This window comes from Buttiauxella massiliensis (genome assembly GCF_902500225.1).
GTDB lineage: Bacteria > Pseudomonadota > Gammaproteobacteria > Enterobacterales > Enterobacteriaceae > Buttiauxella > Buttiauxella massiliensis.
In genome coordinates this window covers 1-57671 of sequence record NZ_LR722663.1, presented here as the reverse complement: position 1 = coordinate 57671, position 57671 = coordinate 1, and the positions used below count along the sequence as shown (strand labels likewise).

Below are 57671 nucleotides of genomic sequence, written 5' to 3'. Positions count from 1 at the left end.
GCCATGGCGGACACAATGGTCTGAAAGACATCATTAACAAATTGGGTAATAACCCAAACTTTCACCGCTTACGTGTCGGAATTGGCCATCCGGGTGATAAAAACAAAGTTGTCGGGTTTGTATTAGGTAAACCGCCACTTAGCGAGCAGAAGCTGATTGATGAGGCGGTAGACGAAGCGGCACGTTGCACAGAAGTTTGGCTAAAGGAAGGGTTAACTAAAGCCACTAATCGGCTGCATACCTTTAAGGCACAACCCTAGTCTGAACAGTGGTCAATAAGGATTTCTGCGCCCGTTATATGCCGTTTGCGTGTATAATGGGGAAAGTTATGATCATTTTATCAATGAGACAACATCAACTCATTGAATATCAAGTAATTAAGGTGAATTAAACCATGGGATTCAAATGCGGTATCGTCGGCTTGCCGAACGTTGGTAAATCAACCCTGTTCAACGCGCTCACCAAGGCGGGAATCGAAGCAGCAAACTTCCCGTTCTGTACCATTGAGCCGAACACTGGTGTAGTACCAATGCCGGACCCACGTCTGGATAAACTGGCCGAGATCGTAAAACCACAGCGCATTCTGCCAACTACCATGGAATTCGTTGATATCGCTGGTCTGGTGAAAGGCGCCTCCAAAGGTGAAGGCCTGGGCAACCAGTTCCTGACCAACATTCGTGAAACCGAAGCAATCGGCCACGTGGTGCGTTGTTTTGAAAACGACAACATCATTCACGTGAATAACAAAGTCGACCCGGCTGACGATATCGAAGTAATTAACACTGAGCTGGCGCTGTCTGACCTCGACACCTGCGAACGTGCTATTCACCGTGTGCAAAAGAAAGCTAAGGGCGGCGATAAAGACGCAAAAGCTGAATTGGCTGCGCTGGAAAAATGTCTGCCACAGCTCGAGAATGCCGGTATGTTGCGTGCGCTTCCTCTGACTGAAGAAGACAAAGCCGCTATCAAATACCTGAGCTTCCTGACGTTGAAACCAACCATGTACATCGCAAACGTCAACGAAGACGGTTACGAAAACAACCCATACCTCGACAAAGTACGTGAAATTGCCGCCGCCGAAGGTTCTGTGGTTGTTGCAGTGTGTGCAGCAGTTGAGTCTGACATTGCTGAACTCGACGATGCTGACCGTGACGAATTCATGGCAGAAATGGGCCTGGAAGAACCCGGTCTCAACCGCGTTATCCGCGCGGGTTACGAGTTGCTAAACCTGCAAACATATTTCACCGCTGGCGTGAAAGAAGTTCGTGCATGGACTATCCCTGTTGGTGCAACTGCCCCACAAGCTGCAGGTAAAATCCACACTGACTTCGAGAAAGGCTTCATCCGCGCACAGACCATCGCGTATGAAGACTTCATCACCTACAAAGGTGAGCAAGGTGCGAAAGAAGCCGGCAAGATGCGTGCAGAAGGTAAAGACTACATCGTTAAAGATGGCGATGTGATGAACTTCCTGTTCAACGTCTAAAATAGCTTCTGTTGTCTCATGAGATTTCATTGAATCTCATGAGGACCGACAAATCCCATAAAATCCACGCAATTGCGTGGATTTTTTATTTAATCGTATCTTAGATGATATCGAAAAAGCACATTAAAGATGAGTATAACAACGGTATCGATAATGAGGGGTTTAATATCCCCCCATTGCCCCCCGCCGTCTTATACTTTTCCGATAATAGTATTAGTATTTTTGATATACATTATTAGAACCATTCCCGCAGCCAGAAGATGCCAGAGATATTCACCATCGCTTGCGCCGGACAGTGTCTGGCTAAACAACATCACACTGGTAACAAATAGAGACGCCACAGCACTTTTCATTAGCCACGGACGGGCATTAGCATCCGTCAGAAACTCCAGTTTCAGAATAGAAGCAATAATGAAGAGGAAAGGAAGACACTGAAGAATAATCAAAACAGGGAAAAGTGCATCAAATAGCGGACTTAATGCAACATGGGCAACCTGACTCTTATCCCAGGTTCCAACGATGTACTCCTTCCAACCTGCCCAGGTATCCCCATGGTAAGCCGTCTCAGGCGAGATGAGACCGTTGAAAATGCCACAAACCTTATCAATGAACCCGTTTTTAAACCAAAAAATACCAAGGAAAATTTGTACCGGGATAATGTGAAAAGAGAGTTTTTTAAACATATAGATAACATCCTCGCAATACAGATAGAGTGCAGTTAAAGTAATGGCTGGATATTTTTATAAAATAAAAATGCATTAAAGCAGGAGTTCATCCTGAATATTAAGCATACGCTCTTCGAAATTTTAAATACATTATGTGCAATAGGTAAAAATAGACATTATTTCATTCGAGCAATAGATAAAACTGCACATTAGTAAAACGGATATAAATACAACATCGTTGCAAATATTTAAGTAATGCCAAATGTTATTTTGATGTAACATAACGTTCATATGAAAGATAAATCCTCGTACAGAATATGTAACTCCGTCCATTTAATTTCGGTGTAAATTAATATGAATATGGAGCGATGATTATATTGGGAGTAATATCACATCAATTCATCATACAAATGGTTCATCATGAAATTCCGCACACCCTCTCTCCTGGTTATTGGACTCCTGGCCTCACATTCTTCATTCGCCTCAACATTCACTCTCCCTTCTGACGGCAGTCGTTTGGTTGGGCAAAATACTGTTGAGCAAATCCCTTCCCACAACCAGCAGCCGTTGGAAAATTTTGCAGTTAAGTACCATGTGGGTTTAAGCAATATGCTGGAAGCGAATCCAGGTATTGACCCCTGGTTGCCGCAATCGGGAAGCGTTGTCACTTTCCCTCTGCAAGTGATTCTGCCTGATACGGTACATGAGGGAATCATCATTAATACTGCTGAAATGCGGCTTTACTATTACCCGCAAGGCAAGAATGTGGTTGAGATTTTCCCGGTGGGTATAGGTCAGGTTGGCCACGATACACCTGAACAATGGGTCACAAGCGTACAACGTAAAAAAGCAGGCCCAACCTGGACTCCTACGCCGAATGAAAGGGCTGAGTTTGCAGCAGAAGGCCAAATATTACCGGCGGTTGTTCCTGCTGGGCCAGAAAACCCGATGGGTTTATATGCGATGTATATCGGTAATCTTTTTGCGATTCATGGTACAAACGCAAACTTTGGGATTGGCCTGAGAGTCAGCCACGGTTGCGTTCGTTTAAGGGCCGATGACTTGAAAAAACTCTTTAATGAAGTCCCTGTTGGTACTCGTGTTGAATTGATTAACGAACCGGTGAAAGCCACTGTTGAGCCAGATGGTTCTCGTTATGTTGAGGTTCATAACCCACTGTCTTCAAATGAAGCAGAATTTAACACGGCAACCGTATCACCTCTTCACCTGTCTCAGAAAATTGAATCCGTCTTACAGGATAAACAGGTGCAACATGACGTTGTGGATAAAGCATTGGCAATGCGCGCAGGCTTGCCTGTACAAATTAACATCACAAATTAAATCTTATCAGGACTGATAAAAAGGTTGGTCGGCAGAAAAGGTGGCGTTGATGTTGTTAATTATACCAACACCCACCTTTCTGTTATATTTTGTTGCACTTCACCTTAAAACAACACACCTGTCTTAATTATGTTTCTTTTGTGCGCCTGAATGTTTCAGATAAATTTATTCAGAATTAGCGATGTTGCTTTTTTGTTTTTATTATTCTTGATTAAGTCTCTTACTCACATTGCATATAGCCTTTTTGAATATGGCTTCTGGCTACTGATTTGGCACATTTGCATAAGAAAATAATTAGGAATATATATCTCTACAAATTCAGAGAGTCAGATATTTAACAAAGTGAGAGTAAAATGCGATACACCCACCTTTCCGGGCAATCCCTGCTTAGCAATACTACCTTTAATAAGGGAAGCGCATTTAGTAACAGTGAGCGTAATGAATTTAACTTACATGGACTTATCCCCACAATTGTCGAAACAATAGACGAACAAAGCGACCGGATACGCTTCCAGCTAAATAATTTCATTACTGATGAAGATAAGCATATTTTTTTGCGTAACTTGCAAGATACAAATGAGGTGCTTTTTTATCATTACATCACATCTGATATCGAAGCTTCACTGCCATTAATTTATACGCCAACGGTTGGTTATGCCTGCCAGCACTTTTCGGAAATCTGGCGTAAAAACCGAGGAGTATTTATTGCCTGGGAGGACCGAGACAATATTGAAAGCATTCTTCGAAATGTTCTTAGCGATGATATAAAAATTATTGTGGTTACAGACGGTGAGAGAATTCTCGGTTTAGGCGACCAGGGCATTGGTGGAATGGGTATTCCTATTGGGAAATTATCTTTATACACGGCTTGCGGCGGTATAGACCCGCACCAGTGTTTACCCGTAATGCTCGATGTCGGGACTAATAATAAAGAACTGCTAAGTAATCCATTATATATGGGAGCCCGCCACGCACGCATTTCTGATACGGAATATTTTGAGTTCATTGATATTTTTGTGTCAGCAATTGAGCGCCGTTGGCCAGGAGTGTTGTTGCAGTTTGAGGATTTTGCACTACAACATGCAACGCCATTGTTGAAAGAATACCAGGATAAGTTATGTTGCTTTAATGATGATATCCAGGGAACAGCGGCTGTAGCATTAGGCTCTATTCTCGCAGCCTGTCTGCGTAATAAAATATCACTTTCCGAGCAACGTATTATGTTCGTTGGGGCTGGGTCTGCTGGTTGTGGCATTGCCGAGCTCATTGTATCAGCACTTAAGGCTGATGGTATTGATGAGGAAATCGCCAGAAGTCATATATTTCTTGTCGACAAAGATGGTCTGGTATTAAAAGACACCCCTGCATTAACTGATTTCCAGTATCGACTGGCTCATGCAAGAGAAAACTTAACATTTGCCCCTGATGGCAAAAATATTGCGGCGCTGGTTAATTGCATCCAACCATCGATATTAATTGGGGTATCTGGTGTACCAGGCCTGTTTACGGAAGAAGTTATCAAATCGATACATTCTTGCACTTCCACGCCAATTATTTTCCCGTTGTCGAATCCAACATCACGCGTTGAGGCTGAACCTGTCGATATTATCAAATGGACCGAAGGTAACGCAATCATTGCAACAGGCAGTCCATTCGCGCCGGTTATCTACAATGGTAATAAACACATTATTTCTCAATGCAATAATTCTTATATCTTCCCGGGTCTTGGGTTGGGTGTTTTACTCTCAAATGCGAAACGTGTAACCGAAAGTATGTTCCTGGCAGCCAGTAAAGTCCTTGCACAATCATCGCCTATGCTCAAAGACCCGCATGGAGCATTATTACCTGAGCTTACAAAGATTCATGAAATATCTAAAAAAATCGCCATTGCCGTTGCGCTTGCAGGTGCTGAAGATGGCGTTGCTACCAGCATGGGAATTTATGAATTAGAAGAAAAATTAGAGAAGATATTTTGGAAACCGGAGTATCAGGGTTACAAGCGTATTTCATTCTGACTGATTGTCCCTACTCCATTTTTTGAGTAGCCATAAAAAATCCGGAAATGTTTAGCATCTCCGGATTTTTATTAAGCTACCTCCCCAGCGAACATCTGGTTTTAATCATATAAAATCGCATTTGGCGGTGGAGGTGTAGCTTCATAGCGCGAGGGAGATACGCCAAATAATTGGCGGAATGCATAGGTATAAGCCGACGTACTACCGTAACCCAGCATTAGCGCAATCTCGGTCACACTGCGCGACTGGCGTAGTAAAATAATTGAATGCAGTAAACGATGCCGTTGTTTCCAGTTGCTGAACGTTATCCCGGTTTCTTTAATAAAATGCCGTGAAAAAGTACGTGGCGACATTCCTATCCGCTCGGCCCACTCTTCCATTAAATGGGGTAAATCGGGTGATTCGCTGATCACCTGGCACATTTCCAGCAACGCCGGTGCCGTAGGCCAGGTCATGGCAAAGCCTGCGGCCGGGAGATCGTTTAGCACATCGATCAATGTGGAAACCAGCCGTCCTTCTTTGCCATCGGCATCATAAAACTCAGGGATAGTCTGCGTAGCGTGGTGGATAAAACTGCGAGCAAAATCAGAGACTGTCACTAACTTCAGTTCGGCTTTAAACCCCGTGGCCGCGTAATAGTCAGGGTCGATATCCAGGTTTTCCAGCATCACTTCACTGGCAGTTTGCACCTGATGAGGCATAAATGCCGGTATCCATAATCCATAGCAGGCAGGAATAATGTATGAATTATTCTCCACGGAAATGTATAGGGAGCCTTCACGGGCGTAGTGAAACTGAATGAAAGGATGAGAATGCAGTTCTGATTGCACGTTTTCCGCCAGCATAAACGAACGGAAGAAAACAGGACGAGCAAGTTTAGCCCCTGTTACATCGCCCGTGTAGCGGAATGAGTGCAATACCTTTTTTGTTTTAACCATCTGACTTACCTAAATTGACGCTTGATCGACACAACTTGGCATCCCTTCATGATACACAAACCTTCTTAGCTGCGATAATTAATTCATCAGCCCAGTCAATGAGTAACCAAAAATCAATAAAGTAGTAACATGCAATAATTAATCGCACCCAGAATAAAGCGTTGATTGACATCGCCATTAGTTTAGCCAATAAAAAATCAGAGGTATTTAGAATAAGTCACTCTACTATTTATAAAATAAATAGTTAGCATGAGCTAATTATTTATATCGCAGCAGTCAATCAATAACAAATTTAAATATTTGTTATTCAATCTTTCTTTTAACGAAACATAAATGAGTTCAGATAGTCGAGTAGAAATTTAGCTTAGGCTTTTAATGAGGATGAGATATGAGTGTTGAAGTTGAAAGTGCACCCGTCGTACGCAAAGACAACTGGTATCGGATTGCAGAAGATCTTGTGAACCAGGCTGATGTCCGTTTTAACGGCAGCCGCCGCTGGGATATTCAAGTACACAATCCTGACTTTTATAAACGTGTTTTGCAGGAAGGTTCTATTGGCCTTGGTGAATCCTACATGGAAGGTTGGTGGGATTGCGCCGCGCTGGATGTTTTATTCGAGAAAATCCTTCGTGCAAAACTCGATGAGAAAGCACCAAAAAACTTCAGGGATTTAGCCCGTGTCGCGGGTATGCGCTTATTTAATTTACAGACACGTAAACGCGCCTGGATTGTTGGCAAAGAACATTACGATATCGGCAATGATCTGTTTGCAAAAATGCTCGATCCGTATATGCAGTATTCCTGCGGCTACTGGAAAGATGCAACCAACTTGCGTCAGGCGCAAGAAGCCAAATTGAAAATGTTATGTGAAAAATTGCAGCTTCAGCCCGGTATGAAACTGCTGGATATTGGCTGCGGTTGGGGCGGTTTGGCACAGTACGCTGCAGAACATTACAATGTTCATGTTACCGGTGTGACCATTTCCGCAGAACAGCAGAAAATGGCACAGGAGCGTTGCACCTGGCTGGATGTGTCCATCAAGCTAATGGATTATCGCGATCTCGACAGCCATTTTGATCGTATCGTTTCCGTCGGGATGTTCGAGCATGTTGGGCCAAAAAATTACGACACCTATTTTGAAGTGGTGAACCGCTGCCTTAAACCGGACGGAATGTTCCTGCTACACACTATTGGTGCGAATAAATCAGATACCAACGTTGATCCATGGATTAACAAATATATATTCCCTAACGGCTGCCTACCTTCTGTAAAACAAATAGCCAGCGCCTCAGAACCCCATTTCGTCGTCGAAGACTGGCACAATTTCGGTGCAGATTATGACCTGACATTAATGGATTGGCACCAACGGTTTAATCTTTTCTGGCCAGAGATACAGGACAATTACAGCGAATCGTTTAAACGCATGTTCAATTATTACCTCACATCTTGTGCAGGAGCTTTCCGTGCCCGCGACATTCAGCTGTGGCAAGTTTTATTTAGCCGTGGTGTAGAAGGTGGGATGTATGTTTATCGCTGATATTGGCTATAACCTTAACCGCAAATTAATTTCGATAATATAACTGCTATTTTTATTATCAGTATTAAATGATTTAGTTATTAATTTAAGGATTTTGTATGTCACAACAGTTATTCACCTCAGAATCTGTTTCTGAAGGGCATCCTGACAAAATAGCCGACCAAATATCTGATGCTATTCTCGATGCCATTATTGGACAAGATCCCAGAGCGCGCGTGGCCTGTGAAACGCTGGTAAAAACCGGCATGGTTTTGGTGGGGGGAGAAATTACCACCGACACGTGGGTGGATATAGAAGAGATTGTGCGCCGCACGATCCATGACATCGGCTATAACAGCTCAGAAATGGGGTTTGATTCCCACACTTGCGCCGTTTTAAGTGCGATTGGTAAACAGTCTCCCGATATAAATCGTGGAGTAGATCGTGAAGATGAAGCAAATCAAGGTGCAGGCGATCAAGGGCTTATGTTTGGTTATGCATCCAACGAAACCGATGCGCTAATGCCCGCTCCTATTACCTTTGCTCACCGTTTAATGGCACGCCAGGCTCAGGTGCGGAAGAGCGGTTTATTACCCTGGTTAAGACCAGATGCGAAAAGTCAGGTTACCTTTGCATATGAGAATGGCAAAATCACCGGTATTGATACCGTGGTTATTTCCACTCAACACAGTGAAGCAGTCACCCAGCAAACCCTACGTGAAGGCGTGATGGAAGAGATCGTTAAGCCTGTTTTACCGCCTGAGTGGCTGACGCGCGATACCAAATATTTTATTAACCCAACCGGCCGATTCGTTATTGGTGGGCCAATGGGTGACTGTGGGTTGACGGGCCGCAAAATTATTGTTGATACCTACGGCGGTATGGCGCGTCACGGCGGCGGTGCATTTTCCGGTAAAGATCCGTCTAAAGTTGATCGCTCAGCCGCATATGTTGCACGCTATGTCGCTAAGAATATTGTTGCCGCCGGGTTAGCTGATCGCTGTGAGATTCAGATTTCTTATGCCATTGGTGTTGCGGACCCCACCTCAATAATGGTGGAAACCTTCGGTACTGGAAAACTGGATAATGAAAAACTGATTATGATTATTCGCGAGTTTTTCGACCTCCGCCCACATGGGTTAATCCGCTCGCTGAATTTGCTGCAACCGATATATCAGCAAACAGCGGCCTACGGTCATTTTGGACGTGATATTTTTAGCTGGGAACAGACCGACAAAGCTGACCTGCTGCGCCGCTTCCTTTAAGTTTTCACGCTCTATAGGGCCAGTTTTTTAGCGCGAATTAATTCTCATAGAGAACAGTTAACATCAGGAAATCCACGCTTTTGCGTGGATTTTTTTTTCATTCACTCAGACTGCGGCATTTCCATTTCATATAAAAGTCACTCGAACACCTCTGGATATATATTGCACAAGTAATTTTAGTTAAGTAATTAATAAACTCCAGAGAGTGCGAGATGAACCACCGACCCGGCACTGTTTGCCAATAAAATGCATCAAGTCATGATTTCACTGAGGAAATAAGGAAAAAATCGCCCACGGTAACGCCGGGAAGTTGTTCACCCTATAAAGAGACCGTGTTTCCGGGTGTGCTTGAGGTAAGCAAGCACGGCAGCACTAGGCTCGGCTTTACGACTGACCATCATCAAATTAGCCGCCAGCTCCTTGGAATCAAGAACCCGATACACCACACCCGGAATCGCCACCTGCGCTAATGGAGCTGGGACCAGGGCGATACCCAACCCGGCTCCGGCCATGGCGAGGACGCTCAATGAACTGGATATCCGATAAGCAATATGCAAAGAGTCGCCAAGCAGTTTACGGAGTTGCATATCCAGTTGTGAATCCACGTCATTGATTGCGTAAATAATCAAAGGCTCATGGGCTAGCATATCTACCGTCAGACTCTGTTTATCGGCGAATTTGTGCTCGCTGGACATCACCACGACCCGTCCCCATTCACCCACAGATTCGTAGACAAGGGTTGATTCATGATCCGGATCGTAATCAGGCATATAACCCACATCCAGCGTCCCGTTCTGAATGGCTTCGTTTTGAAGCTGTGGCGCAAGCTCCTGGCAAATTATTTCAGCGTCCGGGTATGCCTGATGAAAAGATCGGACATCCTGCATCAGCCTTCCACTGAAGACAGCATTACCGGCAAACCCTATCCGCACCCGACCTGTTTCACCGCGAATAGCGCGCTGCACGGCAAGACGGGTATGTTCGACTTGCTCCAACGTGCGCGTAGCCTCCGCCTGCAAGAGCTTCCCGGCGTCAGTCAGTTCCACTCGACGGCTGGTCCGAATCAACAATGGCCCACCCAGTTCAGCCTCAAGGGCTTTAATCTGCATGCTCAACGCGGGTTGCACAATGTTGAGCCGTTCCGCTGCGCGACCAAAATGCCGTTCTTCTGCGACAGCCAAAAAATACTTCAGGTGGCGTAAATCCATGAACCGCTCCATTAATCATTAAAAATGATTAATCAGTAAAATCTATATATTTGAGTTTAACTTTTTTCGAGGCCAAACTGAATCCAGTCAACTAACAGGAACTAAAAACATGCAAAACCAACTTCAAGACCGCCAACAACTTAACGACCTGATGAATGGCTGGATGCACCGTGATTTAGGCGAATGGGATCAGTTACGCGACTTGTTCCACCCTGACGGCACGATTGAAATCACTTGGTTTGAAGGCTTGGGAAGCGACTTTGTTGATGGTTCAATGCGAATGGGCGCTTCTGACCTGCGCACCAAACATCTTATCGCTTCTCCTGAGGTAACCTTCAATGAAGCCGGAAATAAAGCCATCCTTCAAACTAACGCAATCATTATTGCTGAGAACGTCAAACTGAATATTGGTTGTGAGTGTCACAACCGTTTTTACGATATGGCCGAAAAACGAGATGGTGTGTGGAAACTGTTCCACCGTCAGAGTGTTTACGATATCGGCACCTTCACCTTCCCTTTAGGCCCTGTGGAAATTGACCAAGGGATTGTGAAGAAGTATCCGCGTGAATATGCAGCACTGGCCTATTTACTGGAGCAGAGCGGTTTCCCACTTAGCCGCGTATTCGCTACTCGTGGCAGTGAACTGGAAGCAAAAATGAAAGTTGAAGGTAAGCGCTGGTTGGCTGCCTGATCCAGACTCAAAAAGAGGTGAGCATATCACCTCTATCCAAATGCCTAAATTCAGTGTGTCACTCCACTTCTATGATCTAATTTTTGCCGAAGTTATTTGTTTAAGAGTTCTCTTCGTATGATTTGCGCACCAGCACTTAAAGCATTTAGCTTGCCCCTTGCGACCTGGCGAGATAAGGGGGTCATGCCACAGTTGGTGCTTGGATAAAGCTTGTCTGCATCAACAAACTGCAGTGCTTTTCGTAGCGTGTTAGCGACTTCCTCTGGTGTCTCAATGATATTGGTTGCCACGTCAATGGCCCCGACCATGACTTTTTTGCCTCGGATGAGTTCAATGAGATCCATTGGAACACGAGAGTTTTGACATTCCAGCGAAATGATATCGATATTGGATGCCTGTAACTTAGGGAAAAACTCTTCATATTGCCGCCATTCTGAGCCCAGCGTCTTTTTCCAGTCAGTATTGGCTTTGATGCCATAGCCATAGCAAATATGCACCGCAGTTTCACATTTAAGCCCTTCAACGGCTCTTTCTAAAGCGGCAATTCCCCAGTCATTCACCTCATCAAAAAACACATTAAATGCCGGTTCATCAAACTGGATAATATCGACACCCGCAGCCTCTAATTCTCTGGCTTCCTGATTGAGAATTTTGGCGAATTCCCAGGCTAGTTTTTCACGACTTTTATAATGGCTATCATAAAGCGTATCGATCATGGTCATCGGACCTGGCAGCGCCCATTTAATAGGTTGGCTGGTTTGCTGGCGTAAGAATTTGGCATCTTCAACAAAAACAGGCTTCTGGCGGGATACAGGGCCAACAACCGTAGGAACGCTGGCATCATAGCGATTGCGAATTCTTACCGTTTCACGTTTTTCAAAATCAACGCCAGTGAGGTGCTCAATAAAAGTAGTGACAAAATGTTGGCGCGTTTGCTCGCCATCACTGACTATATCAATACCTGCTTGTAGCTGATCTTGCAGACACAAACGCAGAGCATCTTGTTTGCCGTCAATTAATTCCTCGCCCTGCAATTTCCAGGGTGACCAAAGTGTCTCAGGTTGTGCAAGCCAGGAGGGTTTAGGTAAACTGCCCGCAGTCGATGTAGGTAATAATATTTTCATAATAGGTGACCTTATATTTTTAGTTAATCAAAGAACGTAATTTGTGGACCATTTCTCAAGGAGAGTTCTGTATGGTTTTATGAAATTCTCTTCAGTAAACTTACCCTGTTCAATCGCTAACTGGCTGCGTTCTTCTCGATCATAAACAATTTGAGTTAATGAATAATCCTGTTGATTCAAGCTAGGTTGATACTCTTTTCCTGCTACAGAATTAGCATTATAAATTTCAGGACGATAAATCTTTTGAAAGGTCTCCATCGTGCTAATGGTACCCGTCAGTTCAAGATCCGTGTAATCGCCAGTCAAATCACCAACAAAATAAAATGCCAACGGTGCAACACTATTTGGTGGCATAAAATAGCGAGCCTGCAACCCCATTTTGTTGAAATAGTGATCGGTCATGGAGGGTTCATTTTGCTGGTATTCTACGCCCAATACAGGATGCTGATTTTCAGTGCGGTGGTACGTGTTTTTACTGGACACGCTTAAACATATAACCGGCGGTTTCTTAAAACGTTCTGTGTACGCGCTTGAGTTTATGAAGCATTTGAATATGTTGCCATGCAAATCACCAAAATTATCTGGTGTGCTAAATCCAGGATTATTCTTGTTATGATCTAACAGCAATACGCTAAAGTCGTAATCTCGTACGTAAGAGGAAAAATTATTCCCCACAATGCCTTCAATACGCTCGTTAGTTTTTTGATCGACAATATTTGTTTTCAATATTTCAATCACTGGGAAGGTATCGCCCTTGCCTTCAACATCCATCTCAACGGAAATTATTTCGAGTTCGACAAAATAACGGTTCCCTTTAGGATTATCCCAATGCGCCAATGAATTGAAACGATCGTCAATCATCTTTAAAGCATTGCGCAAGTTCTCTTGACGCTTACTTCCTCTAGCCAGATTAGCAAAGTTAGTCGTGATGCGCGTATTTTCGGATGGGTTATAATTCTCATCGAAAGAAAGGCTTTTAATAAAAAATTCAAATTGTTTATTCATCGCGATTGGGTATCCTAATTTCTGATAAAACCTGAATTTATTTTTTGCTTTTCTTCATTACCAAACTTTCTTTTCAGGTGATTTATTCAGTAGTTTTCATATTGTCTGTAGCTAATTGCAGTAGTCAATTTATGCCAGAGTCATGGATTGAGTAAAAGTGATTAAATTTCAGTGAACATGAATTATCTTCATGTTGAGATGAATGGTTATAGTCAATATCAGGAAATCAGCCCCCTTCCCATGGGATTCATCGCGGGAATCCAGCGGGCCGGAAGCGGTTATCCGGGCAGGCTTAGGGTAAAGTCACAAGGAAAGACAAGACCACCTATCATAATGATATATATAATTAAATCACCATTCATCGAGCAAACCTGGCCTACAACAAAGCTGTATATCCTCGTCCCTATTCAGGTTCAGTTAATAATAACCACAAATAATTAAGGATATTGATCGCCTTCTGATTTTAAGTGAAAAAAATGCAGCTAAAAGGAATGAAATTTATTCTGCTTTAATTTTATTAAGAGCAGGAAAAATGAAAAACCGCTGGTATAGCTCAGCATTAAACCTTATAAAAAACATGGTTAAAACTATAGAAGCATGCAAACCTTTCCTCACTTGATGGTTGAGAAATACTGCAGGCAATAAAGCGTGAGCTCCCGGATACTTCGTCTTCAATCTTTCAATCACACTCATAATAAGGCCCTTTACCAGATTCAGTTAATTCAGATTTCCATAACCCGGTTATTGCTCGTTTCTCTATCCACATAAGGGAACTATATCCCAACTCTGGTCGCTAAGTTTCAATCAAACTGCCAGTAAAGCGGTGTGCCGTAAACTTCGACGAAATAATCAATGACTGCCCGTACATTTAGCGGAGGATGGCGTGCGTTGGGATAGATAGCAGCGATATGCTGCGGCTCGGTATTGATCGCGGCCTCAAATCCCTCCATCAATCTGACAAGGTCACCTTTTTTAAGACTGTCACCAATCAGCCAGTCAGGAAACAGCACCATTCCCATGCCGCTAAGTGCGCTGGTAAGAAGAGATTCGGCATTGTTGGAGGTGAGTAATCCAGTAATGGGATAGTGAGTCCAGGAGCCAGCTGGTTCCCTGAATAACCAGCGATTTGGACCCGATGATCCTCTGTAAACCAGGCATTTATGGTCATTTAGTTGGGCTGGAAATTCCGGTTTTCCAAATTTTTTAATATAGCCGGGAGAGGCAACCAGATGATAACGCTGAGCTCCAAATATGCGCGCGTGGAAAGAAGAGTCCGTCAGCGTGCCAATTCTGAAAATAACATCTGAGGCATCCCTGTGCGGGTCGATGTAATCATCAGTCTGCGTCAGTTCAATCAGCAATCGGGGATAGCGAGCTGAAAGTTCGCTAAGCCAGGGGGCAATATGGCGCTGGCCGAAAAATACAGGCGCATTAATCCTTATCAGCCCTGCAGGCTCAAGGGCTCTATCCTGCATCTCTTTACGAGCTTCGCTCATTTGCTCAGTCATGGTACGGGCATAGCTAATAAATAACCGTCCAGCCTCAGTGGGAATAACTGCTCGGGTATTTCGATAAAAAAGCTGCTGACCAAGTGCGTCCTCCAGTTGAAGGATGACGCGTGAAATCATTGATACTGAGACCCCTTCACGCCGAGCTACGACTGAAAAGCTTTGAGCATCAAAAACACCGATAAAAAATAACAGTGTGCGAAAATTTATCGTGCCTGGATCGTACATTATCTCAACTTCTGCAAAGGTGTTTCCTGGATTATACCGTTTTTCATTACACATCACTGCTATAGGATTCTCCACCTCAACCACTGGAGACTGTTTTAATGCAGCTTTTATTTATATTACTCGTCGTTGCAGGCGGGATGGGACTATCCGTAGAAGCCGGATTATTAGGACCACTGGGCAGCGAAGTCGGAGACTTATGGGCAACGTTCAGTATTTTCGGAGTCGGTGCTGCGCTGACATTCTTGTTAATGCTGTTCTTTAGTCCACGAAACAGCCCTTCCTTCTTTGCCCAACCATCATGGACTCTTCTGGGCGGCATTCTGGGCCCTGTTTACGTCGTGATCCTTACCGTTGCCGTTCCGAGTATTGGAATTGCGATGACCATGATTGGTATTTTGGCAGGACAGGTCTCCAAAAGTCTGGTCATTGACCATTACGGGCTGTTTGGTTCTTCTCATCGGAAAATTGACAATAAGCGTCTTATCGCGCTGATTTTTATTGTTGCGGCCCTATTCCTCATGGCAAAAGGCTGAGGTGAACTCGTGAATATATTAATGATCATTCTGGCTGTCGTTGGCGGTGCGTTTCTTAGCATGCAGGCTGCAATTAATGGCAAGTTGGGCAGCAACGTTGGAGTATTTCGCAGTGCATTTCTGACTTTCTCGGTTGGCGCACTGGTGACCGCTCTACTCATTTTCTTCTTCGAACCCAGGCATGCTGTGACCTTGCTGGAAGTGCCAAAATGGCAATTGCTTGGCGCACTTTGTGGTGTTCCTTACATTGTCATTATGGTTCTGGCTGTTCAGCGAATTGGAGCGGCGATTGCGACTGTTGCGGTCATCTTTGGCCAACTGACAATGAGCATGCTCATTGATAATTTTGGCTGGTTAGGAAACGTCGCGATTCATTTTTCTGTGCCTCGCCTTGGTGCGGTGGCCTGTCTGGGAATAGCGCTTTTCTTTATTTACTCCAGTAATAAAACCAATGCTGTGCCAGTGGAAAATATCGCCAACTGAATGATACCTATCGGCAGGTCCATTACATTGAAATAACAGGATCTAAGTTTTAGAGGGTCACCACAAAGTCATAATCGGTTTGTGGTGACCGCAGATTAACACTGCATCAGGATATTAACTGCTCCGCACGGCTGGCGTCTGCCCTCGGGTATGCCGTCTTGCCAGCAGAGGGAAAATGAACCCTAGCCCAACCAGCACTACTGGTGTGGCAATGTTGAGCGACAACTGGAAAATCCACTCAGGCGTAAAGGCATCCAGCTTTTTCGGGAAAATCCCTGTCAGGCAGGCAAAAGCCGTAAAAGCAAAACACCAGATCCCCACCGTGAGTGCCAGCTTGCGATTTCGGATAAAAACATACTCTGGTGAGTATTTCTCCGCGAGGCGCAGTACCGCAATAAAGGCCACAAAGACCCACAAATAACGCAATGGCATAACCACGGAGTTCAGATTCAGTAGCCATTTATACAAGTCGTTCATATCCCCGATACCCAGCGTTGGCAGCATTATCAAAATAGCCACCAGCACCAGCGTCATCAGATAGCCATTCACAGGCGTACCCGCATCATTTGTCCGGCATAGTTTCTGAGGAATATAGCGGGAGTCAGCATCGCCCAGTAATACTTTCAGCGGCGCATCAATGGAGAAGACCAGGGCAGCAATTTGTCCAAGCGTGTTAGCCACCGCGTAGATAACCATTAACCAATTCCCCATATGGTAATACCCGCCCAGTTTCTGGAAGGCGTAATATTGCCCATTCGTCATCAGGTCATCGGGAATATTATTCGAATCAAACATCATCCCCATAGCCAAAGAGCCAAGGATCGCGCAGACGGCAACCATCACGGCTAGTATTAGCATTCCACGGGGAAACTCACGGCCCGGGTTGCGGGTACTGTTGACATAAGGAGAGATTTTTTCAGCGCCACCGACAGCAAACACCAGCATCGAAATGGTTGTGATATAGGTGAAATCAATATGAGGGATGAATATCTCCCACGTGATATTCGTCGTGGCAATATGCACCTCTGTGATGGCGGGGGCGGTTACTGCCATCACAACATACAGTAACGACATGACAAACATGGCGATACCGGCAACCGATCCCACTATCTTCAGTGATTTCATCCCTCGGGAGGCGACCCACATAAACAGGACAAACAGCGCAAGCGTAATCCCCTGCAAGGCAACCACACTGTATTCTTTGATAAGCGAACCATCGCCGTTAATGGCCCACCCAAGGGCTATCAAAATTGCCTGTGGTTTTTGTGCAAGATATGGAACATGCACCACCCAGTAAGTCCATGCCGCCAGATAAGCGAGACCTGGGCCCATGGTGTGTTTGATCCAGGTGCTGACTCCTCCTTTACCATCTTTAAATGTTGCTCCCAGTTGCCCAACAATCAGTGCGTAGGGAATAAAGTAAAGTGCAAAAATAAACACCCAGGAAAAAATAACGACCAGCCCCTGGTTGGCATAGTTATTGACAACATTGCCAAACCCCCAGACGGTAATAAACGACATCAGCGCGATGTTGTACCACCGCAACTGTTTTTGCTCAGACTGTGCCATAAACGATATCCCTTAACTGTATATTTATTATTACTTGCGGTAATTTATTAATTGGGGGGAATTATGCACATTAGTAGCAGGGACAATATAACTATATCGTGTAAAAGTTCGGCTCTCCGCACAATATATTTCTGTATCAGTGTTTGAAGCAGCCCAAAAGCATAGAGGGACCACCATCAGGCCCAGTCTTTGCGGTTTTTGTTCATTTTTATGCCATGGATTGTGGAATTGACAGAAGCATTAACTTATTTAACATGTCGGTAAAAAACACAAAACATTAAGTCAATTTATTTCACATCACGACCAACATCAAAATATATAAATTTGTCAGTAATTTTGTTACCAAACCCACCTATAAATAAATCACCAATAAATAAATGTATATTTCTGGACAGTAAATGCATCAGGTCAGATGACTGCTTAAACAATGTAATATTTTGAGAATAGCTACTCATTTAATTAGCATCAGTAATAAAATTCAATATCGCCACTTTTCATATGGTGATATAGTAGCTTTTAACATCGCAACAACAATAACATATGAACCCACAATTAAGTAACGAATGAACTACAACTTAACTAAAAGAAACGCGATTAGCATATCCCACAAAATAAAACTAAACTTCATTAACAATCGTATTTCACAGGCAGTGCTGAGTTCTACTATGGCGATTATGCCATTTTCCGTGTTACGCGGATTAGTTATTGTTGCAGGCACGTTATGTCTGAATGTTCATTGGGTAAAAATTTCGACTTGGTTAGAAAACCTACAGCAAAGTATGCTTGTTTTTCTCCCAATACTTTTAAATATCATTTTTTCTCTGCAATGGGCTGTCAGATATCGTTTATCTATCATGCTCAGCATCTCTCTTAGCTTAACGGTTTTACTTGGTATTACCGGCCTTGAACATAATAATGAAACTAACTTTTTTATTGGTGTAAGTCTGCCAGTTGCTCTGCTGGCTGCGATCTTTACCAATTTAATTTTAGAAAAGAACATTAAACTGTTCCGCACCAATAGAATAAAATTCAACTGGCCTTCCGTAAAAATACTATTAATATTTTTCAGTAAACTGCTTGGTTTGGTTCTGATTGGTCATCTCATTTTGCATGCCAGTGATTGGCTTACTCAGGACATTTCCGACGTAATATACCCAGACAATTTCACCCATGGACTACTTTATGAGCTAGTGCGAGAAGCCACCTGGTTCTTTGGCGTACATGGCTATTATATTTTCCAGGATATCGGCTTCAGGTTCATGAATGAAACGATATCTAATATGGATGCGTGGAAAGCTGGCCACGATTCATTAAATATATTAAGTGTTCCCTTTTATGAGACCTGGTGCGCATCAGGAGGCAGCGGAGGTACACTTAGTCTCTTGATTTGCTTACTCATTAGCCGTAACCCATCAAATAGACATTTGATCAATGTCTCTTTGCCGCTAGCTATTTTCAATATCAATGAGCCACTCATCTTTGGTGTACCGGTAGTACTGAATCCGGTGATGTTTATCCCTTTTCTAATGACGCCTGCAGTGGATTACATCATTGCCTACTACGCAACCCTTTGGCACATTATCCCCCCTCTTCAGCAAATGGTAGGTTGGGCAACACCGGCCATCATTAACGCCTGGTTGGGTACAAATGGAGCAATAAGCGCTGTATTGTTCCAGGTATTTTTAATTTTTACCGGTATTGGAATTTACTGGCCTTTCCTGCGCTATATGGAAAAACGTGACTATAAAGAGATCACTCTGCCTTGTGGCAACACAAGTTTTGTTCCATTGAAAGGAAACCAGTTTCAATTACCTGTACCAGGCCATAGCGAAGTTGAATCACCGCATCATTATCTTTCTGAAGTAAATGAGTATATTGATGCCAGACGTAATATTAACGATCTGCAAAGTAGTGGTAATTTCGTACTGTGGTATCAGCCGCAAATAACGGTTGATAGCCAGAAAATTGTAGCAATGGAAGTGTTGCTTCGTCATCAAAGTGATGATGGAAAAATAACACCACCGTACTTTTTAAAATATTATGAACGAATTGGCATGATGCCAGAGGTCGATTTTTGGGTATTGGAGAATGCTGTAGAAGCCATTCATCATGAACTCTCTCGCTTTCCTGGCATGACGCTTTCGGTAAATATTTCACCACAAACTTTACTTGATCCAAATTTCCTAAGTCTGGTGAGTAAGCTACTACGTAATCCATTACCATCAGGCTGGAAGTTAGAGATGGAGATTACTGAATCTCAAAAAGTTAAAGAACCTGAGCAAGTTATAGAGGTTCTCGCTGAACTACGGCAATATGGCATTAAAATCGCTCTTGATGATTTTGGCTCAGGCTATTCCACGCTCTCGTATTTAACACAATATGAGCTGGATAAAATCAAACTAGACCGTACGCTTGTGCTCGGGTTAGCACGTGAAGGTGGTGAAGAATTTCTCCATCACGTTGTGCAACTTTGCAAAAGTTCCGGTAGCCTGGTATTGATTGAGGGTGTGGAAACAGAGAAAGAACATCAAATAGTTAAGAACTGTGGTATCCATTTGGCACAAGGCTTTCTGTTTCATCGGCCACAACCTATGAACAATCTATGCAAACTTTTAGAGGTTGATACTTAACGATACTCATAATCCATAATGGATATTATTATTTGCAATAAATCTATTTTTTTTTGGATATTTCGCTTGTTATGAGAAGATCAAAACACATGTACATAATCATGGATATGTTAATATTTATCGTTGACGCATTAATTAGCCATCCCTATACTCCTGACTTTGCAATTAAAGTATACCCTGCCCTATGAACATGTTTTCTTAACAGCATGGCTCATCGGTAAAAATACACCGTGTAATAACATTATACAAATAAAGCATTAACAAATATCGTCATATAAACAACAAAGAAAATAATAGTTTATATTTAAAGATCTCTCTTGAGCCTTCTTTAGTCGCTTACAAAAGAGTACAAATAGAAAAATGGTAGATAAAGTGCTGGTTCAACATGAGGTTGTGCCTCCCTGTAAAAAGGATTCCAACTTACGTGGGGAATATCGCTGGTATCATTCGATTACCGGGAAAGTTGCTATCTACCTTATGTTGGGGATTCTGATTGCCTATGGCGTTGGCTCTGGGGCAGGCCTTTTTGAGGTTAACCGAATATCTCATGAGCAATGGTTTAAACAGGCATCAACTAACTCGCAAATTACCAGTTATATCATCCGCAATATCTACACCTCAGTAACGGTAAAATCCAACCACGAAGGTCAGGTCATTTCCATCGAATCAGAACACACACTCTGCGATGACGAGACGGTAATTCAGACAGGCTTCGATCCGGCCGATATGCTGACCCTGGTTTCAACACAAACACACAATCCGACGTGGCTATTGTTATACGATAAGAATAAAGGTTTTATCGACACTCAGGCAGCGCAAAAAATGACCGCCACTGATGGCACTGTAAACAGTACGGCACTAGAGCAATATTACCGTGGCTTTGTCTCTATTGGTGGGAAAGAGTACTTCGTAGGCTCAATTCCCATCGTTAATCCTTCCGGCGAGTTGATCGGTGCTGTTGTCAGTAGCATTGGAGAGCGCAATGCCCTGTTTGCTACTCATAATCAGTTATTGAAAAACACCTTGTTGATGCTGATTTTGATCCTGGGTATTACAGTTGTGGTCGTGAACTGGCTAGTGCGTAATCTTTTCCGTCCGGTTCCTCGACTTGTGCAAGCGGTGACTTTGATAGCTGATGAGCAAACGGACCAGCTCACCCCGTTCCAGAATCAAGAAGATGAGATAGGCGAACTGGCAAAAGCGATTGAAAAACTACGCGTGGCAATGGTTGACCGCGGTTATCTACAACGCATGCAAGAAATGGCGCAAAGGATGGAGTACATGGCACACCATGATTCTCTGACATTGCTACCAAATAGAGTTGCTTACCGAAACTCGATCGACGACAGATTATTAAGATTAAGAACTGAAGGCTGCATCTTCAACCTGCTATTGATCGATCTGGACAATTTCAAACCCGTAAATGATACCTACGGACACGTCGTAGGTGATGAACTGCTTTTAGAATCTGCTACACGCCTGTCAGCCCTAATTAATCAAAGCGATATGGCGATCCGCCTCGGTGGGGATGAATTTGCCATTCTTCAGCAGGTTAACAAAGACTCGATATCTGAAGCCGAGATACTTGCTCGAAAAGTTTTAGAGGCACTCAGCAAGCCGTTCTCCTGCAGTGGGCACGCTTTCTCTATCAGTTGTAGCATTGGGATTTCCTGTGCACCTCAACATGGTAACACCCGAGAAGATCTTTTCACTCATGCTGACCTTGCGCTCTATACGTCCAAAAGTTTCGGGCGAAATTGCTTCCATTTCTATTCTCACGGCATGACGATGAACCCATCTAATAACCTCCTCTTTAGCCAGGAAATTGAAGATGGCATCAGAAATAATGAGTTCTTTCTCCATTATCAAAAAACTATCAGCCTCGGAAATTATGGCATTGAAGGCTACGAAGCTCTTGTTCGCTGGCAACATCCGAGTAGAGGCTTACTACAACCACACCACTTTATTTCTGTCTCTGAAGATATTGGGCTCATTGCCAGGTTAGGTGAATGGCTGATACGCAGCGCCTGTATGGACGCAGCTAATTGGCCAGCAGCTAAAATGGTTGCGGTGAACGTCTCTCCACATCAACTGCGCAGTCCAAGAATACTGGACATCATTCGCAACGCATTACAAGACAGTGGTTTAGATCCCGCACGGCTGGAGATTGAAATTACGGGGTCTGAGCAACTCGATCGCGAAATTATCCTGCCGACACTGAATGCAATTCAGGCATTAGGAGTTGGAATTGTACTGGACGAATTTGGAACAGGTTTCGCCACACTGGACTACCTGATTATTTTCCCATTCAGCCACATTAAAATTGCTCGTTCTCTTATTGATGTACTCGACAAGTGCGAAGACAGTCAGGTTTTGGTGGGGATGCTGGTTCGTTATGCACTACAGCGCGGATTGAAAGTCACCGCAAAAGGTGTTGAAACACAACAACAATATGAGTTTTTGACCTCCCTTAGTGAAGAAGAAATAACTGTTCAGGGATATTATTTTAGCCGGGCTGTAGAAAATGCCAGCGTTATGGCAGAGCTGGAGAAGATGGAGAGCACATGCAATTTATAACTACTCATTTATATCAGACACTGTTTTCTCTGGCAGTAACACTTTTGCTCAGTATTGGTCTACTGACACCTTCCAATAGCCGAGCCGATGACCTTTTATCACGCATCGCACAAACAAGGACCATTGCGCTTAGCTACCAGACTGATGCATTTCCCTTTTCATACGTTGAAGATAATAAACCGCGAGGCTTCTCCATTGAAATATGCAATCGACTGGTCGATATTCTTAAGCAGGAACTTAATATTCCGGCCTTAAAAATTCATTGGGTACCTGTCACCACAGCAACTCAATTTTTAACCATTGAAAACAAAACTATCGATCTGGGATGTATTCCCACGATTTACACACCAGAACGCCAAAAAGTAGTGACATTCTCGGAACCCTATTTTTTCTCAGCAACCCGTTATGTGTCGCGTAAAGAAGATCGTATATCGGATATCAACGAGCTCAATGGTCATACCGTGATGGTAAAAAGTGGTACCGTGTTTGTCAGACACATCCAACAGGCTAATTCTGAGCATCAACTATCTCTGAATATTGATCTTGGCACCGACAATGTTAAAGCTTTCTCCGATCTTGAAAGCGGACAAACACCCGCGATAGTCTCAAGCGATATTCTACTACTTGGTCAAATAGCACTCTCTGGGCACCCGCAGGCTTTTGCTATATCGGCAGATACCCTTAGCCCACGGCTGCCCATTGGTATGCCGATGCAAATAGATAATGGCGATTTCACCAATGTGATTAACCACTCAATGAAGCGCCTGATGCTGAGCAAAGAGTTCACCAACATTTATAACAAATGGTTCTTTGAGTCCATTATGCCTCAGGGAATTACTCTCAACTGGCCAATGCCACCTGAATTGAAGCAGTCACTTTCTTCGACTGAACTTTATTCTTATTCGCATGAACCCCACAGCGACGATAACGGTCAACCATAAAAATAGATAAATGAAAAAGAAACACTTTGTTAACTACGTACTGAGCATATTATTAATTTGCTATGCCGGCTTTTTGAAGGCAGAAACAAACAGGTCTACGCTGGAGAGAATTTCCAGCCATAAAGTGATTAATATTGGCTATCGTGATGCACCACCCTACTCTTATAAAACCAGTGATGGTCATGTAGTCGGTTATGTCATTGATTTATGCAAAGATGTAACCGAATCGATGAAAAAAGAGCTGCACATTAAAGACCTGGTTGTTAATTATATTCCAACACCCGTAACCATGCGCACCACGATGCTCAACCATAATGTCATTGATATGGATTGCTCTGTTAATACTGATACCGTAAGTCGTGAAAATGTCGTTCTGTTTTCCCTTCATTATTTCTCCGTTTATACGCGCTTTGCTTCATTTACAGGAAATAATATTAGTTCCTATTCAGACTTAGCAGGCAGAACGATCAGTGTGGCAAAAGGCACTACTGATTTAATTAATATTAACGGCCTGAACCGTTTGCAGAAGCTTAACATTATGGTCCTAACGCAACCCACTATGAAAGATGCATTTGCTACAATGAGTAGCCATAAAAGTTACGCCACTGCGATGAATGAAGTTTCTCTGCAGCAACTTATTGAAACTAGTGAGGATATGAAGGGATATCAAATGTCTACCCTGACATTAGGGGCTCCGCAAGACTTGGGTATAATGCTGCGTCATGATGACATTGAGCTAAAAAATCTTGTGGATAAGAATCTTGCTGCACGCTTCAATCGCAGCGATTTCAAGCAGTTTTATGAGCAATGGTTTAATAGTAAATTACCAGGGAAGAACATTAACCTACACCTTCCTCTTTCTGCTGAAATGTATCAATACATCACTAAAAAATCTTAACCGTATTTCATCCAGCACAAAGATTTTCAGAAATAAAAAAGGGAGAAAGGTAACTTTTTCCCCACTGCTCTGATATTCATTACATCAGTTGAAGCAACATGCAGAAAGACATTCCGCACAAAACACCATATAACAAATTACTCTGGGCCGTTTTACGTACACGTTTTTGAGAATGGATGGTGACGTCTTCCAGTCTTTTACGGACGTTGCGCGAAACCTGAGTATGGTGTGTTATGACATCTTTTGAACAGTGCCGAAACCTTGCGATATCATCCCGTATAAACTCATCGACAACGCCGTTGTTGGCTTTGAGTTCGCGGACAATTCCTTCAAGCATTTTTTCCATGCCTTTTACCCGCAGGACAACATCTTCTTCCATTTCCAGTGACAGCATAATCCAAATCCATGATTAATAATAACACTCTGGGGGTAATTCATTTACCACCCATCCCTTTCAGGATAATAATGTCGTTAAGAAACACCCTAAGCAAGATAATAAACATTAATAAAACTTAAGTTGAAAAAGTTTCAGGTGAATTGCCGCTATATTGTTCACCTGAAAATAATGATTAATCACGCTCCCCGTTGGTTATTGCATCAATATTATCGGGTAACAACCGAATTTCCGCCGCGCGACGATGCGCCTGCATTCCTTCGGCGCGGCTTTGACGAACGGCGGGCTGCGCCACCGCCGGGACGATGGACATCACCGGGGCGGATAAAATCGGGTAACGCCCGCCTGGCACATAACAGCCCACGGTTTGAATCGGAATAATGCGATGCCCTAAATGCACGCCCGGCAGCGTTTCGATATCCAGCGGCTGCATGGTGGCTAGCTGCGCCTCGGCAAAGCGTTTCACTTGCGCAATGGCAAACTCGCTGTCCTTGCGGGTTTGCGGGTCAAGCGCCGCTAACGCACTGGCGATTTCATGCTCTGAGACTTCAAATTTGTCCGGTGTCGTTTTATCAAATTTGGCCGAATAATCGCGTAGTGCGGCATCGCCACGTTCACGCACTTGGTCAATAATATTTTGCACCATCTCGGTTAGCGTGCGGTCGGCCTGAACATCCTGCCCCTGCGGGCGTTTAATAAACTCAACATCAGCTTCAGAAATCGTGCCCATCTCTTATTCCTCCATTTGTCCCAGTTTGATTTGCGCCAGCAGTGCCAGGTGATCGTAAACCACCCATTCATCGACGATTTTGCCGTTGACGATGTGGTAACGAGACATACCCATCACGAACAGACGTTCGCCAGTCGGTTTGCCCAATTCGCCGTAACCCAGGTGATGACCTTCCATAATCCAGCGCACCGCCACTTTGGTACCGCCTTCGTCGCAAGGGTTGGAACAGATGTGCTGCGGCATCCATGCACCGTCCGGGATCATGCCAATCAGTGCCAGCGTCTGGTGGATCACCGCCGCCTGGCCGTACAGCTCTTTCATTAATGGGCCATGCCACTGCACGTTTGGCGCATAAACGTCTTTGATTTTGCCGAGATGGCTGTATTGCGTGTGGCGGCCCGTGCCGGTCACCAGGTGGGAAGTGTAAAAGCCGTCAACATCGTTACCATTCCAGATAACCTGAGTCGCCATGCCGCGGCGTTCCGGGAAGGCAATTTTTTGTGGCAGAAGCCAAACGCCAGCTATTTGGACGCGTGGGCATCGACCTGTTTGCCGGGCCAACGGAAACGCTGGTGATTACCGATGAAAGCGTCGATGCCGAAATGTGCGCCACCGACCTGCTCAGCCAGGCCGAACACGGCGTGACGACACCAGCGATTCTCCTCACTAATTCCCTGAAACTGGCGCAGGAAACGATGCGTGAAGTGGAACGCCTGCTGACGCAACTGCCCACCGCAGAAATTGCCCGCTAGGCGTGGCGCGATTATGGCGAAGTGATTGTTTGCGACAGCTACGAAGAAATGTTGCAAGAAGCCGACCGCATCGCCTCCGAACATGTGCAGGTGATGACCAATCGCGATGACTGGTTCCTTGCCAATATGACCAACTTTGGCGCACTGTTCCTCGGGCCGCGAACTAACGTCGCGTACGGCGATAAAGTCATCGGCACCAACCACACCCTGCCAACCCAGAAAGCCGCGCGTTATACCGGCGGTTTGTGGGTTGGCAAATTCATGAAAACCTGCACCAGGCAGAAAGTGTTGAGCGACGAAGCCTCAACGGAAATTGGCAGTTATTGCTCGCGCCTGTGCCAACTGGAAGGGTTTTCTGGCCATGCTGAACAAGCCAATATCCGCGTGCGCCGCTACGGCAATCAGCATGTGCCATACGCTGGCACCGTTCCGGCGGTGGATATCGAGAAGGCGTCGTAATCATGGCGCTCCCACGCACTCCGGAATTTCGTCTTGATAACCAACGGGCGTTAGTCACTGGTGGCTCCCGTGGCATCGGCTTTGCGGCAGCCATTGCGCTGGCACGGGCGGGTGCGCAGGTATGGATTATCGCCCGCCAGCCCGAGCAACTTGCGCAGGCGGTCAAGAGTGCCGCCGCCGAAGGGCTGCACTTAAATAGCGTGGAATTGGATATTACCGATACCGCGCAGGTTGGCAAAACGCTGGCGGCGCTGCCGGGCTTCGACATTCTGGTAAACAGCGCCGGGCTTGCGCGCCATCAGCCGTTCCTCGAAGTGAGTGAAGAGAATTTTGATGCGGTGATGGCGCTGAATTTGCGAGCCACTTTCTTTGTCAGTCAGCAAGTCGCTCGCAGCATGAAGCTGCGCCAGGTCGCCGGTTCAATCATTCATATTTCCTCGCAGACGGGCCATGTCGGCGGGCCGCAGCGCAGCGTCTATTGTGCGTCGAAGTTTGCCCTCGAAGGATTGACCAAAACTATGGCGCTGGAGCTTGGCGAATCGGGCATTCGCGTCAACACGCTGTGCCCGACGTTTATTGAAACTGAACTGTCGCGCGCCAATCTGGCCGATCCTGCTTTCAGCCAGTACGTGATGGATAACATTAAGCTGAAACGGCTGGGAACGCTGGAAGATGTGATGGGGCCGATTGTGTTTCTCGCCTCGCCTGCTGCGGCAATGATTACCGGCACGTCGTTAATGGTCGACGGCGGATGGACGGCAACATGAATACTTCGCCTTTACTGGAAAATCATGATACGCCGCTGATTTTTCTCGGCGGAACGCTGTGCAACGGAAGGCTGTGGCAGCCGCTCATCGAGCAGCTGAATGTCGCACATTATAGCTGCGTCACGCTGAGCGGCGGCGATTCGGCTTACACGCTGGCTAAGCAATTGCTTGAGGTATTACCGCCACGTTTCTGCCTGGCGGGTTTTTCCCTCGGCGCGATGGTCGCCCTGCAAATGGTGGCGCTGGCACCGCTGCGTATTGCCGGATTGGCGTTGTTGTCTGTGAATCCACTGCGTGATTTACCCGGTAACGCGTCCTCGCGCAGGGCTGCAATAAAGGAAGCGGCAAGCGAGGGGATCACACCGTGGCTCACCAAAAATATGTGGGCGAAATATGTCGCGCCGCATCGTCTGGATGACGCGGCACTTCATCAAAAGGTTGTTCAGATGGCGGAGGAATGCGGCCTCGATGTTTTTGCAAGCCAGACGGAAGTCGCGATTTCCCGCGATGATCATCGCGCAGCGCTGGCCGCTTTTACCGCGCCGATTCTGATAATCAACGGCGCTTATGACGTCATTTGTACCCCACAGCATCATCAGGCGGCTGCCGCAATCGCCATGCGCAACTGGATACAGGAGTCAGCATCATGAGAAAAAATCCGCTTAAAGCGGCCTTTCGCCAGCAGCAACCGATTATTAATGGCTGGATGGCGATACCTTCGGGCTACAGCGCCGAAATCGTCGGGCATCAGGGTTATGACTCGGTCACCGTCGATATGCAGCACGGCATGATTGATTTCGCCAGCGCACTGTCGATGCTGCAGGCGATTTCCGCGACGCCTGCCACTCCGCTGGCGCGCGTGAACACTAACGAACCGGCGCAAATTATGCGCCTGCTTGATGCGGGAGCCTGGGGAATTATCTGCCCGATGATTTCAACGCCTGAACAAGCCCAGCAGTTTGTTTCAGCCTGCCGTTACCCGCCGCTCGGCAACCGCTCTTTTGGCCCGGCGCGCGCCCTTTTATACGGCGGCAAAGATTACCCGCAGTATGCCAACGAAGAGATCCTGACGCTTGCGATGATTGAAACCCGCGAAGGGCTGCAAAACCTCGATGCGATTCTCGATACCGACGGGCTGGATGGCGTGTTTATCGGGCCGAACGACCTTTCTTTAACGCTCACCGGCAGCGCGAGTGCTGAGTCTCAACACCCGGAAATGCTGGCGGCGATTGAGTTAGTGCTCAGCCGCTGTCGCGCCCATAACAAGCTCGCCGGGATTTTTTGCACTTCCGGGCAGGCCGCCGCGAATCGCATTGCGCAAGGCTTTAACTTCGTCACTCCGGCGAATGACGTCATGCAACTCGGCAGCGCTTCGCGCACTGCAATCGCCGCCGCGCGCGGCGAAACCCCGCCAGCCAGTGGCGCATCTGGATATTAATGAAGAACATTATGCAAACCATCACTCTGACCCAGGAAGAAGCCCAACGCCGCCTGGTACGCCCTGAAGATCGCGTTTCCTGTAGCGTGGCATTTATTGACTGCAAGCTGCCGGGATCGCACCTCAAACAAAACTATTCATTTATTGGCCCAGGCGTGACGCAGTCGGCATCGCAGGTGGTGAATATTCCCGAGCCGCACGGCTTTAATATCGGTGCGGCGGCTATGCCTAAAGGCGTGACCAACAATCTGCATCTGCATTTCACGGCGGAAGTGTTTTTGATTCATGAAGGGAGCTGGCGCTTCCGCTGGGGCGCTAACGGCGAACATCAGGCGGAATTTAGCGCGCCTGCGATTATGTCGATCCCGACGTGGATTTTCCGTGGTTTTACCAACGTCAGACCAACGGATACCTGCGGCATGGTGTTCACCGTGCTGGGCGGGAATAATACCGGCGGGATTATCTGGCATCCGTCGATTCTCGACGCGGCTCGCGAATACGGTCTGTATTTAAGCCGCGACAATATGCTGATTGATGTCGAAGCCGGGGGAAAAATCCCTGATGAAGCCGACCTGTTGCAGCCGCTGGGCGCGGAGCATATCGCCGCACTACGCGATTATTCCGTAGAGGAAATGAGCCAGCGTGCGGTGACGGGCGAGCAGCGGAAATGGTCGGCAAACGCGCTGCTGGATTCGGTTTTGCCGGGCCACGGTGGCGAAATCGCTCCGGTAATTGGCTACGGTATTTCGCAAGATCTGCATAACACGCCGCCAATGCTTAACCCGCACGGATTCTCGGTGGAGTGGTTGCGCATTCAGCACGACAATCGCGTTGGCCTGCATAGTTGCCCGGATGTTCAGGTATTGATGGTGTTCAAAGGCACACTGGAAGTGACATGGAAGCGACGCTGACGACGCAGGGCGATCATCGTAAAAAAATCTACTGGGATGCAGAAATTATTGAGCAGGCGCTGGCGCGGGATCGCTGTCTCGATCCCGACGGCTATGTGGCTACGGCAAGTATTTTGCCTGTAAACGCACGCCGGGCGGGTGAGAAAATAGCTCGCGCGTTGTAGACGAGCTTCTCATTATATTGCAGGGATGCATGGCGGCTGAAAGAAACCGCGTGACGGCTTACTTCTGAGCGGTTACGAGGCCTGCAAGCGTTGAGAGGTCGTTATCGGGGAATGGGCTTTCCATGGAAAAGTCCCATTCTTGCGCAACACAAGCACCGTCACTTTTGCCGTGGTTCTCACATTGCGCAATCCGTTTCGCCGGGGCATTCCCACAAGCAACAAAAAAAGCGACAGCGATGACAGCAGGAACCATAAACTTAATCATTAATCTTTTTCTTCATTAAATAAAAAAACTGAATGAGGAGGACTGCCTGGGTGTTGATTAACTCATTCAAAAAAATATTATATTATACAAATATATTTTAAGTAAATTTTCTTCTCAGGAAAAAATTGATTTATCCGTTTTTGCCTACCAATTTCATTCATGTTTTTGTAACTCTCCGATAACACCCCGCTGTATTTATGTGCATTCTGAATTTGAAACAGCGTTTTCAATTCCTTTCGGTGCAAGTTACCTCTATAATGTGCGCGTCTTGACTTGAATGGTTTCAGCGCATTGAACTGTCCTAATACACTAGAAAGCAATCAATATCCCCGGCAGGCTGAACCGCAAGCACACTTTCCTCTGCACGCTTTATTTCTGTCACCTATCCTTACCGGGTGGCACATGAACAATACCAGCTTTAGTTTGCGCTCCGGCGCCCGTATCGACCGGAACCGAATTTTCACAATCCTTCTCAACTTACAGATAAGACTGTCATGAAAAAGACTAAAATTGTTTGCACCATCGGTCCAAAAACCGAATCCGAAGAAATGCTGAGCAAAATGCTTGATGCTGGCATGAACGTAATGCGTCTGAACTTCTCCCACGGTGACTATGCAGAACACGGTCAGCGTATCAAGAACCTGCGCAACGTAATGGAAAAAACCGGTAAGAAAGCAGCAATCCTGCTGGACACCAAAGGTCCTGAAATCCGTACTATCAAACTGGAAGGCGGCAACGACGTTTCCCTGAAAGCGGGCCAGACCTTTACTTTCACTACCGACAAAACTGTAGTGGGTAACAGCGATATCGTTGCTGTAACTTACGAAGGTTTCACCAGCGACCTGAGCGTCGGTAACACCGTACTGGTAGACGATGGTCTGATCGGTATGGAAGTCACTGCAATCGAAGGTAAAAACGTTGTTTGTAAAGTGCTGAACAACGGCGACCTGGGCGAAAACAAAGGCGTTAACCTGCCGGGCGTTTCCATCGCGCTGCCAGCTTTGGCTGAAAAAGACAAACAAGACCTGGTGTTCGGTTGCGAGCAAGGCGTTGATTTCGTAGCAGCGTCCTTCATCCGTAAACGTTCTGACGTTGTTGAAATCCGCGAGCATTTGAAAGCTCATGGCGGCGAAAACATCCAGATCATCTCCAAAATCGAAAACCAGGAAGGCCTGAACAACTTCGACGAAATCCTCGAAGCTTCTGACGGCATCATGGTTGCTCGTGGCGACCTGGGCGTTGAAATCCCGGTTGAAGAAGTTATCTTCGCTCAGAAGATGATGATCGAGAAATGTGTTCGCGCTCGTAAAGTTGTTATCACTGCAACTCAGATGCTCGACTCTATGATCAAAAACCCACGTCCAACTCGCGCAGAAGCGGGCGACGTTGCTAACGCCATCATCGACGGCACCGACGCAGTTATGCTGTCTGGTGAGTCTGCTAAAGGTAAATACCCACTGGAAGCTGTGACCATCATGGCAACCATCTGTGAGCGTACTGACCGCGTGATGACCAGCCGTCTGGATAACAACAATGACAGCCGTAAACTGCGTATCACCGAAGCAGTTTGCCGTGGCGCAGTTGAAACTGCAGAAAATCTGTCAGCTCCAGTGGTTGTTGTTGCAACCCAGGGCGGCAAATCAGCTAAAGCTGTGCGTAAATACTTCCCGAACGCAACTATCCTGGCGCTGACCACCAATGAAGTTACTGCTCGTCAGTTAGTTCTGAGCAAAGGCGTGATTCCTCAGCTGGTTAAAGAAATCGCTTCTACCGATGATTTCTACCGTCTGGGTAAAGAAGTTGCTCTGGAGAGCGGTTTGGCTCGTAAAGGCGACATCGTAGTGATGGTTTCTGGCGCATTAGTACCAAGCGGCACCACCAATACTGCTTCTGTTCACGTACTGTAAATTTCCTGTGAACGAATAATTTGCTAAAAAAGCGCCTACGGGCGCTTTTTTTATTGGGTTAAATAGACTGTCTGAAATAAAAATCAAATCGGCCTGCTCTATTTAAGTCGCAATTTAGTAAGATGAATCCGATTAAAATCCTCTGTTTTTTCTATTTTTTTTAGATTTCAGCCCCGGTTCGCTGGTTCTTTGAGCGAACGATCAAATTTAAGTGCATTCCCATCAAAAATTTATTCTCAAGATAAAAAAGTTTGTGTAATACTTGTAACGCTACATGGAGATTAACTCAATCTAGAGGGTATTAATAATGAATCGTACTAAACTGGTACTGGGCGCGGTAATCCTGGCTTCTACTATGCTGGCAGGTTGTTCTTCTAACGCTAAAATCGATCAACTGTCTTCTGACGTTCAGACTCTGAACGCTAAAGTTGATCAGCTGAGCAACGACGTGAACGCAATGCGTTCTGACGTTCAAGCTGCTAAAGACGACGCAGCACGCGCTAACCAGCGTCTGGACAACCAAGCTCACTCTTACCGTAAGTAAGAGTAACTTGTATTAAAATGGCGCACATTGTGCGCCATTTTTTTGCCTGAAATCCCTTACCCCGTAAAAGCCCCGCTAGTTCATCACCACGCTGTTTTGTCCGCTAATCACGCTTACGTTACTGTTTGGCGTTAACGTGCTGCCAGAGGACGCTTTGACGCTCTGTATTGGCGTGATGTTAACTGGCTGTGAAGGAACCCCCTGCGGCGCGTTCACCAGCACTGGATATCCCGCCCGCCTGACAATTGCACTGTCCACCTGCGCTCTGTCACTCATTGGGTTATCGATAAACTCACCGAACGAGGCAGAAATCGCAATCGGCACCGTTTGCGGGTTTTCCCAATCGTTACGCGACAGCGGTTGATGTACTTCCACAAAACGCCGTCCATCCGGCTCAATGCTATATTTCACCGGTTCGTTGATGATTTGCACACGCGTGCCCCAGGCGACCTGGCTGAATAACGCTTTAATATCTGGCGCTCGCATACGCATACAACCCGAACTCACGCGCAAACCGATACTATTACGCGCGTTGGTGCCGTGAATCAGATATTCGCCCCCACCCTGCTCCAGTCGCAGCGCATAGCGCCCCAGCGGGTTGTTTGGCCCTGCTGGCACGACTGCGGGCAGCGTAATCCCTTGCGCAGCAGAACGCGCACGAATATTCGCCGTCGGCGTCCAGGTTGGATTCGGGATTTTCTGGCTGATACGCGTCACCATTACCGGCGTTTCACGCCCAAGTTGGCCAATCCCTAAAGGATAAACCTCAACGCGATTTTGCCCTGGCGGGTAGTAATACAGCCGTAGCTCAGCAAGGTTAATAACAATTCCCTCACGTGGCGTATCCGGGAGGAGCATTTGTGAAGGAATAGTCAGTTCACTGCCGGGTTTAGGCAGGAATGGGTCAACGGTATTATTCGCCTCAAGAAGAAGTAACACGCCGGTATTATATTTTGCAGCGACTGTTTCGAGATTTTTACCGTCATTAGGCACAATATAAGTTTGATTCTCACCGATTATCCGACTGCCCGGTGGCGGGAGTAAATAATCGACAGCCCACGCCGACTGGCTTGCCGCCAGAGCGCTAATTAAAAATAATGTTATTTGAGAGAACGCGCGTTTCATACTGAATTCCTGTATTCACCGGCTGAATGCCGGAATGCTGAAAGCCATGCGAGGCAATGAAATTACCTCGCGTTAACAGGATGAAAGCTGTTCTTTGAGTTTAGCTAAGATTGGCGGATTTGGTGCGAATAGCACGGATCATTGCTTCAAGCCCTTGAGAGCGAGACGGCGTAAGATGTTGAGCCAGTTCAAGTTTCTCAAACCACGGGCGAACATCAAACGCGACAATATCCTGCGCAGTCATCTGTTGGTAGAGAATAAATACGATTGCAATCAGCCCTTTGACGATAGCAGCATCGCTGTCACCCTCAAGCGTAATTACACCATCGGGCTGTTGATGGATCACAATCCATACCTGACTCTGACAGCCCTGAATAATGTTTTCTGCTTTATGTTTAGCTTGCGGCAACTCCGGGAGACGAGCGCCCAGCTCTATGATGTAGAGATATTTCTCTTCCCAATTGCTGCACCGACTAAAGTTTTTCAGCAGTTTTTCTTTATCTGGCAACGTAGCCATGGCTTGCTCCCTGTTAGCCCAAAAGGCGATGAATCCGCTGTAAACCAGCCACCAGGCGATCCACCTCTTCTTCGGTGTTGTACATAGCAAATGAAGCGCGGCACATTGCCGGCACTTTGTAGAATGCCATCAGCGGCATCGCACAATGGTGCCCGGTGCGCACCGCAATGCCGTAATTATCGAGGAAACTTCCCACGTCATATGCATGGTGTTTGCCGAGATTAAAGGCGATAACCCCAAGACGATGTTCAGGACCGTAGATGGTCAAATCAGAAACAGCTTGTAACGCCTGCTGTGCGTAGCGCATCAGAGAGTGCTCATACTCGCTCACCTCGGAAAGATTGAGGCTTTCTACGTAGCGTAGAGCGGCCCCCAGCCCGATAATCCCAGCGGTGTTTGGCGTCCCCGCCTCAAAACGCCACGGTGCTGCGGCATAAGTAGTGCCTTCTGTCAGACTAACGCTTGCGATCATCGATCCGCCCCCTTCCCATGGCGGCATCTTTTGCAAGATTTCTTCTCGTGCATACAGCACGCCAATTCCCGTCGGACCGTAAATTTTGTGGCCGGAGAAAAGATAGAAATCGCAATCCATCGCCTGCACGTCAATGGCATGGTGCATTATGGCCTGTGCGCCATCCACCAGCACTTTTACGCCAGCCTGATGAGCAGTGGCGATCATCTCACGTACCGGGTTTTCCGTGCCGAGCACATTCGAAACCTGAGCAATAGCCAGCAGTTTTGTGCGCTCATCAATCAGCGTCGGGAACACATCCAACTGCAAGGTGCCGTCTTGATTGAGCGGGATCACGCGCAGCGTCGCACCCGTCTGTTCGCAGAGCATTTGCCATGGAACGATATTGGCGTGGTGCTCCATCGCAGAAATAATAATGTTGTCACCGGCCTGGATATTAGCTCGCCCCCAACTGTTAGCGACCAGGTTAATCCCTTCGGTGGTGCCACGCACAAAGACAATCTCTTCCGGCGTTTGCGCATTGATAAAACGCGCAACCTGGTTACGCACGTTCTCCATAAGCTGCGTGGCTTCAGCACTCAATGTGTGAATACCGCGATGCACCGCCGCATAACCATGGCTGTAAAAATTCAGCTCGGCGTCAATCACCGCCTGCGGCTTTTGCGCGCTGGCAGCACTGTCTAAATAAACCAGCGGCTGCCCGTTGACTTCCCGGCTCAGAATCGGGAAATCAGCACGCACCCGTTCTATGGAAAAACTCATGCATCGCCCCCTGCAAAGCGCTGGCCGATTCGTGCCAGAACCTGCTGTTTTAATGCCTCGTCGCGAATGCTTTCCGTAAGCTCTGCAGCAAAGGCAAAAATAATCATTTGAAGTGCGGCCTGCTCTTTAATCCCGCGCGAGCGCAGATAGAACATCTGTTCGTCGTCGATGCGGCCAATGGTCGCGCCGTGGCTACACTTCACGTCATCAGCATAAATTTCGAGCTGCGGTTTGGTGTCCACTTCCGCCAGACGCCCGAGCAACAGGTTGTTGTTGGTCATCTGTCCGTCAGTTTTAATCGCATGTTGTGCGACTTTAATCATGCCGTTGAACACCGCCCGGCCTTTGTCACGCACGATGGTTTTATGTAGCTGACGGCTGTTGCAGTAACCCTTGTTATGTTCAAGCCAGGTGCGGGTGTCACACACTTCGTTATTAATTGGCAGCGCAAGGCTGTTCATGCGCAGTTGTGTATTCTCGCCGTTTAATTGAGTACTGGTGTTGTGGCGTAATACCGCGGCTCCCAGCAAGAAGCTGCTGCTTTCAACCGCCGCATCCTGACCAATGATTAAATCATTATGAGCAAAGTGGTAACTCTGGGCATTTTCAAAAGCCAGTTTGTCATGATGGAGTTGGCTATTCGCCGCCACTTCCGCAGTAAAACGGGCGCCAGTGAAATGCGGCTGCTCATCAAAACTCACAAAGTGTTCGATAACCGTCGCCTTTGCGCCTTCGCCAAGAGACAAATGGTGGCGATAATGCGCGGTGTTCATCTCCTCCTGCCCGCTTCCCCGGCTGATGTGCATCAGCAACAGGGCTTTCGCCGGGCTGTGGTTACGCGCCACGCGAATATGCGTTACGGTTTCGGCGAGGCTTTCGGTGAGATGCAAAAATACTTCACTCTGTACCGCGGCTGGCAACGATTCACACTTTTCATCCACGGACACGTCAAAACCACTGTTGGTGAGATCGTCGCTTAACTCGCGGCTAAAGCGCCCGTCGACAAACACCAGCCGCCACGCATCCACTGACAGCGCCAGCGCATCGCGTTGAATCTCAGTTAATTCCTCAGGCGCAGGCAAGACAAACTGGTTATTGAGCAACCCTTCCAGCGGGGTGTATTTCCAGTTTTCATTTTTGCGCGTCGGCAGCCCCAAGCGCAGCATTTGCTGCATATGTTCCTGAGCTTCTTTGCTGCGTTTCTCGCCCTGTGTTTCAAACAGGTGGTGCCACTGTTGCAGGGCGTTGCTGTTACTGCTGTTCGGTAAGCCAGCCATAACCCTGCTCCTCCAGTTGTTTCACCAGACTGAAATCACCTGATTTCACAATTTTCCCCTGATACAACACATGGACAAAATCGGGTTTGATGTAGTCAAGAATGCGCTGGTAGTGCGTGACGATAATGAACGAACGGTTGCCATCACGCAGGGAATTCACCCCTTCAGCAACGATCTTCAGCGCATCAATATCCAGCCCGGAATCGGACTCATCGAGAATACAAAGCTCTGGCTCCAGGACCGCCATTTGCAGAATATCGTTACGTTTTTTCTCACCGCCAGAGAAACCAACGTTGACCGAACGTGTCAGTAAATCTTCCGGCATTTTCAGTAATTTGATCTTCTCTTCCATCAAATCCTGGAAATCGAAACGGTCGAGCTCTTCAAGCCCGCGATATTCGCGCACCGCATTCAGCGCGGTTTGCAGGAAGAACTGGTTGCTGACGCCGGGGATTTCCACCGGATACTGGAACGCCATAAAAATGCCTTCACCGGCACGGTCTTCCGGCGATAATTCCAGCAGGTCTTTGCCTTTAAAATGCACCTGCCCGCCGGTAACTTCATAATCTTCTCGCCCGGCAAGCGTGGCAGAAAGCGTACTTTTCCCTGAGCCGTTCGGCCCCATAATGGCGTGCACTTCGCCCGGTTTTATTTCAAGGCTTAAGCCGCGCAGGATCTCTTTGTCCTCAACGCTTACCTGTAGATCTTTAATGCTCAGCATAATTTTCCCTTAATCCTTAACCAACACTGTGCTCAAGACTAATCGCTAATAATTTTTGTGCTTCCACCGCAAATTCGAGCGGCAATTCCGAGAACACGTCTTTACAGAACCCGTTGACGATCATTGAAATCGCATCGTCCTGGGCTATCCCGCGTTGCAGGCAATAGAACAACTGGTCTTCACCGATGCGCGATGTCGTCGCTTCGTGCTCAAGTTGGGCGGTATTGTTGCGGCATTCAACGTACGGGAAGGTATGCGCGCCACTGTCCGGGCCGATAAGCATTGAGTCGCATTGTGTGAAATTACGGGCATTGGTCGCCGTTGGCATAATTTTCACCAGGCCGCGATAGCTGTTCTGGCTGTGCCCGGCGGAGATCCCTTTCGAGATAATGGTCGAGCGGGTATTTTTACCAATATGAATCATCTTGGTGCCGGTATCAGCCTGCTGATGACCCGCCGTCAGCGCAACGGAGAAAAATTCGCCGATGGAGTTGTCGCCACGCAGAATCACACTTGGGTATTTCCAGGTAATCGCCGAGCCGGTTTCAGACTGCGTCCAGGACATTTTGCTGTTCGCCCCTTCGCACAATGCGCGTTTGGTCACGAAGTTCAGAATGCCGCCGGTGTTGCCATCGCCCGGGAACCAGTTTTGTACCGTGGAATATTTCACTTCGGCATCTTTATGGATGATGACTTCCACCACTGCGGCGTGAAGCTGGTAGCTATCGCGAACCGGCGCTGAACACCCTTCGATATAACTGACGTAGCTGCCTTCGTCGGCCACTAAAATGGTGCGTTCAAACTGGCCGGTTTTCTCGGCATTAATGCGGAAATAAGTGGAAAGCTCCATCGGGCAGCGCACACCCTTGGGCACGTAAATAAAGGTGCCGTCGGATGCTACCGCCGCATTCAGCGCGGCAAAGAAGTTGTCGTTACTCGGCACCACTGTACCGAGATATTTTTGCACCAGATCAGGAAACTCGTGAATCGCCTCGCCAAAAGAGCAGAAAATAATGCCCTGCTCGGAGAGTTTTTCACGGTAAGTGGTCGCTACAGAAACGGAGTCAAAAATTGCATCCATGGCGATATTCGAACCTTCGCGCACCGGAACACCGAGCTGTTTAAAAGCTTCTTCCACTTCACCTGTCAGATACGCGTTGCTGCCAGGTTGCTGAACTGCGCCCGGTTGCGACTCACAGTTATCATCGCAGCTACCACAAGACGGCGCGGAATAGTAGCTGTAATCCTGATAATTCAGTTTTTCGTAATTGGCCTTCAGCCAGTGTGGCTCTTCCATTTCAAGCCAGGCGCGATAGGCGCTAAGGCGAAATTCCAGCATCCACTCAGGTTCATTGCGCCGCGCAGAGATCGCCCGCACCACATCTTCGTTGATGCCGTGCGCCATTTCGTCGGTTTTCAACTGGGTGAAAAAGCCCTCTTTATAAGAATGGCTGCCCGCCCAGGTTTGCACTTCTTCAGACGTTTCAGTGTTACGTGACATAATCCCGCCTACACCCCAAAGCTTTCACCACAGCCGCATTCGTGCTGTGCTTTCGGGTTGTTGAATTTGAATATTTCGTTTAATCCTTCGCGCACATAATCGACTTCCGTTCCGTCGATAAACGGCATCGCTGAAAGTGGCACCCACAGTTTTGCGCCGTCTATTTCAAAAAGGAGATCGTCAGATTTAGGCTCTTTAACGGTATCCAGCACGTAGCCGAACCCCGCGCACCCGGTCTGTTTAATGCCCAAACGCACACCAAGGAAGCCCGGCTGCTGGCTTGCCAGTTTGCGAATATGAGCAGCAGCATCAGGAGTTAACGTCAGTCCCTTCCAGGCAAATTCACTGGGATCGAAGCTACCGGTTTGCACATCCATAGTTCACCTCTTTATGTTTTGCCGCCCAAAGGCCAATACCCTATGTTAATGATAACTATTATCAATACAACATCCTGATAACAGGGGTATTCACGAAATGCGCTATTTTTAGGCGTCTTAACTAAGGATAGACCCTACTGAAAGTCTTGCAGGCGGTGAAATGAGCTATTTAACCCAATGAAATTAAGAGAATTTAACTGGAATAAGAAAGCTTAGGTGATAGAAAGTAAAAGATGTATAGAGAATACCGATTTATGCGATTGGTAGCTCCAGTGAGCACGATGATCTTCATCGCCAATGCATACATGAGCATTCTAATAAACCTCAGGCACATGATGTTCACCCGGCGGAGTGGTGCACAGTCACAACTTAGGCTATTTTCATTTTCATCAAATAAATCTCACCCTTATTTTGTTTAGGGGTTATCTGGCGAGAAATGGGGCTTTAATGAAAAACTTGATACTGGGTGTGATAGCTAAAATTTCTAAAATGGATGCCGAAGCCAAGCAATTGGCGGCAAAAGTCGAAGCTCAGTCTTTGCTTATAGGGGCATTGTTACTGACCATTGGTAAAAATGGCGGTATGAATGAAATGCTTGAGAACGTCAGAAAAGCAATCAATGCAGCTCTAGATGCGGCTGATACTCCCCTGAAGACTGACGCTGAGATACTTTTAAATGAATTCAATAACCTTCTTTTGTTAACACAACTGCTGGAAACAAACGATGCTGAGATTGATCTTGAAGCTCTGAAAAGTATGCCTGGCGAAACGGCTGCTGAATGAGTTTACTCCGGCTAGAAGCCACGCTTTTAGCCCTTTATTCAGAACGTCGAGAGTGGGTAATGAAAACGAGATGGGATTACTTTTTGGACTAGAAAGCCCTGTTTTTTGGATAAAAACGTAAAAGATAAATTAATGACAATCATTGAAACGGAAAGATTAATTTTACGTCCTCAAACCATCGCGGATTTTGATGTGTGGTTGCCCATGTATGCAGATCCTGAAATTTTCCATGTCACCAATTCTCCAGGGTTTACACCAGAAGAAGGATGGAATCGTATTTTGAGAAACATCGGACACTGGTCAACATTTGGATTCGGGATCTTCTCCATCTTCCAAAAATCTGATGGTGTTTTTTTAGGAGAAACGGGGCTGGCTAATTTTCATCGTAATGTTGATGAACAGTTTGATAAATGCGCTGAAGCTTCATGGGTCATTACACGCGCAGCCCAGGGCTGCGGGATTGCAAAAGAGGCTGCCGAAGCCGCACACCATTGGTATGTCGATTCGTTTTCGCCATCCAAAACCGTGTGCCTTATTGTGAAACATCACCCGGCATCAATTCGCGTTGCTCAACATGTCGGTTACCGTATTTATGATGAGTGCTTATATAAAGGAGTGCAGTGCTTCAAGCTCGAACGCTTATACGAAAAATAATCAGCTTTTCAGACACCATTAACATCATCAATATTCCTCTTCTTACTCAACACGGTAAGAAGAGGAATTACTTAATCCGCATGCACAGTTTGTTTAAATCTTAATAACCTGCAGCTTTATTAGCAGCTTTTATGCGCTTATTTCTTGCGTCTTTTTCATTTTTATCAGTAGCCTGCATTATTCCACCAGCAGCATCGACCCAATCACTCGCTGTACACCCGGATAATGTCAGACTCAACATAAGCGCGAACATATACTTCATTTTAACTCCCTTACTTCCCATCAATGTATAAAAAACGTCCGTGTAATACGCAAAGTATTTGACGCTGAATACATTATTTTGACAAAAAACTTCAATATGGGCAAAGGAGAATATGTTGCACAAGCGCATTTACGCATGACGTTGCACGCCACAATGCGCCTACAACGTCATGAAACTCGATATCAGGATGCGTTGAGGGCTGCTTTATTTGCCTCTAGCGCATCAACGGCACATTGCTGATCCAAATGGCCGCCCGGAGCACCGCCAATACCAATAGCACCGATGGTTTGGTTATCAACTTTCACCGGTATCCCGCCGCCCAATAATAAGAAGCCTGGGATATCGCGCATATTCTGTGCACCGGCGTTATCCTGTGCACTCTTCATAACATCGCCAGTGGTATTTTTGGTGGTCAGTGCGGTATAGGCCTTCATGCGGCTGGCTTCAACGGTGTGCGGGCCTGCGTTATCCATACGCTTAACGATTTTCACAACACCGGCACGGTCAACAACAGTTACCGCGACATTGTAGTTTTTGGCGCTACAGGCGTGAATGGCACTCTGTGCGAGCTTATCTGCAAACTCGAGAGAGAGATTTTTTTCGGTCAGAACATTGCTTGCAAAGGCAGGCATTGCCGCGGCAGTGCTGAACAGAGCAGCGGCTAGCAGGATGGATTTTTTCATGGTTTCTTCCCTCAACTCGATTGTGATTAACTAACGAGAGTTAAGGTAGCGAACTGGGTTACGCAAAACCATTCGGATGAATACCAGGAAAACCAGGTAATTTTACGTAGTACCTTTCAGCCCGCCGTAGATTTTTATTAACTTCGCCAACGAGTTGATTTCAAGCCGCGCAAACAAACTTGCGCGATGTGCCTCCACGGTTCGTGGTGACAACGACAGATCCCGCGCCATCTCTTTGTTCGATTTCCCCTGCATAATTAGGGTCATCACTTCTTGTTCGCGCGCTGAAAGCGTCGCCAGTTTGGCCTGCAAATCGGCCTGATTTTCACGCTGCTGCTGGCTTTGTTTTTGTTGCTCAAGTGCAGCACTCACAGTTTCAATTAGCAGGTCGGCATCAATAGGTTTTGTTAAAAATTCAAATGCTCCATTTTTAAATGCGCGACGGCAAAGATCTATGCTGCCATGCCCGGTCATCATGATAACTGGCAAGGTGCATCCCATTTGTTCCCAGCTTTCCAAAAGCGTGATCCCGGACTTTCCGGGCATACGAATATCCAGCAACAGGCAACCATTAAGGGCTGGCATATCTGGCTGGGATTCCAGGAAATTTTGTACGCTGTTGTAGGTTTGTGTTTCCCAACCCATCGTTGCCAGAAGTGCGGTTAATGAAAAGCGTATCGCTTCATCATCGTCAATAAGATAGATTCGCTGCCCCATCACGCCTCCTGGTATATGTGTGGAAAAATCAGGGTGAAACACGCGCCACCCGCAGCACTATTTTCTGCGCGGATACTACCATTTAGCCGCTGTACCAGCGTTTCGGTCAGCGCCATTCCAAGTCCCAGCCCCTCTTTCCTGGTGGTAAAGAAAGGCATAAACACCTGTTCTAATGCTTGCTCGCTCAGCCCTGGCCCACCGTCAGTGACGGTCAACACGACATCGTTCCCGGCTTGGCGAGCATTGATTGACACCCATGCTTTGTCATTGTGCCGCTGCGCCTGAATCGCGTTGTTGAGCAGGTTATGGAATATCTGCTCAATACCTAGTGGTGAGGCCATAAGTGAAGGGAATGATTCAGGGATTTGGTTTATTACCGTGACTTTGCCACGTTCAATCTCATTACCCAAAAGCATCGCCACTCTTTCCCAGGTACTACGCAAATCCACCGGTTGCAACGTCTGCTCATCACTGTGTAATTTCTCCCGAAACTCCAGCAGCAATGCACTAATACGCTTTGTTTGCATAACCGAGGCTTCCAGCAGTGGCTGAGCTTTTTCAGCCTGCTGTTGTGCAATCAGGCGCTGCGCGGTTTGCGAATAGCTCAAAATTGCCGTAAGCGGTTGATTGAGTTCATGCACCATACCAGCAGCAATTTCCCCCATTGCGTTAAGCCGTGCTAGTTCTGAAAAATGGGCGCGCAAATCAGCAATATTGCGCTGGCGTTTCGTCGTCTGATACTGGTTATATAAGTAGATAGCCATTGCCCAGAAAACACCCACCAGCACCAGAATGAGCCAGGGTAAATTTCGCCAGTCAGGATTATTCGTCACCTGCAGATTTAGCGGTTGCGATGGGCTGGTAATCTGTTTCTCCCAACGCCACCAATCATCAGTCCCAGCAGCGCCTTGAGTGAGAAGTCCGACGCCTTGCCAGCTCAGACTAAAGTGATGAAACTTCTGTGTACGCACCAGGTCAGTAAGCAATGTGGGTAAATCAATCAACAAAGAACCTTGTGGTGAATTTATCCAGTAGGTCCCAGCACGTGCAGGGTTGATATCTGGCCGTGGAGGATCATGAGGCTGAGTTTGCCAGCGCAAAATATAGGGGAATTTCTGCTGCACTACCGCCGGGTCACTACTGTTTGAAAGCAAGGCGAGAATGACATCGTTTTGCGCAAGTTTAACCGTGATATCGCGATACAAAATACGGAACTCAGCGCTTTGTTCCTCATACTGCTGATGCAGAGCATAGAAAACAACACAGCCACCAGACAGCACGGTGAGAATCAACCAGATGAGGACTTTACGCATCGAGTTCCTTAATTTCGGATATGTACAACAGAGATCAAAGCCAGCCTTTTTTGCTGAAGGTCGCTCGTGTCGCTTCATTCAAATCATAGTTGCCCAGTTCAGAATGTTTAACCCAGGCGATTTCCTGAAATTCTTCGTTAAACGTGACATGGCGATTGGCGCTCACGCAGTCAAACAACAGATAAATCATGTAGATTTCTTCTTTGCTGCCATCAGCATAGGTCTTCACGCGCACATCGTCGGCAAAGGTCCAGGGTTTAATACTGGTTATCTGCAGTTCTGCGCCCAGCTCTTCATGAATTTCGCGTAGCAACGCCTCTTCCATTCGTTCACCCGGCTCCATTCCACCGCCGGATAACGCCCATTGCCCAGGGAACACACCGCGATCGTCTGCCATCTTACACAGCAGCACTTCACCGTTATTTTCAATAATTGGGCAAACAATAACTCTCTGACGCATTGGATTTCCTTATGTTTATGGCCGCCGTATGACCTTAACAGATTACTCAATTTGCTTAGAAAAATATTTTGCGGGGCACTTTCCACAAATTTTAATGATTTTAGTTATTCATGATATGTATTATGAAAAATACATCCATTAATTTTAAAGCGTGATTTTTCACTCTATGCAAATCAGAAAAATTGTTTGCGAGTGGCTTTCCAGTCTCTTAAATACGCCCTTTTAGAGGTGTATTGATAACGATAATATGCCCACGCACCTGCAAAATCAGGTGCCAGGATTGGCGTCCTGACCACTAATAAAGTTATACTCGCGGCCTGCCTGAATTATGGTGGGCTGGTTGGGGGCATCGAAAGATGCGCCGTTTCATTAGTGTCGGTACGCCAACCCCGTCCAGTCCACCACCAGTGAACTTGGCGTTTCCTGTGGTGATATCGCAATACACTAATGGAAGCCTACATAATGAATATGAATCCGCTTTTCCCTCATCAGGTAATAATTAATACCAACAATCTCGATATCATCGATCTCGCCGAACGCTGTGAATTACTCACCGATATATTAATCGATAGCGATAGCCCAGCCGAATGTGCGGCACTGTGCAATTACGTATATGCACATATTGAAGCGATAAAAGAGAATCTGGACAAACCATTATCGGCTGCACGTATTGAACAATTATCTGTTGACGATCCGTCTGAATTCCCCGAAGCGAAATGGCTTGCGGATAGCGATGCTCTTTGTGATTACTGCCAGGCTGTTACGCGAGTGCTGTTATGCCATTCACTGCCTTTGAAGACAATGCAGCAACTTAATGGTTTATTGATGCAGCTGGTTAATACGCTGGTGGATGATTTAAAAACGCCGCGTTTTTTGCGTACTGCAAATGTAGCCGGATAAATACTGGTGGATGTCGCTGCGCTAATCCCCCCTACGGATTGGTTTCCCTGGTCGGATTAGCGTTAGCGGCATCCGACCAGGGCGTAATAGCCCAGGTCGGCAGCTTACAAAGCGCAGACATTAAGCCATTACGCTTTCTTTTTGCTCTTTTTCGTTTGAGCAGCCCGTTCAGCTTTGATTTTTTCCAGCAATGCCGCAGCGCTGTTTTCACCGCTAATCAATTCCGGATGGTCTTTACGCCATTGCTCGGTTAATTCGCCGCGAAACGCTTTAGCGAGGATCGATTGCGTCAGGTTATTGACGCGCTGTTGTGCGTTATTAACCTGCTTTTCGATATTGTCGGCCCAGGCAAAGAGTTTTTCGACGCGGGCGACGATTTCGGTTTGTTCAGACAAAGAAGGGATTGGGAATTGCAAACTATTCAACAATTTTAAGTTGATATTTTTCTGTGCTGTAGCAGGAGCAAAAGCTTCGAGTTTTTCCTTATTATCATCTATTAAATATTTTACAAATCTCACATCACAAAGAGATATTTCCGGTGTAAATCCGACTACACTATCAGGAAAGCATGCATCTATACCTAATATACAAGTATCGGCAATATTAGCGGCAATAGTTATACACAGAGTCCCTTTAGGGAACAGCTTACTCTGCGCAAATCCAAATTCACTATAATACTTAGACACTAAAAGCAATATACCATTAGAATGTGCAACCTCACCTGTCTGAATAAATGGATATTTATCTCCAAACAAGCGGGGATCATTACGCGGCCTATGCTTAGATTTACCTCGTTCGAAATTACCAATTTCAGAAAGCTTTTTTATTGCCCATTTTTGATTTGCATAGCCCCTCGTCAATTGCCCATTTACCGCAGCGCTCAGCACCGCCTGACGGAAACGTTTCAGGATTTGTGGGATTTGATCGAGGCGAGTTTTGATGTTGTCGACTTGTGCTAGTAACGAATCAAGATTCTCTACGATGATTTCTTGTTCTGCTTCAGATGGCAAAAATACAACATGTTCTTTTATCACCGCCTGAGAAATATTCGGTTGTGCTCCACCCTTACCTTTAGCAATAAAAGAATCTTTCTGGTCAAGAAGGAAATAATAAAGAAACAGACTTGTAGTAATACCCTCAATCGGTGTACCAACCGCACAAGCCTGATTTGTTGTTGCATCAATACCAAGTATTGATGTTCTGCCAATTGTTGCACCATACATAGCAATCACAACAGAATTCTTTGGAAAAAATTTTGCACTAGAATTTTTTACCGCTTTTTCAGTAATAAACTCACTTGCATCTTTAATAATACGTGGACCTAAATCTCCGGTTTTTATCCAGGGAATATCACCATTGAAATACTCTGGGTATTTCCTTGATGGCGTGCCACCAGACCCCCACGATGCTATCTCTTGTAAAGTGGTTTTTACCCACCCCTCAGGCAATCCCCCAAACTCCTTTTCCATCACTTCCCTTCCCCCAGCAACGCATCCAGCAGCACCTTCTGCGCATCCGCTTCATCGCCTGCGCCCAGTTCACGCATTAGCGCGTCCAGTTCGCCCAGCGCCTGCACTAATTCGCTCATTGCTTCCCCAGCTAAAATGCCCGGCTCTGGCAGGTTGGCGGCATCGACGCTGCTGTCGTCTTTTAGCCAGGAGATATCCAGTGAATCGCCTTTGGTATCGCGGATCCAGTCGCGGGTAAAGACACGCCAGCGGCTGGTGGTGAGTTTATCGGCCACGTTTTCATTTTCCGCAGTTTCTGGCGCTTCAATTTCTGCGGCGTTAAAGCTCCATTCACCTTCGGCGCGCGGGCCTTGCTCAAAGACGGTTTCAAACGGCTGGAGGTGTTTTTCAGTAAACGGCGTGCGTTTGCCAAAGCTCGGCATATTGGTGCGCAGATCGTAAACCCAGACGTTTTCGGTACAGTTTTCGTCCTGCTGTTTGTCGGTCGCACTGCCTTTGGTGAAGAACAACACGTTGGTTTTCACGCCCTGAGCGTAAAAAATCCCGGTCGGCAAACGCAGAATAGTGTGCAGGTTGCATTTGTTCATCAGGTCGCGGCGCACGCTGGTGCCCACACCCGCTTCAAACAATACGTTATCCGGCAACACCACGGCGGCGCGACCACCCGGTTTCAGGTTGCGGTAAATGTGCTGCAAGAAGGCCAGTTGTTTGTTACTGGTGGCGTAAGTCAGATCGTCACGCGTGATGCTCGCTTCCCCGCCTTTCGAGGTGCCGAACGGTGGGTTTGCCAGAATAATATCGGCACGCGGCAAACTACTGCCCGCCATACCTAGCGCATTCCCCTGGTGTACCACGCCTTCGTCGTCCCCTTCCATGCCATGTAGCAAACAGTTCATTAGCGCCAGGCGGCGGGTTGAAGGCACCAGTTCCACGCCCACAAAGGCTTTGTTTTTCTGGAAAGCTTTATCTTTGGCTGGCAAATCAAAAAGGTCGTCAGTTTGCTGTTTGATGTACTGGTCAGCGGCAATCAGAAAGCCCGCCGTTCCGGCTGCCGGGTCCTGAATCACTTCGCCTGGCTGCGGCTTAATGCAGCGCACCATGCTGTTAATTAATGCACGCGGGGTAAAGTATTGCCCGGCACCGGATTTAGTTTCCCCGGCGTTCTTCTCAAGCAAGCCTTCATACAAATCACCGAGGCCGTCTTTCTTGGCGCTGAACCAGTCGATTTGGTCGAGCGTGCGGATCATTTGCTCAAGATGGCGCGGTTCACGCAGGCGGGTCTGCGCATCGGCATAAATGGCGCTAATCAACGGGTCGGCATGCACCAGGTTGCCTTCGGCATCTTTGCCGGTCGAGAGGCTGAACAGGATTTGTTTGTAATCGTTAAGCAGTGTCAGACCTGATTTGTCGTTCAAATCGGTCCAGCGGCAACCTGCTGGCAGGGTGTGTTTATCCAGCGTTTCCGCTTCGGTATTCTCATGCACCATTTTGATAAACAGCAGCATCACCAGCTCGCCAACATAATCACTGTAGTTAATGCCGTCATCGCGCAGCACATCACACAGGTTCCACAGCTTTTGTACAATATCGTTATTATTCATGGTTCATCCTGAATCAGCCTTCTGGAAAGTGCAGAAGGCTGTTTTTAAGAAAAGAAATTCGGGCGGGAGTTTAACAGAATCAGGCGCTTTTTTGCGGCCAGATTGCCTCATTTAGCTCATCAAGTACGCGGTCAAGCTTGTCAGACAACGTTGCGTTCAACTTCTTCGCACCGCCATGTTCAGCGAAGCTTTGGTTGATGAATTGTTTGTCGATGATCACTTCATGCACCAGTTGTTTGGCTAACCTGTCCAGCCATTTACGCTGTTGGGTTGTCCAGCTATGGCTGGCATAGATGTTATCCATCGCCTGCAAAACTCGTTGTTCAAACGCCACCAGCGGTTCACCCAGTGCGGCGCGGCGAATATGGCCGATAATACTGGCGGCAATATCTTTGTTGCTCTGGTTGCGCACGGCGGTTTGTAGTTTCACTTCCGAGTAACCCGCGCTATCCAGCAACAGGCGGATCTCTTTTAACTGTGCACGCGTCAGATCGCGCGGCTTATTGACCACCACCGACAATGCCGCAGACTGGTTGATTTGCTGATGAATGAATTCGTCAAAGCTTTCCAGGTAGTCTTCCGGACGGGTATGGGTTCCGTAACTTTGGCTGCGTTCACGCAATTCATCATAATGTTCAGAAATCACCGGGCGATACAGGCTACCCGCAATGGCTTTCACTTCTTCCAGTTGCGCTAATAACCCGCTGTGTTTGCGCAGGAATTCAGCCGCCTGGCGTGGGCCAATATGGTGAAGGTGTTGGTGTAACTGTTTCGGTTCAACTCCCCATAGCTCGTGCAGCTCATCGAGTTTTTCTTTCATCTCGAGGTTGGTTTCCGCTTTTTTCTCCGCCTTACGCAACACACGCATCAGTTTTTGGCTAAGCTCACTGAGCACCACGTCAGCCTGAGTTTCTCCGCTATTATCGCCTGGGTTTTCGAGTGCTTTTTCCAGCGTTTCAGGATCGCTTAATTCACCTACTAACTGGTCGAGCGTAATGTTTGGGTCTTTGACCAGCGGCTGCATGGTATTGACATCATTTAACGCTTCGTAAATATCCACTGGGTCGTAAATGCGGAAGACGGTTTTGCCAATGTCGTCACTGCGGCGTGTAGCGCGGCCCATCATTTGCTCATACAAAATGCGTGATTTCACCCGGCGCATAAACACCAGGTTGCAAATTTTCGGTACGTCAATGCCAGTACTTAACAGATCAACAGTGATAGCAATGTTCGGGTAACGTTCGTTTTTATACAGTTTGATTAAGGTGTCGACTTTGTCGCTTTTGCCGGTGATTTTCTCGACCGCGGCCTGGTTGTAATTATCGTATTCTTCCCTGAAGGCTTCATCTAACAGGCGTTTCACCATATCCGCGTGTTTATCTGTCGCACAGAAAATCAGTGTTTTCTCTTCACCAAATGGATCGAGTTCTTTCACCAGTTCCTGGCAAATAACGCGGTTAAAGTTTTCGCTAATCACTTTTCGGTTGAAAGCATCAACTTCAAAATCCAGTTCATCGTCCAGTTCATCCACTTCCACTTCACCGGTATGGATATTGATGGCATGAACTTCACTGCCTTTATCAAAATGGATGCCATTTTGCGTCAACAGTGTCTGATAACGAATCGGCGGCTCATGGTCGATAAGCCAGTCATCAGCAACTGCTTCGCGGTAGGAATAGACGTAAATCGGTTTACCAAAAATTTCGCTGGTGTGCTTCGCAGGCGTTGCCGTCAGGGCGATTTTCACCGCATCGAAATAGTCCAGCACGCGGCGATAGCTGGAAAGATACTGGCTGGCATCGCGAGTAGCTAACTCACCCTCAGTCATTTCCTGGTCGAGTGTGTAACCACGGTGCGCTTCATCCACAATAATACAGTCGTACTGATCAACTGGCGGCGGTGTATCAGATGCAAATATGCGGCTGACCATCGCTTGCACAGTAGCAACCTGCACACGCGTTTCCGCTTCCGGTGCCATATCGCCCATTTCGGCAATGTTGTAGGTTTTAGCCAGCGTCAGGTTTTGTTCCAGGGGCGCTTCTTTAAAAGCGTCTGTCGCCTGGGTTCCAAGCGATGTGCGATCTACCAGAAAAAGAATGCGGTTAAAGCGTTCGGTTTTCAGGAAGCGGTAAATCAGGCCAATAATGGTACGTGTTTTTCCCGTGCCCGTTGCCATCGCCAGCAACGCCGTACGGATGTTTTTCGCCAGGGTATTTTCGACTGCTAAAATCGCTTTTTCCTGGTAATCGCGCAGGTGTAAATAACCAAAAGCTTCTTGCTGGAGTTTTTTCTCCGCGGCTTCTTTGCTGCGCTTTAGTTTGTCCAGCAATCCGTCTGGTGTATGGAATTGCTGGAGTGCACGACGGATGTTTGAATGTTCGCGCACATCGCGAAACCAGGTGCCCGAAGATTCAGCCAGTTGCGGTACGTATGGACGCCCATTGCAGGAATAAACGAACGGGACGTGATAGTGGCCATCTGATTCATCAGCCCATGCAACACTTCGTCCTGCCAATTCCCAGGCTCCGGCCATGGGGGCTTCTAATTTGAAACCTTTGCTATAACGTTCCGCCTGCGGGATTTTCCCGGCCACATCTTCGTTTTCTTTTTTGGCTTCAACGACCGCCATAGGTGTCAGGCCACGGAACAGAACGTAGTCCGCACGCCCTTTTTTACCCTTGAACTCAGTGGGCCATTCAGCAATAGCCTTATTCACATTCTTTTCTGGACGATCGCCTTTTGCCCATGTCGACTCTTTGCTGTCTGCGGGCCACCCTGCTTCGGTGAGTTTTTGATCGATGAGCAGTCGGGTGAGTTCTTCATTGAGGGATAGATATTTGCTGGCAAGCTGCGTCTTCTTCGAAACCTGCTGTTTTTGCTCGCTGGCTTGCTTCTCATCCTTCGCCGCTAATTGCTCCTGCAGCGCTTTCAGTTTTGCTTCGTACTCCAGTTGGAGCTGCAACAACTGATCTTCTTGTTGTTTTGCTTCAGTTTCGTGAGTTTTAGACTCTTTCTCCATCTCATAAGCCAGCGCTTCATAATCTGCTTTCTCTTTTGCTAGCAGTTCCTGAAGTTGCTGGCTGGAATCTAACTGGATGTTTGCTTTATTGAGATCGTTTTTTAAGTTGTCAATTTCTGCCTGTAGATCCCTTAGCTGTGAACTCGGGTCAACGGGCGGGTTAAAGGGGCCCGGCTTAAAAGCGGTTCCTTCTTTTCCAAACGACTGATGGAACCAGATAGCCAGTGCGCGCGCTATTTTTAATCCTTCCAACGCTTCTTTATGTTTTGTTCTGAATTGATGCGTTGCTTTGTTGCCTTCTATCCGAAGCGTATGGAATAAATCCTTCACCATCGGCTCAAACTTTAATTCACGTTGTAAGCGGAAAAGTAAATCCGCTTGCGAAACCTGCTCATCAAATTCGATGCCCGCCAGAGCAGCAATATGCTGCGCTAGTGCCTCACCTAACTGTCGTAGTTTTATTAAAGTGGTATTGGGGTCACTGGGAAATATGTTTTCCGCCGCAGAGGCTATTTGCACAAAAAGGGGATCGTGCTCGGCAAGAAAATTGAAATTAGCCGAACCGGTATTAGATATTGTTTTCAAAGCACAACTCCCTTGATGACGGGCAAAGAAAATAGGCTGCAACGGAAAGATAAATGGATGAAGCAAAGGAAATCATACTGTTAAGTGAACGCATATCAAGTGATATGCGTCAACTCGTTAGCTATTGATGAAATGAATAAAAAATTTGCGAAGAGGGAATCTAAATCACCGCAGTCGTCAGCCTTGATGTGCAACAAAGCCGCCCTTGCTCGTCGCTGATTTCGATTTGCCAGACCTGGTGCCTGCGCCCAACATGCACTGCAGTACAAACACCGCGCACGATACCTTCACGCGCGGAACGCAGATGGTTGGCATTAACTTCGAGGCCGACAATTTTCTGCTCGCCTTCGGTACACAAGTACCCAGCCACAGAACCGAGTGTTTCAGCTAACACCACCGACGCACCGCCGTGCAGCAGGCCAAACGGCTGGCGAGTGCGGTTATCAACCGGCATAGTGGCTTCCAGCTCGTTATCGCCAATGCGGGTAAATACGATACCCACATGCGCCACCATATTGTCGGCACCCATTTTATTAAGCGCATCCAGGTTTACTTCACGCCGCCAGATCATCCCATAATCTCCAGTAGTGCCTGTAGCGGATGGCGAACACCGTTGCCTTCCACACGTTTGACCTGGCTGCGGCAGGAATAGCCGGTTGCCAGGCAGCGTTGGCGCGGCAGACGCTGCATTGCCTGGTGCCACGAAAGCTCGTAAATCCCCAGTGAGTTAGCATGGTTTTTAACTTCATGCCCGTAGGTTCCCGCCATGCCGCAACAGCCGACGCTGACGTTTTCAAGTTTTGCGCCCAGGCGTGCAAATATTGCCGCCCACTGGTTTGGCGCAGTGGGTAGCGCGGTGACTTCGGTACAGTGACCAAACAGATACCACGACTCACCACCAACGCTTGTCATTTCACGGTTTTCCAACACAGCAGGCAACCATTCATGCACCAGTTGAACGTGGAAATCACCGCGTTCTTCACCGAGCGTCTGCTTATATTCGTCGCGATAGCAGAGCACCAGAGCCGGGTCGACCCCCACCATTGGCATTCCCAATTTCGCAATGCGGTTGAGGAAGTCCGACGTTTTACGCGCGGTGCGAGCGAATTTTTGCAGGAAGCCTTTGATGTGTTGCGCTTTGCCGTTGGGTGAGAATGGCAGAACTACCGGCTCGTATCCCAGCTTTGTCACCAGGCGCACAAAATCCGCCACCACTTGCGCATCGTAATAACTGGTGAATGGGTCTTGCACTACCAGCACCGTTTTAGCTTTCTGCTCAGTGCTGTAGTTCTCAAGCTGTTCAAGTGTGGTATTTGCTGAGGTGTGCCCTACTAACTGCTGCTGCAATGATGGCGTCGAGAGCATTGGGAGATCGATCATACCGATATGTTTGGCAGATAGACTGCGTACCCACGGCTGACTCATAAAGAAGTTGAAGGTCTTTGGCGCACGCGCCATTAACGGTGCGTAGCTTTCGACGGTTGCCACCAAATGGTCACGCATTGGGCGCAGATAGCGAGTGTGATAGAGCTGCAAGAAGCGAGAGCGGAATTCCGGCACGTCGATTTTAATTGGGCATTGCGTTGAACACGCTTTGCAGGCCAGACAACCCGACATCGCCTCTTTCACTTCATGAGAGAAATCATATTCGCCTTTACGGGCATGCCAGGTATTGCGTGTACGTTCGATAAGCGTACGCAAGCTGGCACGTTTTTCCGGCATCTGTTTTTCCAGCGCATCCGGGTCAACGCCACGATCGGCAAGCAAACGCAGCCATTCACGTGTTAACGTCGCCCGCCCTTTTGGCGAGTGAATGCGGTTGCTGGTAATTTTCATCGATGGGCACATCGGGCTTTTCACATCGAAATTAAAGCACAAGCCGTTACCGTTACACTCCATTGCACCGCGCCATGAGGTGCGCACCGCAATCGGGATTTGCCTGTCGAAAGTACCGCGCTTCACCGCATCGACCTGCATCATTGGGTCATCCACGCCAAGCGGCGGGCAGATTTTCCCTGGGTTCAGGCGGTTGTTCGGGTCGAATGCCGCTTTAATACGGCGTAACTCTTCATACAACGCTTCGCCAAAGAACGCCGGGCTGTATTCGGCACGGAAACCTTTACCGTGTTCGCCCCACAACAAACCGCCATATTTCGCGGTGAGCGCAACCACATCGTCAGAAATGCGCTTCATCAACACTTCCTGATGCGGGTCAGTCATATCCAACGCAGGACGCACGTGTAAAACGCCCGCATCGACATGGCCGAACATGCCGTAACTCAGGTTATGGCTATCAAGCAACGCGCGGAACTCAGTGATGTAATCGGCCAGATGTTGCGGTGGTACACAGGTATCTTCCGCAAACGGGATGGGTTTCGCCTGCCCTTTCGCGTTACCCAGCAGGCCAACGGCTTTTTTGCGCATATTATAAATGCGCTCAATGCCTGCCAGTTCGCTACAAACCTGCCAACCGATAACGCCGCCTTCACCTTGTGAAATCAGCGATTCGAGACGCTCACATAGTGAAGCAACCTGACCGTCGATGAGCTCGAGGTCATCACCGGCAAACTCCACGATATTCAGCCCCAGCATCTCTTTGCCAGGAACGTCGGTGATTAATTCACTAACCGAATGCCAGACGATATCCTCACGCGCCAGGTTGAGGACTTTTGAATCGACGGTTTCGACGGAAAGCGCACGGGCTTCTACCATAAACGGCGCGTTACGCAGCGCAGAGTCGAATGAATCATATTTAATGTTCACCAGGCGGCGCACTTTCGGCAGACGCGTGATATCCAGTTTCGCCTCGGTAATAAACGCCAGTGTGCCTTCTGAGCCGCAAAGAATACGTGTCAGGTCGAACTGCGAAAGATCGTCGTTGAAGACGTGGCGCAGATCGTAGCCGGTCAGGAAGCGGTTAAGTTTCGGAAATTTATCGATAATCAATTGGCGATGTTCGCGGCAACGCTCAAGCACCGTGTTATAAATCCTGCCGGTTGGGCTTTCATCGCGCCCCATTTCTTCAGCAAGCATTGTCGCCATCGGGTGTGTGTCGAGAATATCGCCCCCCAATAACACAGCACGAACGCCCATAACGTGGTCAGACGTTTTACCGTAAACCAATGAACCTTGCCCTGAAGCATCGGTATTAATCATCCCGCCGAGCGTGGCCCGGTTACTGGTGGAAAGTTCCGGTGCAAAAAAATAACCGTACGGTTTCAGGTATTGGTTGAGCTGATCTTTAATCACGCCCGCTTCGACCCGCACCCAACCCTGCTCGGGGTTAATTTCAATGATGCGATTCATGTAGCGCGACATGTCGACAACGATGCCTTTATTCAAGGACTGACCGTTAGTGCCGGTGCCACCACCACGTGGTGTAAAGACCAGGGTTTTGAAGCGTTCTTCAGAGGCCAGTCTGGCAAGTAATGCCACATCTGCCGTAGAACGAGGGAATAACACCGCATCTGGCAACAACTGATAAATACTGTTGTCAGTGGCCATAGTAAGCCTGTCAGCGTAGCTGGTGGCGGTATCGCCGGTAAAACCTTGTTGTTCCAGTGCCTGCAAAAAATTGAGCACCAATTGAACAAGACCTGGTGCCTGAGAAATTTGTGGGATCATTGACTTTCCGACCCTGCCTGACGTTGTAAGAGTTGTGAGTTATCGTTTGCGTTTATTAATTCTAATACCCTAAATAATCCGAGTTGCGGGAAGGCGACAAGGCCGTAAGTCCCCAGGAGCATAGATTGCTATGTGACTGGGGCGCACGGGTGTAGTCAACACACCTGCGGCTCGAATTATGACGGGTATTCGTTTTTAACACATTTTATTCAGACATTCCCGTCTGTTTTGTACCTGTCCAAAATCGAGGAAATACATCATCATTAACACATCCGCTTCGCGGTTTTAACGTGGCGTTTTGCCCGTTATCAGTAATTAAGGGATTTTATCTATGGTTAAAGTGAGTCAGCCAAAGGATCTGCTACAAATCCTGCTGTCGGTGTTGTTTATCTCGGTGATGATCATCGCCTGTTTGTGGATAGTGCGCCCATTTGTTCTTGGTTTTGCCTGGGCAGGTACAATCGTGCTCGCCACCTGGCCACTGATGCTCAAAGTTCAGAAATTATTGTGGGGAAAACGCTCACTCGCCGTTCTGGTTATGACGCTATTGCTGTTGATGTTGTTTGTTATTCCGGTGGCGTTGTTGGTGAACAGCCTGGTGGATAACAGCGGCCCGGTTATTGATTGGGCTACCAAAGGCAATATGGAGTTACCGAAGTTTGAGTGGCTTAATACCATTCCGCTTATTGGCGACAAACTCTACGCAGGCTGGAATACGCTGGTCGAGAGTGGTGGCAGTGCCATTATGGCGAAAGTGCGTCCATATATCGGCACCACAACAACCTGGTTCCTGGGCCAAGCGATACACGTAGGTAGTTTCCTGATGCATTGCGGCCTGATGCTGCTGTTTAGTGTGCTGCTGTATGCGAAAGGTGAAACGCTGGGCAATGGGATTCGCCACTTTGCATTCCGCCTCGCGGGAACGCGTGGTGATGCGGCTGTATTACTTGCAGGGCAAGCGATTCGCGCTGTAGCACTTGGTGTAGTTGTCACCGCACTGGTTCAGTCGGTTTTAGGTGGCGTGGGGCTTGCCATCTCCGGTATCCCAAATGCGACACTGCTAACCGTAGTGATGATGTTATGTTGCCTGGTGCAAATCGGCCCATTGCTGGTGCTGGTGCCTTCAATTGCCTGGTTGTACTGGACCGGCGATAACACCTGGGGCACGGTGCTGCTGGTATGGAGTTGCGTAGTCGGCACGATGGATAACTTTATTCGTCCGGTACTGATTCGTATGGGTGCGGACTTGCCGATGATCCTGATTCTTTCTGGCGTTATCGGTGGGTTGATTGCCTTTGGCATGATTGGCCTGTTTATCGGGCCGGTTCTGCTGGCAGTCTCTTACCGTTTGATTTCGGTATGGATGCACGAGGCACCAGCGCCGCAGGATGACCCGAATGAAGTCGTGGAAGTCCTTGAAGAACACGAATAAGTACACCACCTAAAACGAATGTTGCTTCTACAACTGTAGGAGCAACATAACCTAACTGATTAACACTACTTATCAATACCAGGCTTGCCCCCTCTCCAGAACTCCTTGATGCATCAAACATCCCGTAATGTGACCCCAACCGTTTACTTTCTATTAACTATTGAGACGAATCCGAGTGACGCTCCAGGGTGAGATGCCTACTATTACTTCACGGCTATGAATCAACACATTGATTTATAAGCATGGAAATCCCCTGAGTGAAACAACGAATTGCTGTGTGTAGTCTTTGCCCATCTCAACGATGGGCTTTTTTTTGGTTCATGCTTAGCCGCGATGAATGACTAGTCCTGATATAGGTTGACACTTTTCAGCCTTAAAATGCCTGATGAACTTCATCGGGCGTTTTGTATTTTAACGACAGATGCGGACGCCGGGTATTGTAGATTTCTACCGACTCCCTGACCA

The 57671-nt window shown here is 47.2% G+C and carries 55 protein-coding genes, 1 other RNA gene and 1 pseudogene (1 of these 57 running past the window's edge); 27 read left to right on the top strand and 30 right to left on the bottom strand.

The window, feature by feature from the left end:
- Together pth and ychF are read left to right on the top strand one after the other, a co-directional pair.
- Positions 1-260, top strand: the 3' end of a protein-coding gene (gene pth / locus GC128_RS19340; RefSeq protein WP_151995659.1) for an aminoacyl-tRNA hydrolase. It extends 328 nt beyond the left edge of the window; 260 of the gene's 588 nt are visible here — the last part of the coding sequence; its start codon lies off the left edge, out of view; its stop codon occupies positions 258-260.
- A 134-nt stretch (positions 261-394) separates the two neighbouring features.
- Positions 395-1486, top strand: a complete 1092-nt coding sequence (gene ychF, locus GC128_RS19335; RefSeq protein WP_064518423.1) for a redox-regulated ATPase YchF — start codon at positions 395-397, stop codon at positions 1484-1486.
- A gap of 191 nt (positions 1487-1677) precedes the next feature.
- Here ychF and GC128_RS19330 read toward each other — a convergent pair whose 3' ends face one another.
- Entirely contained in the window at positions 1678-2169 is a 492-nt protein-coding gene (locus GC128_RS19330) for a hypothetical protein (RefSeq protein ID WP_151995658.1), read from the bottom strand.
- Positions 2170-2571: 402 nt separating this feature from the next.
- Between GC128_RS19330 and GC128_RS19325 the strand changes: the two genes are divergently transcribed.
- Both GC128_RS19325 and GC128_RS19320 read left to right on the top strand, forming a co-directional pair.
- Positions 2572-3492: a L,D-transpeptidase family protein gene (locus GC128_RS19325; protein ID WP_151995657.1), complete on the top strand. Its 921-nt coding sequence runs from the start codon at positions 2572-2574 to the stop codon at positions 3490-3492.
- Positions 3493-3845: 353 nt separating this feature from the next.
- A complete protein-coding gene (locus GC128_RS19320; RefSeq protein WP_151995656.1) occupies positions 3846-5507 on the top strand; it encodes an NAD-dependent malic enzyme in 1662 nt (553 codons plus the stop codon).
- A 101-nt stretch (positions 5508-5608) separates the two neighbouring features.
- Here GC128_RS19320 and GC128_RS19315 read toward each other — a convergent pair whose 3' ends face one another.
- Positions 5609-6445 (bottom strand): AraC family transcriptional regulator, encoded by an 837-nt coding sequence (locus GC128_RS19315; protein ID WP_151995655.1) that lies wholly within the window; start codon positions 6443-6445, stop codon positions 5609-5611.
- Between the two features lie 388 nt (positions 6446-6833).
- Between GC128_RS19315 and cfa the strand changes: the two genes are divergently transcribed.
- Both cfa and metK read left to right on the top strand, forming a co-directional pair.
- A complete protein-coding gene (gene cfa / locus GC128_RS19310; RefSeq protein WP_151995654.1) occupies positions 6834-7982 on the top strand; it encodes a cyclopropane fatty acyl phospholipid synthase in 1149 nt (382 codons plus the stop codon).
- A 98-nt stretch (positions 7983-8080) separates the two neighbouring features.
- Positions 8081-9226, top strand: a complete 1146-nt coding sequence (gene metK / locus GC128_RS19305) for a methionine adenosyltransferase (RefSeq protein WP_151995653.1) — start codon at positions 8081-8083, stop codon at positions 9224-9226.
- Between the two features lie 314 nt (positions 9227-9540).
- Here metK and GC128_RS19300 read toward each other — a convergent pair whose 3' ends face one another.
- Positions 9541-10434: a LysR substrate-binding domain-containing protein gene (locus GC128_RS19300; RefSeq protein ID WP_151995652.1), complete on the bottom strand. Its 894-nt coding sequence runs from the start codon at positions 10432-10434 to the stop codon at positions 9541-9543.
- 109 nt (positions 10435-10543) lie between these two features.
- On the opposite strand from GC128_RS19300, the gene GC128_RS19295 reads away from it, so the two are divergent.
- The gene (locus GC128_RS19295; protein WP_151995651.1) at positions 10544-11125 is read left to right on the top strand and encodes a nuclear transport factor 2 family protein; all 582 of its coding nucleotides are present in this window, start codon (positions 10544-10546) and stop codon (positions 11123-11125) included.
- 92 nt (positions 11126-11217) lie between these two features.
- On the opposite strand, the gene GC128_RS19290 is transcribed toward GC128_RS19295, so the two are convergent.
- The 4 genes from GC128_RS19290 to GC128_RS19275 all read right to left on the bottom strand — a co-directional run bounded on the left by GC128_RS19290 (position 11218) and on the right by GC128_RS19275 (position 14990).
- Entirely contained in the window at positions 11218-12249 is a 1032-nt protein-coding gene (locus tag GC128_RS19290) for a methionine synthase (protein ID WP_151995650.1), read from the bottom strand.
- A 27-nt stretch (positions 12250-12276) separates the two neighbouring features.
- Positions 12277-13254 carry a DUF1852 domain-containing protein gene (locus GC128_RS19285; protein ID WP_151995649.1) on the bottom strand — a complete coding sequence of 326 codons (978 nt, stop codon included), beginning with the start codon at positions 13252-13254 and terminating at the stop codon, positions 12277-12279.
- Between the two features lie 498 nt (positions 13255-13752).
- Positions 13753-13947 (bottom strand): hypothetical protein, encoded by a 195-nt coding sequence (locus GC128_RS19280; RefSeq protein WP_151995648.1) that lies wholly within the window; start codon positions 13945-13947, stop codon positions 13753-13755.
- Between the two features lie 107 nt (positions 13948-14054).
- Positions 14055-14990 (bottom strand): LysR family transcriptional regulator, encoded by a 936-nt coding sequence (locus tag GC128_RS19275; protein WP_151995647.1) that lies wholly within the window; start codon positions 14988-14990, stop codon positions 14055-14057.
- Between the two features lie 98 nt (positions 14991-15088).
- On the opposite strand from GC128_RS19275, the gene GC128_RS19270 reads away from it, so the two are divergent.
- On the top strand, positions 15089-15523 hold the full coding sequence (locus GC128_RS19270) for a DMT family transporter (RefSeq protein ID WP_151995646.1): 435 nt from the start codon (positions 15089-15091) through the stop codon (positions 15521-15523).
- Positions 15524-15532: 9 nt separating this feature from the next.
- The gene (locus GC128_RS19265; protein ID WP_151995645.1) at positions 15533-16006 is read left to right on the top strand and encodes a DMT family transporter; all 474 of its coding nucleotides are present in this window, start codon (positions 15533-15535) and stop codon (positions 16004-16006) included.
- Between the two features lie 114 nt (positions 16007-16120).
- Here the strand turns inward: GC128_RS19265 and GC128_RS19260 are convergent, their stop codons facing one another.
- Entirely contained in the window at positions 16121-17575 is a 1455-nt protein-coding gene (locus GC128_RS19260; protein WP_151995644.1) for an APC family permease, read from the bottom strand.
- A gap of 563 nt (positions 17576-18138) precedes the next feature.
- On the opposite strand from GC128_RS19260, the gene GC128_RS19255 reads away from it, so the two are divergent.
- The 4 genes from GC128_RS19255 to GC128_RS19240 all read left to right on the top strand — a co-directional run bounded on the left by GC128_RS19255 (position 18139) and on the right by GC128_RS19240 (position 24621).
- Positions 18139-20205 carry an EAL domain-containing protein gene (locus GC128_RS19255; protein ID WP_151995643.1) on the top strand — a complete coding sequence of 689 codons (2067 nt, stop codon included), beginning with the start codon at positions 18139-18141 and terminating at the stop codon, positions 20203-20205.
- Between the two features lie 360 nt (positions 20206-20565).
- Positions 20566-22782 (top strand): EAL domain-containing protein, encoded by a 2217-nt coding sequence (locus GC128_RS19250; RefSeq protein WP_151995642.1) that lies wholly within the window; start codon positions 20566-20568, stop codon positions 22780-22782.
- The gene (locus GC128_RS19245; RefSeq protein WP_151995641.1) at positions 22770-23723 is read left to right on the top strand and encodes an amino acid ABC transporter substrate-binding protein; all 954 of its coding nucleotides are present in this window, start codon (positions 22770-22772) and stop codon (positions 23721-23723) included. Before GC128_RS19250 ends, GC128_RS19245 begins: the two co-directional genes overlap by 13 nt.
- 10 nt (positions 23724-23733) lie before the next feature.
- Entirely contained in the window at positions 23734-24621 is an 888-nt protein-coding gene (locus tag GC128_RS19240; protein ID WP_151995640.1) for a transporter substrate-binding domain-containing protein, read from the top strand.
- A gap of 79 nt (positions 24622-24700) precedes the next feature.
- On the opposite strand, the gene GC128_RS19235 is transcribed toward GC128_RS19240, so the two are convergent.
- The 3 genes from GC128_RS19235 to GC128_RS19225 all read right to left on the bottom strand — a co-directional run bounded on the left by GC128_RS19235 (position 24701) and on the right by GC128_RS19225 (position 26216).
- Positions 24701-25015, bottom strand: coding sequence for a hypothetical protein (locus GC128_RS19235; protein ID WP_151995639.1), 315 nt, complete (start codon positions 25013-25015; stop codon positions 24701-24703).
- A 175-nt stretch (positions 25016-25190) separates the two neighbouring features.
- Positions 25191-25745, bottom strand: a complete 555-nt coding sequence (locus tag GC128_RS19230; protein WP_151995638.1) for a histidinol dehydrogenase — start codon at positions 25743-25745, stop codon at positions 25191-25193.
- A gap of 3 nt (positions 25746-25748) precedes the next feature.
- Positions 25749-26216 carry an ester cyclase gene (locus GC128_RS19225; protein WP_226812189.1) on the bottom strand — a complete coding sequence of 156 codons (468 nt, stop codon included), beginning with the start codon at positions 26214-26216 and terminating at the stop codon, positions 25749-25751.
- Positions 26217-26245: 29 nt separating this feature from the next.
- Here GC128_RS19225 and GC128_RS19220 point away from each other — a divergent pair.
- The 6 genes and pseudogenes from GC128_RS19220 to GC128_RS23170 all read left to right on the top strand — a co-directional run bounded on the left by GC128_RS19220 (position 26246) and on the right by GC128_RS23170 (position 30236).
- Positions 26246-26956, top strand: a pseudogene (locus GC128_RS19220) (histidinol dehydrogenase).
- Positions 26957-26958: 2 nt separating this feature from the next.
- Entirely contained in the window at positions 26959-27723 is a 765-nt protein-coding gene (locus GC128_RS19215; protein WP_151995637.1) for an SDR family NAD(P)-dependent oxidoreductase, read from the top strand.
- Complete coding sequence (locus GC128_RS19210) at positions 27720-28373, top strand: alpha/beta fold hydrolase (RefSeq protein WP_151995636.1); 654 nt, start codon at positions 27720-27722, stop codon at positions 28371-28373. Before GC128_RS19215 ends, GC128_RS19210 begins: the two co-directional genes overlap by 4 nt.
- Entirely contained in the window at positions 28370-29161 is a 792-nt protein-coding gene (locus GC128_RS19205) for an HpcH/HpaI aldolase family protein (protein ID WP_151995635.1), read from the top strand. The genes GC128_RS19210 and GC128_RS19205 overlap by 4 nt, the downstream gene beginning before the upstream one ends.
- A complete protein-coding gene (locus tag GC128_RS19200; RefSeq protein WP_226812187.1) occupies positions 29161-30072 on the top strand; it encodes a cupin domain-containing protein in 912 nt (303 codons plus the stop codon). The genes GC128_RS19205 and GC128_RS19200 overlap by 1 nt, the downstream gene beginning before the upstream one ends.
- Positions 30057-30236, top strand: a complete 180-nt coding sequence (locus tag GC128_RS23170) for a hypothetical protein (protein ID WP_226812185.1) — start codon at positions 30057-30059, stop codon at positions 30234-30236. Before GC128_RS19200 ends, GC128_RS23170 begins: the two co-directional genes overlap by 16 nt.
- A 58-nt stretch (positions 30237-30294) precedes the next feature.
- Here GC128_RS23170 and GC128_RS19195 read toward each other — a convergent pair whose 3' ends face one another.
- Entirely contained in the window at positions 30295-30501 is a 207-nt protein-coding gene (locus GC128_RS19195) for a hypothetical protein (protein WP_151995634.1), read from the bottom strand.
- A 273-nt stretch (positions 30502-30774) separates the two neighbouring features.
- Between GC128_RS19195 and ynhH the strand changes: the two genes are divergently transcribed.
- The 3 genes from ynhH (at position 30775) to GC128_RS19185 (ending at position 32952) form a co-directional block, all read left to right on the top strand.
- Positions 30775-30999 (top strand): protein YnhH, encoded by a 225-nt coding sequence (gene ynhH / locus GC128_RS23395; RefSeq protein WP_418230241.1) that lies wholly within the window; start codon positions 30775-30777, stop codon positions 30997-30999.
- The gene (gene pykF / locus GC128_RS19190; protein WP_120063600.1) at positions 30996-32408 is read left to right on the top strand and encodes a pyruvate kinase PykF; all 1413 of its coding nucleotides are present in this window, start codon (positions 30996-30998) and stop codon (positions 32406-32408) included. Before ynhH ends, pykF begins: the two co-directional genes overlap by 4 nt.
- 307 nt (positions 32409-32715) lie before the next feature.
- Positions 32716-32952, top strand: a complete 237-nt coding sequence (locus GC128_RS19185) for a major outer membrane lipoprotein (protein ID WP_034455915.1) — start codon at positions 32716-32718, stop codon at positions 32950-32952.
- Positions 32953-33027: 75 nt separating this feature from the next.
- Here the strand turns inward: GC128_RS19185 and ldtE are convergent, their stop codons facing one another.
- From ldtE to sufA, 7 genes are all read right to left on the bottom strand, one after another.
- Positions 33028-34077 (bottom strand): L,D-transpeptidase LdtE, encoded by a 1050-nt coding sequence (ldtE, locus tag GC128_RS19180; protein WP_151995633.1) that lies wholly within the window; start codon positions 34075-34077, stop codon positions 33028-33030.
- A gap of 100 nt (positions 34078-34177) precedes the next feature.
- Positions 34178-34594 (bottom strand): cysteine desulfuration protein SufE, encoded by a 417-nt coding sequence (gene sufE / locus GC128_RS19175; RefSeq protein ID WP_151995632.1) that lies wholly within the window; start codon positions 34592-34594, stop codon positions 34178-34180.
- 13 nt (positions 34595-34607) lie between these two features.
- Entirely contained in the window at positions 34608-35828 is a 1221-nt protein-coding gene (sufS, locus tag GC128_RS19170; RefSeq protein WP_151995631.1) for a cysteine desulfurase SufS, read from the bottom strand.
- A complete protein-coding gene (gene sufD / locus GC128_RS19165) occupies positions 35825-37105 on the bottom strand; it encodes a Fe-S cluster assembly protein SufD (RefSeq protein WP_151995630.1) in 1281 nt (426 codons plus the stop codon). The genes sufS and sufD overlap by 4 nt, the downstream gene beginning before the upstream one ends.
- The gene (sufC, locus tag GC128_RS19160; RefSeq protein WP_151995629.1) at positions 37080-37826 is read right to left on the bottom strand and encodes a Fe-S cluster assembly ATPase SufC; all 747 of its coding nucleotides are present in this window, start codon (positions 37824-37826) and stop codon (positions 37080-37082) included. The genes sufD and sufC overlap by 26 nt, the downstream gene beginning before the upstream one ends.
- Before the next feature lie 16 nt (positions 37827-37842).
- Positions 37843-39327 (bottom strand): Fe-S cluster assembly protein SufB, encoded by a 1485-nt coding sequence (gene sufB, locus GC128_RS19155; protein ID WP_151995628.1) that lies wholly within the window; start codon positions 39325-39327, stop codon positions 37843-37845.
- A gap of 8 nt (positions 39328-39335) precedes the next feature.
- A complete protein-coding gene (sufA, locus tag GC128_RS19150) occupies positions 39336-39704 on the bottom strand; it encodes a Fe-S cluster assembly scaffold SufA (RefSeq protein ID WP_151995627.1) in 369 nt (122 codons plus the stop codon).
- 447 nt (positions 39705-40151) lie between these two features.
- Here sufA and iraP point away from each other — a divergent pair, with 447 nt between their 5' ends.
- The gene (gene iraP, locus GC128_RS19145) at positions 40152-40487 is read left to right on the top strand and encodes an anti-adapter protein IraP (protein WP_064518350.1); all 336 of its coding nucleotides are present in this window, start codon (positions 40152-40154) and stop codon (positions 40485-40487) included.
- Positions 40488-40619: 132 nt separating this feature from the next.
- Positions 40620-41141 (top strand): GNAT family N-acetyltransferase, encoded by a 522-nt coding sequence (locus tag GC128_RS19140; RefSeq protein WP_151995626.1) that lies wholly within the window; start codon positions 40620-40622, stop codon positions 41139-41141.
- Positions 41142-41241: 100 nt separating this feature from the next.
- Here GC128_RS19140 and GC128_RS22995 read toward each other — a convergent pair whose 3' ends face one another.
- The 5 genes from GC128_RS22995 to nudI form a co-directional block, all read right to left on the bottom strand.
- Positions 41242-41403: a hypothetical protein gene (locus tag GC128_RS22995; RefSeq protein ID WP_193216285.1), complete on the bottom strand. Its 162-nt coding sequence runs from the start codon at positions 41401-41403 to the stop codon at positions 41242-41244.
- Positions 41404-41585: 182 nt separating this feature from the next.
- Entirely contained in the window at positions 41586-42086 is a 501-nt protein-coding gene (locus tag GC128_RS19135; protein WP_151995625.1) for a GlcG/HbpS family heme-binding protein, read from the bottom strand.
- 102 nt (positions 42087-42188) lie between these two features.
- Positions 42189-42803: a response regulator transcription factor gene (locus tag GC128_RS19130; RefSeq protein ID WP_151995624.1), complete on the bottom strand. Its 615-nt coding sequence runs from the start codon at positions 42801-42803 to the stop codon at positions 42189-42191.
- The gene (locus tag GC128_RS19125) at positions 42803-44116 is read right to left on the bottom strand and encodes a sensor histidine kinase (protein WP_151995623.1); all 1314 of its coding nucleotides are present in this window, start codon (positions 44114-44116) and stop codon (positions 42803-42805) included. Before GC128_RS19125 ends, GC128_RS19130 begins: the two co-directional genes overlap by 1 nt.
- A gap of 34 nt (positions 44117-44150) precedes the next feature.
- Complete coding sequence (gene nudI / locus GC128_RS19120; RefSeq protein WP_151995622.1) at positions 44151-44576, bottom strand: nucleoside triphosphatase NudI; 426 nt, start codon at positions 44574-44576, stop codon at positions 44151-44153.
- 462 nt (positions 44577-45038) lie between these two features.
- On the opposite strand from nudI, the gene GC128_RS19115 reads away from it, so the two are divergent.
- The gene (locus GC128_RS19115; protein WP_151995621.1) at positions 45039-45476 is read left to right on the top strand and encodes a hypothetical protein; all 438 of its coding nucleotides are present in this window, start codon (positions 45039-45041) and stop codon (positions 45474-45476) included.
- A gap of 128 nt (positions 45477-45604) precedes the next feature.
- Here GC128_RS19115 and GC128_RS19110 read toward each other — a convergent pair whose 3' ends face one another.
- From GC128_RS19110 to ydiJ, 5 genes are all read right to left on the bottom strand, one after another.
- Entirely contained in the window at positions 45605-46945 is a 1341-nt protein-coding gene (locus GC128_RS19110) for a restriction endonuclease subunit S (protein WP_151995620.1), read from the bottom strand.
- Entirely contained in the window at positions 46945-48546 is a 1602-nt protein-coding gene (locus GC128_RS19105; protein WP_151995619.1) for a class I SAM-dependent DNA methyltransferase, read from the bottom strand. Before GC128_RS19105 ends, GC128_RS19110 begins: the two co-directional genes overlap by 1 nt.
- 79 nt (positions 48547-48625) lie before the next feature.
- Positions 48626-52150, bottom strand: a complete 3525-nt coding sequence (hsdR, locus tag GC128_RS19100) for a type I restriction-modification system endonuclease (protein WP_226812183.1) — start codon at positions 52148-52150, stop codon at positions 48626-48628.
- 160 nt (positions 52151-52310) lie between these two features.
- On the bottom strand, positions 52311-52721 hold the full coding sequence (gene menI / locus GC128_RS19095) for a 1,4-dihydroxy-2-naphthoyl-CoA hydrolase (RefSeq protein ID WP_151995618.1): 411 nt from the start codon (positions 52719-52721) through the stop codon (positions 52311-52313).
- A complete protein-coding gene (ydiJ, locus tag GC128_RS19090) occupies positions 52718-55774 on the bottom strand; it encodes a D-2-hydroxyglutarate dehydrogenase YdiJ (RefSeq protein ID WP_151995617.1) in 3057 nt (1018 codons plus the stop codon). Before ydiJ ends, menI begins: the two co-directional genes overlap by 4 nt.
- A 331-nt stretch (positions 55775-56105) precedes the next feature.
- Here ydiJ and ydiK point away from each other — a divergent pair, with 331 nt between their 5' ends.
- Together ydiK and rprA are read left to right on the top strand one after the other, a co-directional pair.
- Entirely contained in the window at positions 56106-57206 is a 1101-nt protein-coding gene (gene ydiK / locus GC128_RS19085) for an AI-2E family transporter YdiK (RefSeq protein ID WP_064518327.1), read from the top strand.
- A 210-nt stretch (positions 57207-57416) separates the two neighbouring features.
- An RNA gene (gene rprA, locus GC128_RS19080) (antisense sRNA RprA) lies at positions 57417-57523 on the top strand.
- 56 nt (positions 57524-57579) lie between these two features.
- Here rprA and GC128_RS19075 read toward each other — a convergent pair.
- Positions 57580-57671: integrase core domain-containing protein (locus GC128_RS19075; protein WP_151993624.1), on the bottom strand; the 92-nt coding region annotated here is incomplete at its 5' end.

Excerpts from the sequence above, each read along its gene's own strand:
- GC128_RS19300 (WP_151995652.1), bottom strand. The coding sequence starts at position 10,434 with ATGGATTTACGCCACCTGAAGTATTTTTTGGCTGTCGCAGAAGAACGG.
- GC128_RS19295 (WP_151995651.1), top strand. The coding sequence starts at position 10,544 with ATGCAAAACCAACTTCAAGACCGCCAACAACTTAACGACCTGATGAAT.
- ydiK (WP_064518327.1), top strand. The coding sequence starts at position 56,106 with ATGGTTAAAGTGAGTCAGCCAAAGGATCTGCTACAAATCCTGCTGTCG.
- sufA (WP_151995627.1), bottom strand. The coding sequence starts at position 39,704 with ATGGATGTGCAAACCGGTAGCTTCGATCCCAGTGAATTTGCCTGGAAG.
- GC128_RS19255 (WP_151995643.1), top strand. The coding sequence starts at position 18,139 with ATGAACTACAACTTAACTAAAAGAAACGCGATTAGCATATCCCACAAA.
- GC128_RS19200 (WP_226812187.1), top strand. The coding sequence starts at position 29,161 with ATGAAGAACATTATGCAAACCATCACTCTGACCCAGGAAGAAGCCCAA.
- GC128_RS19230 (WP_151995638.1), bottom strand. The coding sequence starts at position 25,745 with ATGGGCACGATTTCTGAAGCTGATGTTGAGTTTATTAAACGCCCGCAG.
- GC128_RS19330 (WP_151995658.1), bottom strand. The coding sequence starts at position 2,169 with ATGTTTAAAAAACTCTCTTTTCACATTATCCCGGTACAAATTTTCCTT.
- GC128_RS19195 (WP_151995634.1), bottom strand. The coding sequence starts at position 30,501 with ATGATTAAGTTTATGGTTCCTGCTGTCATCGCTGTCGCTTTTTTTGTT.
- GC128_RS19105 (WP_151995619.1), bottom strand. The coding sequence starts at position 48,546 with ATGAATAATAACGATATTGTACAAAAGCTGTGGAACCTGTGTGATGTG.
- GC128_RS19325 (WP_151995657.1), top strand. The coding sequence starts at position 2,572 with ATGAAATTCCGCACACCCTCTCTCCTGGTTATTGGACTCCTGGCCTCA.
- sufC (WP_151995629.1), bottom strand. The coding sequence starts at position 37,826 with ATGCTGAGCATTAAAGATCTACAGGTAAGCGTTGAGGACAAAGAGATC.
- GC128_RS22995 (WP_193216285.1), bottom strand. The coding sequence starts at position 41,403 with ATGAAGTATATGTTCGCGCTTATGTTGAGTCTGACATTATCCGGGTGT.
- GC128_RS19110 (WP_151995620.1), bottom strand. The coding sequence starts at position 46,945 with ATGGAAAAGGAGTTTGGGGGATTGCCTGAGGGGTGGGTAAAAACCACT.
- pykF (WP_120063600.1), top strand. The coding sequence starts at position 30,996 with ATGAAAAAGACTAAAATTGTTTGCACCATCGGTCCAAAAACCGAATCC.
- menI (WP_151995618.1), bottom strand. The coding sequence starts at position 52,721 with ATGATCTGGCGGCGTGAAGTAAACCTGGATGCGCTTAATAAAATGGGT.
- GC128_RS19205 (WP_151995635.1), top strand. The coding sequence starts at position 28,370 with ATGAGAAAAAATCCGCTTAAAGCGGCCTTTCGCCAGCAGCAACCGATT.
- GC128_RS23170 (WP_226812185.1), top strand. The coding sequence starts at position 30,057 with ATGGAAGCGACGCTGACGACGCAGGGCGATCATCGTAAAAAAATCTAC.
- GC128_RS19130 (WP_151995624.1), bottom strand. The coding sequence starts at position 42,803 with ATGGGGCAGCGAATCTATCTTATTGACGATGATGAAGCGATACGCTTT.
- GC128_RS19315 (WP_151995655.1), bottom strand. The coding sequence starts at position 6,445 with ATGGTTAAAACAAAAAAGGTATTGCACTCATTCCGCTACACGGGCGAT.
- GC128_RS19210 (WP_151995636.1), top strand. The coding sequence starts at position 27,720 with ATGAATACTTCGCCTTTACTGGAAAATCATGATACGCCGCTGATTTTT.
- GC128_RS19270 (WP_151995646.1), top strand. The coding sequence starts at position 15,089 with ATGCAGCTTTTATTTATATTACTCGTCGTTGCAGGCGGGATGGGACTA.
- sufD (WP_151995630.1), bottom strand. The coding sequence starts at position 37,105 with ATGGCTGGCTTACCGAACAGCAGTAACAGCAACGCCCTGCAACAGTGG.
- sufB (WP_151995628.1), bottom strand. The coding sequence starts at position 39,327 with ATGTCACGTAACACTGAAACGTCTGAAGAAGTGCAAACCTGGGCGGGC.
- ychF (WP_064518423.1), top strand. The coding sequence starts at position 395 with ATGGGATTCAAATGCGGTATCGTCGGCTTGCCGAACGTTGGTAAATCA.
- GC128_RS19215 (WP_151995637.1), top strand. The coding sequence starts at position 26,959 with ATGGCGCTCCCACGCACTCCGGAATTTCGTCTTGATAACCAACGGGCG.
- ydiJ (WP_151995617.1), bottom strand. The coding sequence starts at position 55,774 with ATGATCCCACAAATTTCTCAGGCACCAGGTCTTGTTCAATTGGTGCTC.
- GC128_RS19185 (WP_034455915.1), top strand. The coding sequence starts at position 32,716 with ATGAATCGTACTAAACTGGTACTGGGCGCGGTAATCCTGGCTTCTACT.
- sufS (WP_151995631.1), bottom strand. The coding sequence starts at position 35,828 with ATGAGTTTTTCCATAGAACGGGTGCGTGCTGATTTCCCGATTCTGAGC.
- cfa (WP_151995654.1), top strand. The coding sequence starts at position 6,834 with ATGAGTGTTGAAGTTGAAAGTGCACCCGTCGTACGCAAAGACAACTGG.
- GC128_RS19225 (WP_226812189.1), bottom strand. The coding sequence starts at position 26,216 with ATGGCGACTCAGGTTATCTGGAATGGTAACGATGTTGACGGCTTTTAC.
- GC128_RS19275 (WP_151995647.1), bottom strand. The coding sequence starts at position 14,990 with ATGTACGATCCAGGCACGATAAATTTTCGCACACTGTTATTTTTTATC.
- GC128_RS19235 (WP_151995639.1), bottom strand. The coding sequence starts at position 25,015 with ATGCTGTCACTGGAAATGGAAGAAGATGTTGTCCTGCGGGTAAAAGGC.
- nudI (WP_151995622.1), bottom strand. The coding sequence starts at position 44,576 with ATGCGTCAGAGAGTTATTGTTTGCCCAATTATTGAAAATAACGGTGAA.
- GC128_RS19285 (WP_151995649.1), bottom strand. The coding sequence starts at position 13,254 with ATGAATAAACAATTTGAATTTTTTATTAAAAGCCTTTCTTTCGATGAG.
- GC128_RS19135 (WP_151995625.1), bottom strand. The coding sequence starts at position 42,086 with ATGAAAAAATCCATCCTGCTAGCCGCTGCTCTGTTCAGCACTGCCGCG.
- GC128_RS19260 (WP_151995644.1), bottom strand. The coding sequence starts at position 17,575 with ATGGCACAGTCTGAGCAAAAACAGTTGCGGTGGTACAACATCGCGCTG.
- GC128_RS19140 (WP_151995626.1), top strand. The coding sequence starts at position 40,620 with ATGACAATCATTGAAACGGAAAGATTAATTTTACGTCCTCAAACCATC.
- metK (WP_151995653.1), top strand. The coding sequence starts at position 8,081 with ATGTCACAACAGTTATTCACCTCAGAATCTGTTTCTGAAGGGCATCCT.
- GC128_RS19245 (WP_151995641.1), top strand. The coding sequence starts at position 22,770 with ATGCAATTTATAACTACTCATTTATATCAGACACTGTTTTCTCTGGCA.
- sufE (WP_151995632.1), bottom strand. The coding sequence starts at position 34,594 with ATGGCTACGTTGCCAGATAAAGAAAAACTGCTGAAAAACTTTAGTCGG.
- GC128_RS19125 (WP_151995623.1), bottom strand. The coding sequence starts at position 44,116 with ATGCGTAAAGTCCTCATCTGGTTGATTCTCACCGTGCTGTCTGGTGGC.
- iraP (WP_064518350.1), top strand. The coding sequence starts at position 40,152 with ATGAAAAACTTGATACTGGGTGTGATAGCTAAAATTTCTAAAATGGAT.
- GC128_RS19250 (WP_151995642.1), top strand. The coding sequence starts at position 20,566 with ATGGTAGATAAAGTGCTGGTTCAACATGAGGTTGTGCCTCCCTGTAAA.
- GC128_RS19115 (WP_151995621.1), top strand. The coding sequence starts at position 45,039 with ATGAATATGAATCCGCTTTTCCCTCATCAGGTAATAATTAATACCAAC.
- GC128_RS19240 (WP_151995640.1), top strand. The coding sequence starts at position 23,734 with ATGAAAAAGAAACACTTTGTTAACTACGTACTGAGCATATTATTAATT.
- ldtE (WP_151995633.1), bottom strand. The coding sequence starts at position 34,077 with ATGAAACGCGCGTTCTCTCAAATAACATTATTTTTAATTAGCGCTCTG.
- GC128_RS19280 (WP_151995648.1), bottom strand. The coding sequence starts at position 13,947 with ATGAGTGTGATTGAAAGATTGAAGACGAAGTATCCGGGAGCTCACGCT.
- GC128_RS19290 (WP_151995650.1), bottom strand. The coding sequence starts at position 12,249 with ATGAAAATATTATTACCTACATCGACTGCGGGCAGTTTACCTAAACCC.
- GC128_RS19320 (WP_151995656.1), top strand. The coding sequence starts at position 3,846 with ATGCGATACACCCACCTTTCCGGGCAATCCCTGCTTAGCAATACTACC.